Below are 57671 nucleotides of genomic sequence, written 5' to 3'. Positions count from 1 at the left end.
ATTTACTGGAACTTTAATATAAAATGTTGTGCCTTCTTTTTCTTTGCTTTCAACATCTATACTTCCATAATGTGCTTTTATTATTTGTTTACAATAATAAAGACCTAATCCTAGTCCTTTATAATTGTGTATGTTTTTTTCACTCACACGATAGAACTTACCAAATATAAGTTTTTTATTTTTTTTAGAAATACCTATACCATTATCAGAAATCGAAATAATATGATTATTCTCGCTTAGAGTGTATTTAACCTTTAATATTGTGCCATCAAATTTTATGGCATTGTTTAGAATATTTATAATAGCTGTACTAAAGTAAAATTTGTCGATTAAAATTTGTTTTTCTGTATTATTAATGTCTCTAATAAACTGAATGTTGTTGGATATTGTTAAAGAAAAGTCATCGCAAACTTCATTTATAAATGCCGAAAGATTAACTTCTTCAAGATTAAGTGTTATGTCGTTGTAACCTAAACTGTTATCTACTACTTGGTCAATTAAATTTTGTAACCTTTTGTTTTGCCTGTTTATTGTATTTATGGAGTCTTCGGCAATATCTTTGTTGTCTTTTGCAAACTTATTAGTTAGTGTTTTGGTAGCAATAGATAGGGTGGCTAATGGTGTTTTTAATTCGTGAGTAATATTGTTTATAAAATCTGTTTTAATTTCAGAAACTCGTTTTAATTTAAGTAAATTTCTAATAGAGTATGTAGTTAATGTAATTAAAAATAGAAGTAATAAGAAAGCTATAAAAAACAGTAATAGTAATTGTTTAAGAATAATTTTATCCCAATTTAAAATCTTCATATACAGGCTAGCTCTATATCTAATTATAATGGTATCATTTTCTTGATTACTGTTAATAAACTCTTCGTTAAACGACCAATTCCAATTATTTATTAATAAACCTTCGTAAAAAGGAAAATTAGTTCCTATTAAAAATACTTGTTCATTTTTACTTTCGTCTATAAGGTTTTCTACATTTCCATTTTTATCTATAAGCTGTATGGTTGTTGCAACTTTATTAAATAATACATTCTCATTTAAATTAAAATGGCCAGCACCTTGTTTATAATATTCTAAAAATTGATTATTTCTTGCTTTAGCTGCATTTTCTAGAGTTAAAAGCAATTCTTCTTTTGTAATATTTCCACTTTTATAATCTGGAATTTTTTTAACAAAATCCATTCTGTAATTCCAGGACAAAGAATCTACATAGCTGGTTTTTACTATACCGCCAATTTTTTTTCTAGATTCAACAGCAAAGCTCTTTTTTTTAAGATCGTAAGTGTTAAAAATTAAATAACCTTGCATTGTGGTTAAGGCTATTAAAGTAAAAATAGCTCCAGTAATAAGTGCTCTCGATTTTATTTGCATATAGGAAAATTACTATAATACGATTTAATATTTTAGTTTTTATTTTCTGTTAACCTATCATTAACTAAGGTTTAAGGCGGTTGGCGAAAAAAATAATTTTACTAAAATTGCTAATTAATTGTGTGTTAAAGAATTTTGTTATGCAATTTAATGATAAAAGCAAACTGTAGTTTTAAAATTATAGATATTTTATTCTAATTAAAGTTAATGTTTTTTTTAAGAAATATTTAACAAATATAAGTTAAACATTTTCTTCTTTTTAACGTCTTACTGTTATTAACTGTAATTTTACACCATAAACTAATAAATACTATTATGAAATTAAAAGCACTATTAACCTGCGTTACTTTATGTTTAGTATCGTTATCATTTGCTCAAGACGATTTTCAAGGAGAAGCAACATACATGTCTAAAACTACTATGGACATGGAAAACTTTGGAGGAAGAGAGATGAGTCCAGAGCGTAAGAAAATGATTGCCGAGAGAATGAAAAGTATGTTAGAGAAAACATTTGTGTTAACGTTTAACAAATCAGAATCTATGTATGTAGAAGATGAGCAATTAGATACACCTGGTGGTGGACGTGGAATGATGATGAGAATGGGAATGGGTTCTGGTACGCAATATAAAGACATGAAAGAAGGTGTTTTAATTGAGGATAAAGAATTCATGGGAAAACAGTTTCTAATTAAAGATAATTTAGAAAAGTTAGAATGGAAAATGACAGGTGAAACCAAACAAATTGGTCAATACATGGCAATGAAAGCAGTTGCAATGAAACCTGTAGACCAAACCGATTGGACTAAAATGAGAAGAAGAGGAAGAGATGAGGATAAAAAAGATGATAATAAGAAAGACGAAGCAAAAGGAGATAGAACAGTAAGTGCTTTTGGCGAAGCTAAAGCTAAAGATGGTGAGAAAACTAAAGATTCTTCAATAGTAGCATCAACAAAAAAAGAAACAACAACTATTACAATGGATGATATAGAAATTCCTAAAGAAGAAGAAGTTGTTGCTTGGTACACTATGCAAATACCAGTAAATAATGGTCCTGGAGAATTTTGGGGACTGCCAGGATTAATTTTAGAAATTAATGCCGGAAGAACAACAATTTTATGTTCTAAAATAGTAATGAATCCAGCGGAAAAGAAAGAGATTAAAAAACCAACAAAAGGTCAAGAAGTTACAAGGGCAGAATATACAGAAATTGTAACTAAAAAAATGGAAGAGATGAGGGATATGTACGGTAGAGGACGTGGAGGACGCGGCGGCCGAGGCAGATAAACCAAATAACCAACCATACTATTTATACACAAAACAAATTTTTTGTAAAAAAAGAAGGTGTATGTAAGCTTACATATGTCCATAAAAAATTCCCATATGAAATATATTTTTACGCTACTGTTGTTATTTGTAGCAAATACAATTATTGCACAAGTTAAATTTGAAGGCGTTGTTAAGGATGCAGAAGGCGAAGCGCTAGAATTTGCAAACGTTATTGCTATAAATAAAGAATCTAAAGTTTTAGAGTCTTATGCAGTAACAAACGAAGCTGGACGCTATAAGTTAAACCTTGGAAAAAATACAACTTATACTATTCAAGTAAGTTATATTGGTTATAAAAATTTCGAGCAAGAAATTACAACTAAAGAAGAAAGTATAAATCAAAATTTCGATTTACTAATAGATAATAGTCTAGACGAAGTAGAATTGGTTTACGAAATGCCGGTTACTATTAGTGGAGATACTATAACTTATAATGCAGACTCTTTTAAAAACGGAACAGAGCGTAAACTAGGAGATGTACTTGAAAAAATGCCAGGTGTAGAAGTTACAGACGAAGGAGAGATTGAGGTAGAAGGAAAAACAGTTGGAAAAGTAATGGTTGATGGTAAAGACTTTTTCGATGGAGATAGTAAACTAGCTACCAAAAATATTCCAGCAAATGCTATAGATAAAGTTCAGGTTTTAAAAAACTATTCAAATAATAGTCAATTAAGTGGTGTAACCAATAACCAAGATAATATCGCAATTAATATAAAGCTAAAAGAAGGTAAAAAGAACTTTTGGTTTGGTACTGTTACAGCAGGAGTAGGAGACTCTCCAGATGGAGGATTATATTTAGCGCAACCTAAATTGTTTTATTATAGTCCAGAAAAGAGTATCAACTTTATTGGCGATATTAATAATATTGGAGAATTGGCATTGTCACGAAGAGATATTTTTAATTTTGGAGGAGGATTTCAGCAACCTAGTCAACAAAGTGGTACAAATATAAATTTAGGTAGCAACGATTTAGGATTTAGACAACTTCAAAATAACCAAGCAAAAGATATTAATACAAAATTTGGAGCAGCAAACTTTAGTTATTCTCCAAAAAGCAGTTTAGAACTAAGTGGGTTTGCAATATTTGCAAGTAGTAGAATTGATTTACAAGAAAATAGCTCTGTACTTTACACAAATAATGATTTAAACATACCAGACGAATACACACAAAGTAATACCGAACAAAAAAGTGATTTAGGTTTATTAAAATTTAGTACAACATATAAGCCAAACGCTAATAATCAATTAGATTACGATATTATTGGTCGTATCTCTAAAGACGAACAAATAAATGGAACATACTCAACTGTAGTAGGAGGTATTAACCAATTAGAAGACACAGATCCTTATAAAATAAATCAAAATTTAAACTATTATTATACTCTAGACGATAGTAATATTTTTGCATTATCTATACAACATTTATTACAAGATGAAGATCCTTTTTATAATGCATTATTAGAAAACGATCCAACAAATAACGATAATGGTTTCGATCCAGATAATCCAGAAAATGATGAAGATTCTTACGACGGTACGGCAGAAGATATTGGTTTAGATAGATCACAACAGTACTATAGCGTTAATCAAGAAAAATTTGTAAAAACAAATCAATTAGACGCTAAATTAGACTATTGGAATATTTTAAATAAAAAAAGTGATATTAATTTTACTGTAGGAACCATTTATAGTAATCAACAATTCGATTCTAACATCTTTCAAACCTTGGACGATGGAACAGATGTAGACACAAACTCAAACATTACTGGAGTATCAGATGTCAACGATATTAAATACACCTTTAGCGATGTTTATTTAGGTATGCACTACCGATACAAAACAGGGAAATTTACAATTAGTCCAGGTTTATCGGCACATGCATATGGTGTAAAAAACGATCAATTTAATACAGTAACAACAAATAATTTCTTTAGATTGTTACCAGACTTAAATGTAAGAGTACAATTAAAATCTTCAGAAAATTTAAACCTATCCTATAAAATGCAAACACAATTTACAGACGTAAATCAGTTTGCACGTGGATTAGTATTAAATAACTATAACTCAACCTTTGTAGGTAATCCTAGTTTAGAAAATTCGTTATCTCATAATATTAACCTAAGTTATTTTAGCTTTAATATGTTTAACTATACAAATGTATTTGCATTTTTAAACTATAGTAAAAACATAGATAATATTAGAACAGAATCTATATTCCAGCCAGGTTCGGTTATTAGAAGTAGTACACCATTTAATTCGGATCTTGCAGATGAGACCTTTACAGCAAGTGGTCGTTTTCAAAGACGTTTTGGTAAATTACAAGCAAGTATAAGAGGTAATTTTAATTTCTCTAAATATAACCAGTTTATTAATAATCTATTATCTGTAAACAAAAGTTTTACACAAACCTATACACCAAGTATTCGATCTAATTTTAGAGAAGCACCAAATTTCGAATTAAGTTATAGATACAGTTTAAGCGATAACGATCAAGGAGATAGAACTACTAAAATTATAACAAATAGTCCATCTATAGCGTTCGATGCATTAATCTTTAAAAAGTTTACGTTTGCAACAGACTATGGTTATACAAGACAAACTTTAGAAGGAAATACAAATAGTTTTGGACTATGGAATGCTAATTTAATGTACAGAAAAACAAACGAAAGTAAGTGGGAGTACGAAATAAAAGCAACAAACATATTAGATGTCTCTTCTAAACTAACAAACAGTGTTGGTGGATTTAGTGTAAGTACAAGTGAGTATTTTATACAGCCAAGATTTTTAACCTTTAGAGCTATTTATAATTTATAATTGGGCGTTACTGGAGTTATGCTTTAGTGCATAACTCCAGTCAGGCTTTCGGCAGTCGCTCTTTTCAAGGAGCTCCAACAAAGCCTCAATCCTTAACGCAAACAAAAAAAGCGAGCTAAAATGCTCGCTTTTTTTGTTTTGTGTGGGGAGAGCAGGATTCGAACCTGCGAAGACGTAGTCAGCAGATTTACAGTCTGCCCTCGTTGGCCGCTTGAGTATCTCCCCAAAAATCGTTTGCAAATATACTATTGTTTAGCATACTCACAAATGATTTTTAATAAATTTTATGTTAAATCAAATTCTGCCTTAACTTTATCAACGTAATCCAATTTCTCCCAGGTAAATAGCTCAACGTCTAATGTAATATCATTACCATTTGGTCTAGAAAAAGTTTTAGTAACTGTTTCATTTTTTCTACCCATATGTCCATAAGCAGCAGTTTCGCTATACATTGGGTTACGTAATTTTAAACGAGATTCTATTGCAGCAGGTCTCATATCAAAAACTTTAGAAATTTTCTCTGCAATTTCTCCATCTGTTAAATTAAAAGGGCATGTGCCATAAGTATCTACAAAAATTCCCATAGGCTCTACAACACCAATGGCATAAGATACTTGTACTAATATTTCTTCACAAACACCAGCAGCTACCAAGTTTTTAGCAATATGTCTTGTAGCATAAGCAGCACTTCTATCAACCTTACTTGGGTCTTTTCCAGAAAAAGCTCCACCACCATGAGCGCCTTTTCCACCATAGGTATCAACAATAATTTTTCTTCCTGTTAATCCTGTATCACCATGTGGTCCACCAATTACAAATTTTCCTGTAGGATTAATGTGGTATTTAATATCATCATTAAATAATGCCTGTAAATGCTCTGGAAGTTTTGCAATAACTCTAGGAATTAAAACCTCTATAATGTCTTTTCTAATTTTATCAAGCATTGCGGTATCGCTAGTGTCAAAATCATCATGCTGTGTAGATACAACAATAGCTTCAATGCGTTGAGGTATATTATCATCACTATACTCTATAGTAACTTGACTTTTAGAATCTGGTCTTAAGTAAGTAATATCTTTATTCTCACGACGTAGCTCAGCTAATTCAATTAATATTTTGTGAGACAAATCTAAAGCCAGTGGCATGTAGTTTTCCGTTTCATTTGTAGCATAACCAAACATCATACCTTGGTCACCAGCACCTTGTTCTTCTTTACTTTCTCTGTCTACACCACGATTAATGTCGTCACTTTGTTCGTGGATAGCGCTAAATACGCCGCACGAATTACCGTCAAACATATAAGCGCTTTTAGTATAACCAATTTTGTTAATGGTATCTCGTGCAATTTTTTGAACGTCTAAATAAGTATTAGATTTTACTTCGCCTGCAAGCACAACTTGTCCAGTAGTAACTAAAGTCTCACAAGCTACTTTAGATTCGCTGTCGAACGCTAAAAAATTATCTATTAATGCATCACTAATTTGGTCTGCAACTTTATCTGGATGTCCTTCAGATACACTTTCTGATGTAAATAAATACGCCATAGTTTTCTCTTAAATTTTAAATGTACAGGATTTGACGAAAGCGTCGAAGGAAGTTTACACTGCCTTTAGCATTTTTTAATGAGGTTGCAATCAGTCAAATCCGTCCTCGTAATTAATTTTCAGCAAAAGTATAAAAATTATATGGATAGAAAATTGTTTTCATATTTTTTAAGAAAAATTTTAAGATATATTCTTTTATTGTGAAAATATTTCTGTTTAAGTATGATTTTAATAAAAATAATGAAATATATTCTATTTTATTTGTTTGTGTAAAATATTTTTCACAATATTTGTACTCACAAAGTTCAAACACTTACTGAAATGTTATCAAGAAAGGTGGAGAGATAGACTCTTTGAAGCCTTAGCAACCCTTAGACTTACTAAGAAGGTGCTAAATTCTACTTAATGCTCGATTCATTAATCGAAACATTGGATAGATAACTAAAACCTAATTACTCATTTGTAGTTAGTATTTTCTTTTTAACATTTTTCTATTAGGTATGCTTCAATCGAAGCTTATTTGACTTTTGAATTAATTTAGTTTAACTCGAAAAAATTAGAAAAATGAGTACACAAAAATTTGCTACGCAAGCATTACATGCAGGACACGACACAACACAAACTAGCGGTACAAGAGCAGTGCCTATTTATCAAACAACTTCGTATGTTTTTAATAATTCAGAACATGCAGCAAATCTTTTTTCGTTAAAAGAATTAGGGTTTATTTATACACGTTTAAATAATCCAACAAATCAAATATTACAAGAGCGTTTAGCTGCTCTAGAAGGCGGAGTTGGTGCAGTTGCTTTTGCTTCTGGTACCGCGGCAATTTCTACAGGTTTATTAACATTATTAAAGGCAGGAGATCACATTGTAGCATCAAGTAGTTTGTATGGTGGAACTTACAATTTATTAAGTGTAACCTTACCAAGATTAGGTATAACAACAACATTTGTAGATGCTTCAAATCCTCAAAATTTCGCAGATGCGGTTCAAGAAAATACAAGAGCTTTTTTTGTAGAATCTTTAGGTAACCCAAAATTAGATGTTTTAGATATTGAAGGTATTGCTGTACACTCTAAAGTAGCTAAGGTTCCTTTTATAGTTGATAATACAGTGGCTACGCCAGCATTGTTAAACCCAATAAAGCATGGAGCAAATATTGTAATTCACTCTTTAACAAAATATATAGGAGGACAAGGAAACTCTTTAGGTGGTGTTATTATAGATGGTGGGAATTTTGATTGGTCTAGCGGTAAATTTCCAGAATTTACAGAGCCTTCTGCAGGTTATCATGGTCTAAAATATTATGAAACCTTAGATGCAGCTTCTTTAACTTTTAAATTAATTTTAGAAGGACTACGAGATTTTGGCGGAGCATTAAGTCCAACAAACGCATTTAATATTATTCAAGGTTTAGAAACTTTAGAAGTAAGAATTAAACAACATTCTCAAAATGCACTTGCTTTAGCACAATGGTTAGAAAACCAAGAAGAAGTAGCTTGGGTAAACTATCCAGGTTTAGAAAGCAGTAAATATAAATCTTTAGCAAATAAATATTTACCAAAAGGACAAAGTGGTATTGTAACTTTTGGAGTAAAAGGAGGTTTTGAAGCTGCAAAATCTGTAGCAGACGCTACTAAAACTTTTTCGTTGTTAGCTAATATTGGCGATACAAAATCATTAATTATCCATCCAGCGAGTACAACACATCAACAACTTGACGAGGCACAACAAAAAAGCGCAGGAGTAACTCAAGATTTAATTCGCTTATCTGTAGGAATAGAAGATATAGACGATTTAAAAACCGATTTAAAAAATGCTTTTTCAGTATTAAAACAGGTAGTGGCCTAATAATATAATTTTAATTATATAGTAGAAATGGCTACGCATTTTAATTGCCATTTAAAATGTGAGGCTTATTTCAAATTTTAAAAATGAAAGATTTACAATACATAGAGAATATAGATTATGCTACCCAAAACGGGAAGTCAGTTAAAATAAAACTGTCTTATCAACTTTTTGGTAAAGCATTACATACAGCTCCAATTGTATTAGTTAATCATGCCTTAACAGGTAACAGTAATGTTGCTGGAAACGATGGTTGGTGGTCAGAGTTAGTTGGTAAGGATAAAGTTATAGATACTAAAGAATATACTGTTTTAGCCTTTAATATTCCTGGAAATGGTTACGATGGTTTTTTAATAGAAAATTATAAAGATTTTATAGCTAGAGATATTGCAAAGCTATTTTTAATAGGATTAGAAAAACTTAAAATAAAATCGCTTTTCGCTGTTATTGGTGGCTCACTTGGTGGAGGCATTGCTTGGGAAATGGTTGTTTTAAAGCCCAATTTGGCTACACATTTTATACCTGTTGCTACAGATTGGAAAGCTACAGATTGGCTTATGGCAAATTGCCAAATACAAGAGCAGTTTTTAGTAAATTCTAAAAACCCAGTACACGATGCACGTATGCACGCGATGTTGTGTTATCGTACACCAGAATCTTTTAAATCAAGGTTTCAACGTTCTAAAAATAAAGAGCTAGAAATCTTTAATGTAGAGAGTTGGTTGCTTCATCATGGTAACAAATTACAAGAGCGTTTTCAGCTTTCGGCTTATAAATTAATGAATCAATTATTACGCACAATTGATGTTACTAAAAATCGAGAGCCAAATAAAAACGTGTTAGATGTTATTCAATCTAAAATAACAATAGTTGCAGTAGATTCCGATTTGTTTTTTACTGCTGAAGAAAACCGAGAAACACAAAAACAATTAGCGTTAACACATCCAAATGTTACCTATAACGAAATAAATTCCATTCATGGGCATGATGCTTTTTTAATAGAATTTGAACAATTAGAAAATATAATTAAAGGCATTTTTAAACCTAAAGTAAAAGAGAAAAAAATGAAGGTATTAAAATTTGGAGGAAAGTCCTTAGCCAATGGAGAAGGTTTAAGTAGAGTAATTTCTATAATAGAAAATAAAGTTAAAGATCAAGAAAATATTGCTGTAATTGTTTCTGCAAGAGGAAGCGCTACCAACCAATTAGAGGCTATTTTAGAAAAAGCAGTAAAAAACCAAAGTTATATAGAGCAATTAGAAGCTTTTAAAAGTTACCAAAAAGAAGTAATAAATATTGGTTTTGAAGAAGAGTTTTCAAGACTCGATAGTTTATTTGAAGGTGTGCAATTACTTGGTGACTATAATCAAAAAATAAAAGATGAAGTTTTGGCGCAAGGCGAATTAATTTCGGCTAAATTAATTACAGCTCTATTAGAAAATAAAAATATTAATGCTAAAATAGCAGATGCTAGAACTCTAATAAAAACAGATGATACTTTTGGTAATGCAAAGCCAATTGATGCCTTGTCTAAAAAAAATGTAATCGATTATTTTAAACAAAATAATGGTACTACAGTAAATATAGTTACAGGTTTTATAGCCTCTAATAAAGACAACAAAACAACCACTTTAGGGAGAAATGGTAGTAATTATACAGCATCATTATTGGCAAATTATTTAGATGCAGAAGAATTGCAAAATTACACACATGTTAACGGAATTTATACTGCAAATCCAGATTTAGTAGAAGATGCAAAAAAAATTGAAAGATTATCTTTTACCGAAGCTAATGAGCTAGCAAATTTTGGAACAACTATTTTACATGCCAAAACTATAATTCCTTTAATAGAAAAAAATATTCCACTCCGTATTTTAAATACATTTAATCCAGAAGACAAAGGCACAATAATTACAGCACAAAATAAAGATAAAGGCATACGTTCATTGTCTGTTTTAGACAATGTGGCTTTAATAAATATAGAAGGTCGTGGTTTATTGGGTAAAGTAGGTGTAGATGCTAGAATTTTTGGTGCTTTAAGTAAAGAAAATATTAGTGTAAGTATTATTTCTCAAGGCTCGTCAGAACGTGGAATTGGATTAGTTATCGATGCTGAAAAAGCATCTAAAGCCGTAATTGTTTTAGAACAAGAGTTTGAAAACGATTTTTACTCTCAAGACATTAATAAAATTAGTGTAATAGACGATGTGTCTGTAATATCAATAATTGGTCAAGAGCTCAGCACATTCCATAAACCGTTTAACGCTTTAATTAAAAACCAGATTATTCCATTACTCTTCAATAATACCATTACAGGCGAAAATGTGAGTATTGTAATTAAAAAAAATGAACTTAATAAAGCATTAAATGTTATTCATGGTGAAATTTTCGGAATTTCTAAAAAAATAAACCTAGCCATTTTTGGTCATGGTTTAGTTGGTAGCGAACTAATAAATCAAATTATAGCTTCAGCTAAAGATATAGAAAAACGTAAAGGCATTAAACTTAATATTTTTGCAATAGCTAATTCTAAAAAAGTACTATTTAACCGAAAAGGAATCGATGCAAATTGGAAAGAGAATTTAAAAACAAAAGGTGAGAATTATGTAATTGACGATGTGTTTCATTTTGCAAAAAATAATCATTTAGAAAATTTAGTAGCAATAGATAATACATCAAGTAGAACCTTTGTAAATAACTATATAAAACTTGTTGAAGAAGGATTCGATTTGGTATCGTCTAATAAAATAGCAAATACTATCGATTTTAAATTTTATAATCAATTACGAGAAACATTAGATAAGAATCAAAAAAAATATTTATACGAAACTAATGTTGGTGCAGGATTACCTTTAATAGATACTATTAAATTATTACATCTTTCTGGAGAAAACATAGTGAGAATTCGTGGTGTGTTTTCAGGCTCGCTAAGTTATTTGTTTAATACCTTTTCTTCTCAAAATATTTCATTTTCTCAAGCATTACAACAAGCATTAGATAAAGGTTATACAGAGCCAAATCCAAGAGAAGACTTAAGCGGAAATGATGTAGCAAGAAAATTATTGATTTTAGCCAGAGAGCTAGATTTACATAATGAAATTGAGGATGTTAATATTCAAAATTTAATTCCAGAACAACTTAGAGAAATTGAAACTTCAAAGTTTTTAGAATCGTTTAGCGAAATGAATCAAGAATTTCAGCAGCAAAAAGAAATTCAAAAAGAAAACCATGTGCTGCGTTATATAGGCGATTTACATGGTGATTTATCGCATGAAAAAGGAGCGATATTAGAAGTTAAATTAGTGTCAGTTCCAAGTCAATCTCCTTTGGGAGCATTAAAGGGAGCAGATTCTATTTTCGAAATATATACCGAAAGTTATGGCGAAAACCCAATAGTAATTCAAGGAGCAGGAGCAGGAGCATCTGTTACAGCAAGAGGTGTTTTTGGAGATATTTTAAGACTAACAGAAAGAAATAATTAATAATGAGCACTAACAACTTCGAAACCCAAGCCATTCGAACACAAACAGAGCGTTCTCAATTTTTAGAGCACTCAACACCTTTATACTTAACATCAAGTTATGTTTTTGAAGATGCTGAAGATATGCGTGCCTCTTTTGCAGACGAGAAAGAACGTAATATTTACAGTCGGTATTCCAATCCAAATACAACAGAGTTTATAGATAAAATCTGTAAAATGGAAAGCGCAGAAAGTGGTTACGCTTTTGCTTCAGGTATGTCAGCAGTGTTTTCAACTTTAGCAGCATTATTAAATTCAGGAGACCATATTTTGTCTTGCAGAAGTGTATTTGGATCCACACAAACCATGTTTAAAAACATACTTCCAAAATGGAATATTTCGACTAGCTATTTTAAAATAGATGAAATTGAAACCATTGAAAGTTTAATTCAACCTAATACAAAAGTTATTTATGCTGAAAGTCCAACCAATCCAGCTATAGATGTTTTGGATTTGGAAGCCATAGGAAACATTGCCAAAAAGCACAACATCATATTAATTATAGATAATTGTTTTGCTACACCATATTTACAACAACCTATTAAATTTGGTGCAGATTTAGTAATTCATTCAGCTACCAAATTAATAGATGGACAAGGTCGTGTACTTGGTGGTATTACAGTTGGTAGTGCAGATTTAATAAAAAAAATCTATTTATTTTCTCGTAATACAGGACCTTCTTTATCGCCTTTTAATGCTTGGGTATTTTCAAAAAGTTTAGAAACACTAGCAGTAAGGTTAGACAGACATTGTGATAATGCTTTAAAAGTAGCAACTTTTTTAGAAGGTCACGATAAAGTTAACCTTGTAAAATATCCTTTTTTAAAATCACATCCACAACACGATTTGGCTAAAAAGCAAATGAAAGCAGGAGGAAGCATTGTTGCTTTTGAAGTTAAAGGTGGTGTTGCGGCTGGAAAACAATTTTTAAATAATATTAAACTATTATCACTTTCTGCAAATTTAGGAGATACGCGTACCATTGTAACACATCCAGCGTCTACAACACATGCAAAATTAACTGAAGAAGAAAGATTACAAACCGGAATTACAGGTGGTTTGGTACGTATTTCGGTTGGGTTAGAGCATCCAGAAGATATTATTAACGATTTAAAACAAGCTTTAGAAGCTTAATTAAAATATAAATTATGAGTAGTAATCCAGAATTTAAGCACATTCAAGAGTATCTAGATAAAGATGCTATAGTACTTGATGTCAGAACTGATGCGGAGTATAACGAAGGTCACGTTAAAGATGCGTTGCATATTGTTTTAGATGATTTAGAAGACGAAATCACACAAATAAAAGCACTTGAAAAACCAATAACTACATGTTGCCGAAGTGGAGCAAGAAGCGAACGTGCTAAAGATATTTTAGAAGAAAATGACATAGATGCAATAAATGGAGGTCCATGGCAAAATGTAGAATCTTATTTGTAAAAATAGAATATGGCAAATATTTATAACGAAATACAAAAACGAATTCTAGTACTTGATGGTGCAATGGGTACCATGTTACAACGCTATAATTTTACCGAAGAAGATTTTAGAGGAGACCGTTTTAAAGACTATCCATCTTCTTTAAAAGGAAATAACGATTTACTATCATTAACACAGCCCAATGCAATCGCAGATGTACATCGTAAGTATTTTGAAGCTGGAGCAGATATAGTCGAAACCAATACATTTTCAGGTACAACCATCGCTATGGCAGATTACGATATGGAAAATTTGGTTTATGAGCTTAATTTTGAATCCGCTAAAATTGCTAAATATGTTGCAACAGAATTTACTAATGCAAATCCTGAAAAACCACGTTTTGTGGCAGGAAGCATTGGGCCAACTAATCGTACTGCAAGCCTTAGTCCAGATGTTAATAGACCAGAATTTAGAGCTGTAACTTTTGATGAATTGCGAATTGCCTACAAGCAACAAGTAGAAGCCTTAATTGATGGAGGTGTAGATTTATTGTTAGTCGAAACTATTTTTGATACACTCAATGCAAAAGCAGCATTATTTGCAATTGAAGAAGTAAAAGAAGAAAAAAACATAGATATTCCAATTATGGTATCTGGTACCATAACAGATGCTTCTGGTCGTACATTGTCTGGTCAAACCGTAGAAGCTTTTTTAACTTCTATTTCTCATGTGCCATTGTTAAGTGTTGGTTTTAATTGTGCATTAGGTGCAGAGCAATTGCAACCTTATTTAAAACGTCTGTCAAGTCAAACAGATTTTTTTACTTCTGCACACCCAAATGCAGGATTACCAAATGCTTTTGGAGAGTACGATCAAACTCCAGAAGAAATGAAAAACTTTATTGAGGCCTATTTAAAAGACAATTTAATAAATATTATTGGTGGTTGTTGTGGTACAAATCCAGAACATATAAAAGCTATTGCTGAAGTTGTTAAAAAATACGAACCACGTAAAATTAAAGCATTATCGTAATGGCAGAAAGCGATTGTAAAAAATATTTAACACTTTCAGGTTTAGAACCCTTAATTGTAACGCCAGAAAGTAATTTTATTAACGTCGGAGAACGTACCAATGTTACTGGTTCTCGTAAATTTTTACGTTTAATAAAAGAAGAAAAATATAGCGAAGCTTTAGATGTCGCTAGAGACCAGGTAGAAGGTGGTGCACAAATTTTAGACGTCAACATGGATGAAGGCATGTTGGATGGTGTACATGCCATGACTACTTTTTTAAACCTCATTGCTTCAGAGCCTGATATTTCCAGAATTCCTATAATGATTGATAGCTCTAAATGGGAAATTATTGAGGCAGGTTTAAAGGTGGTTCAAGGGAAATCTGTTGTAAACTCTATAAGTTTAAAAGAAGGAGAAACCGAGTTTATACGTCAAGCTAAACTAGTAAAACGTTATGGAGCTGCTGTAATTGTAATGGCTTTTGATGAAAATGGTCAAGCAGATACTTATGATCGTAGAATAGAAATTTGTAAGCGTTCTTATGATATATTAGTAAACACAGTGGGTTTCCCTCCACAAGACATCATTTTTGATCCTAATATTTTTCCTGTGGCAACCGGAATGGAAGAACATCGTAAAAATGCATTAGACTTTTTTAATGCAACAAAGTGGATTAGACAAAATTTACCGTTTGCTAATGTGTCTGGTGGTGTAAGTAATGTGTCCTTTTCTTTTAGAGGAAACAATACTGTGCGTGAGGCTATGCATTCTTCATTTTTATTTCATGCCATAAAAAACGGAATGAATTTAGGAATTGTAAACCCAACGATGTTGGAGATTTACGATGAAATTGATAAGGAATTATTACAATGTGTTGAAGACGTTTTGTTTGACAGACGTGAGGATGCTACTGAGCGTTTATTGGAATTTGCCGAAACCGTAAAAGGAAATAAAAAAGAATCTACAGAAACGGTTCAAGAATGGAGAAATACCGACTTGCAAAGCAAAATTACACATGCTTTAGTAAAAGGGATTGATACATATATAATTGAAGATGTTGAAGAAGCAAGACAATCTGTTTCAAGACCAATTGAGGTTATTGAAGGTCATTTAATGCAAGGTATGAGTGTGGTTGGAGATTTATTTGGAAGCGGAAAAATGTTTTTGCCACAAGTAGTAAAATCGGCTAGAGTCATGAAAAAAGCTGTAGCTTATTTGCAACCATTTATTGAAGCCGAAAAAGACGGAAAACAAGAGTTTGCTGGGAAAATTTTAATGGCAACCGTAAAAGGTGATGTGCATGATATTGGTAAAAATATTGTGAGTGTAGTTTTAGGTTGTAATAATTACCAGATTATAGATTTAGGTGTTATGGTTCCGCCAGAAAAAATAATTGATACTGCTATAAAAGAGCAGGTTGATATTATTGGTTTAAGTGGTTTAATTACACCATCGTTAGATGAAATGGTTTATGTGTCCAAAGAAATGGAAAAGCAAAATCTTGATATTCCTTTGATAATTGGAGGAGCAACCACGTCTAAAGCACATACTTCGGTTAAAATTGCACCTCATTATAAAGATGCTGTAGTACATATTAATGATGCATCAAGAGCAGTAACAGTTGTTGGCGAATTACTAAATAAAAATAATGTTGTTTATAAAGAGCAAATTAGAGAAGAATACGATGTGTTTAGGGAAAAATTCTTAAACAGAACCAAACAAAAAGACTACATAAGCATTGAAGAGGCTAGAAAAAGAAAATATAAAATAGATTGGCAAACCTCTAAAATTGTGAAGCCAAAACAATTAGGAATTCAAATAATTGATGATTTTGATATTACAAAATTAGAAGCGTATATAGATTGGTCTCCTTTTTTTAGAAGTTGGGATTTACATGGAAAGTATCCTGATATTTTAACTGATAGCGTAGTTGGAAGTCAAGCGACAGAATTATTTAAAGATGCTCAAGAATTATTAAAAAGAATTTTTGATGAAAAGCTATTGAAAGCAAAAGCCATTTTTGGGTTGTTTCCTGCAAATACCATAAATGATGATGATATAGAGGTGAGTTTGTCGCCTCGAGCGCAGTCTAGAGGTCTTACAAGTGAAGATAAAATTAAATTTCTAACCTTACGTCAACAATTAAAGAAAAGAGAAGGCGTGCCTAATCATGCGTTAGCAGATTTTGTTGCTCCAAAAGAAACAGGGATTCAAGATTATATTGGTGCTTTTTGCGTGTCTACTGGTTTTGGTACAGCAGAATTAGCTGAGCAATTTGAGGCTGAAAACGACGATTATAATTCGATTATGATTAAAGCGTTAGCAGATAGATTAGCCGAAGCTTTTGCAGAATATCTACATAAAGAGGTGAGAACAAAACATTGGGCTTACGCACAAGATGAAAGTTTAACTAACCAAGAATTAATTAAGGAAAGTTATAAAGGCATTCGTCCAGCTCCTGGTTATCCTGCGTGTCCAGATCATTTAGAAAAGCAAACCATTTGGAAGCTATTAAATGTGGAAGAAAATATTGGTGTAAAACTTACCGAAAGTCTTGCCATGTGGCCTGCAGCAAGTGTTAGTGGCTATTATTTTGGTAATCCTGAGGCTAAGTATTTTGGTTTAGGTAAAATTAAGGAAGATCAATTATTAGATTATTCTAAACGAAAAAATATTAGCATAGAACAAGCGACCAAATGGCTAAATCCAAATTTAGCAGATTAGTGCGTTAGTGATTGAACGGTCTGTTTGAGCTCCTCAGAGAGAGCGAGTAGTGAAAGCGCGACCTTTAGGTAACGCCAAAATAATAATTGAGATATAATTTTAGGTAATACATGAAAGTAACAGAACATATAAAAAACGCTAAGGGTAAAACGCTATTTTCGTTTGAAATTATTCCGCCTAAAAAAGGAAAAAGCATTCAGGATTTGTACGATAATATAGATCCTTTAATGGAGTTTAATCCACCTTTTATTGATGTAACAACCTCAAGAGAAGAGTACATTTATATTGAAAAACAAGGTCTTTTAGATAGAAAAATAACTAGAATGCGACCAGGAACGGTTGGTATTTGCGCTGCAATTAAGCATAAGTATGATGTAGATACGGTTCCGCATGTGTTATGTGGAGGTTTTAGTAAGGAAGAAACCGAGTATTTGTTGGTAGATTGTCATTATTTAGGGATTAATAATGTAATGGCTTTACGTGGTGATGCCATGAGTCATCAAAAATATTTTGAGGCTTGTAAAGGAGGTCATCAATATGCATCGCAATTGGTGAGTCAGATTCAGAATTTAAATTGTGGTAATTATTTACATGATGTTGTTGAGGTTGACGATACTTCTGATTTTTGTATTGGTGTTGCTGGTTATCCCGAAAAACATATTGAAGCACCATCGTTACAAACCGATTTAAAACGGTTAAAGGAAAAAGTAGATGCTGGAGCAGATTATGTAGTAACGCAAATGTTTTTTGATAATAAAAAGTATTTTGAGTTTGTGGATGCTGCAAAAAAAGCTGGAATACATGTGCCTATTATTCCTGGTATTAAACCTATTGCTATTAAAAAACACTTGCAATTATTACCTCAAGTTTTTAAAATAGATTTACCTCAAGATTTAATTACTAGTATAGAGCAGTGTGATACTAATAAACAGGTTAGGCAAGTAGGAATTGAGTGGGCAATCCAGCAATCTAAAGAGTTGCAAGCTGCAGGTGTGCCTGTTTTACATTATTATTCTATGGGAAAAAGTGATAATGTAAAAGCAATTGCCGAAGCTGTTTTTTAATAATAAAAAACGCTTACTTTTGTAACATGTTATCTAAAAAAACAAAATACGGAATTAAAGCGCTAACCTATTTAGCTAAGCAGGATAGAAAAGTACCTATTCAAATAGCAACTATAAGTGAAAGTGAAAATATTTCTGTGAAATTTTTAGAAAGTATACTATTATCTCTTCGAAAATCTGGAATCCTTGGTTCTAAAAAAGGTAAAGGTGGAGGTTACTATTTGTTAAAAGATGCTTCAGAAATTAAAATGACTAGTGTTATGAGAGTTTTAGAAGGACCAATTGCAATGATACCTTGTGTAAGTTTAAATTTTTACGAAAAGTGCGACGATTGTCCAGATGAAAATGCTTGTGCTGTAAATAAAATCATGCTAAAAGTACGCGATAATACGCTAGAAATATTTAGAAATACTACGTTGGCAGATTTATCGAATTAGCAAATATTCAATATTTGGGTACTATTTTTTAATTATTCTTCTTGGTTTGTAATGTTTTATATCATAGGTTTGCATTATTACCCTACTAATCCGATAGGGATTAAATAATAAGATAATGATAATTGATATATTTTATAAAAGTAATTTCAAAAAGGAAGAGCATAAAAGTTCTCAAATTGAGGAGGTGAAAGAAGAAAGTTTACCTCAGGAGAAAATAAAAAGGAGCCTTCTTAAAACAATTAGTTGGAGAATAATTGGAACTCTAGATACTGTGCTAATTTCTTATTTAATAACAGGAACTTTAACTATGGCAATATCAATTGGAGGAATAGAATTAGTGTCTAAAATGGCATTGTATTTTTTTCATGAACGAGCTTGGAATAAAATTAATTGGGGAAAATAATGAGTTTAGATTTAAATAAAATAAATAAAGAGTTAAGTGCTAAAACGCCACTTGAAATTGTAGAATGGGCAATTAATTTAGCAAAATCACCTGTAGTAACAACAAACTTTAGACCTTACGAAGCTGCTATTTTAAAGGTTACCAGTGCTGTAAAAAAAGATATTAAAGTTATTTGGTGTGATACTGGCTACAATACACCAAACACATATAAGCATGCAGAAGAGGTGATTAATAAATTAAATCTTAATGTAAAATTATATGTACCAAAACAAACAACAGCACATCGTGATGTGGTTTTAGGTATACCAAATATTGAAGATCCAAAACATAAACTATTTACAGATCAAGTAAAATTAGAACCTTTTAAAAGAGCTATGGCAGAGCATAAACCAGATGTATGGTTTACAAATTTACGCAAAGGTCAAACAGCTTTTAGAGATAGTATAGATATTGTTTCTCAAGATAAAAACGGAGTATTAAAAGTGAGTCCATTTTATAATTGGACAGATAAAGAATTAGATGTCTTTTTAGAAGAAAATAATTTACCAAACGAATTTAAATATTTCGATCCAACAAAACAATTAGCAAATAGAGAGTGTGGTTTACACGCTTAAAATATAGAAATATAGAGATGACAGATACAGATACATCAAAAATAAATCCATTAGAAAACGAAGCTATTTATATCTTTAGAGAAGTAGCTGCACAGTTCGAAAAACCAGTGCTTTTATTTTCTGGAGGAAAAGATTCAATAACATTAGTGCGTTTAGCACAAAAAGCATTTTATCCTGCAAAAATTCCTTTTCCATTAATGCATATAGATACAGGTCATAATTTTCCTGAAACTATAGAATTTAGAGACCGTTTAGTTAAAGAATTAGGTTTAGAATTAATTGTTAGAAATGTTCAAGATTCTATAGACGAAGGAAAAGTTAAAGAAGAATCTGGACGTTATGCTAGCCGAAACCAATTACAAACAACAACACTTTTAGATGCTATAGAAGAATTTAAATTTGATGCTTGTATTGGTGGTGCTCGTCGCGATGAAGAAAAAGCAAGAGCGAAAGAACGTATTTTTTCTGTTCGAGACGATTTTGGGCAATGGGATGAAAAAAACCAAAGACCAGAATTGTTCGATATGTTAAACGGACAAATAGAATTAGGACAAAATGTACGCGTATTTCCTATTTCTAATTGGACAGAATTAGATGTTTGGTCTTATATACAAAAAGAGCAAATAGAAATACCATCAATATATTTTGCACACACAAGAGCTACTTTTTTACGCGATGGTTTAATATGGTCTGCAGACGATGACGTTGTTTATAGAGATGAAAATGAAGAAGTAGAAGAGCGTGTCGTGCGTTTTAGAACCGTTGGAGATATGAGTTGTACAGCAGCAGTGTTGTCTGATGCTTCAGATATATCAAGCGTTGTACAAGAAATTAGAGATTCTTCAATATCAGAAAGAGGTGCAAGAATAGACGATAAACGTTCTGAAGCCGCAATGGAAAAACGTAAACAACAAGGGTACTTTTAAAACCAATTTTTTATTTCCGCTTTAGCGGAAAATCTTTACAAATAAATAAAAACTCCTTCAAGTTAAGAAGGTTATATATAAAATGGACGTATTAAAAATAGCAACAGCAGGTAGTGTAGATGATGGTAAAAGTACTTTAATTGGTAGATTGTTGTACGACACAAAATCTTTAACCTCAGATAAGTTAGAAGCTATAGAAAAAAAGAGTAAACAATTAGGTTACGATTATTTAGATTTTTCTTTAGCTACCGATGGTTTAGTAGCAGAAAGAGAACAAGGTATTACCATAGACGTAGCTCATATATATTTTTCGACAGCTAATAAAAGCTACATTATTGCAGATACACCAGGACATGTAGAATATACTAGAAATATGGTTACTGGAGCTTCAACCTCGCAAGCAGCTATTGTTTTAATAGATGCTAGAAAAGGTGTAATTGAACAAACTAATCGTCATTTTTTTATCAATAATTTATTACGAATTAAAACAGTAATTGTAGCTATTAATAAAATGGATTTGGTAGATTTTTCTGAAGAAAAATATAACCAAATTAAAAGTGATTTTGAAGCTCTAATGAGTAAACGAGATTATCAAGATCAAAACATAACCTTTATTCCTGTTAGTGCTTTAAAAGGAGATAATGTTGTAAATAAATCAGAAAACACACCTTGGTATACAGGCAAAACGCTATTAGATTATTTAGAAAATACAGATCAAAAAGATGTATATAACACAGGAACACCAAGGTTTCCAGTACAATATGTAATACGTCCTAAAACCGAAGAGTTTCATGATTTTAGAGGTTATGCAGGAAAAGTTTATGGCGGAGAATTAAGCGTTGGTGACAGCGTATTTGTTTTACCATCTCAAACAAAATCTAAGATTAAAGATATTCATTTTTATGATAAGAAAGTGCAAACAGCTTCAAGACGTTCATCTGTTTTAATTACATTAGAAGATGATGTAAATATTAGTCGTGGCGATATGATTGTTAAAGAAAACGATTTGCCAACCATAGACAAGCAGTTTACAGCTACCATTTCATGGATGGATTCAGAAAATTTAACAACAGGTAAAAAATACGTTGTGCAACATGGTGTAAATAAAGTGTTGGCAAAAGTGTCTACAATTCATCATAAAATTAATCCAGATTATTCTGGAGTAGATGAAACTGCAGAAACTTTAAAAATGAATGATATAGCAAAAGTTTCATTTAAATTAAATAAGCCAATTTTTTACGATGCGTTTAAAACACACAGAACAAATGGTTCGTTTATTTTAATAGATTCGCAATCTAACCATACGGTTGGTGCAGGATTTATTCAATAATATTAATGCAGTATTATGGCAATTCATGACGAACCACAATGTGCAGCTGTTTGTCCAGTAGATTGTTGTGTGCCAGATGATGATAACGAAGAGACTGAAGAACAATTACTAGCAAAACAAGATTTTATGCATAATTAATTAGCGTTTTCAAAAAGCGCTAATTAATTCATAACCAGATTAAATAAAAGTGTTTTAAGTTATCCTATTAAATCCATAGGAATTATATATAAAATAATGCAAAGTTTTAGAACCGAAATAGAAAACCCTTTAGTACAAAAGGATATTATTGAATTAGCCAATAAGATTGAGCTGTTTAATAACGGAAAAATTGACGAAGAAAAATTTAGAAGTTTGCGTTTAGCACGTGGTGTTTATGGTCAGCGTCAAGAAGGTGTACAAATGATACGTATCAAGCTACCTTATGGTAAAGTGTTAAGCAATCAATTACGTCGTATTGCTGAGGTTTCAGATGAATATTCTAGAAGCAGATTACACATTACAACACGTCAAGATATTCAAATTCACTATGTGGATTTAAAGCGTACGCCAGAACTTTGGGCAGAACTAGAACGCGATAATGTAACTTTAAGAGAAGCTTGTGGTAACGCAGTAAGAAACGTTACTGCAAGTGAAACAGCTGGAATAGATCGTAACGAGCCTTTTGATGTTTCTCCTTATGCAGATGCGGTTTTTAAATTCTTTTTACGAAATCCAATTTGTCAAGAAATGGGACGAAAATTTAAGGTGTCTTTTTCTGGTACAGATGAAGATACAGGATTATCATACATGCACGATTTAGGGTTTATTGCTAAAATAGAAAATGGTGTAAAAGGTTTTAAAGTCATGCTTGGTGGTGGTTTAGGATCACAACCAAGACATGCCGATGAGTTTTACAGCTTCTTAGCTTCAGATAAAATAATTCCTTTAATGGAAGGTGTTTTAAGAGTTTTTGATCGTTATGGAGAACGTAAAAGTCGTGCCAAAGCAAGGCTTAAATTCTTAATAAAAGATATCGGTTTAGAAGCTTTTAAAGTTTTGGTTGAAGAAGAACAAAACGCAATAGAATTTAAGTCTGTTGCTATAAATGAAGCCACATATCAAACATCAACTCCAGTTTCTGTTGAAGCTCCAACAGTTGATATTAAAGACACGGAAGCCTTCAACTTATGGAAAGCCACTAATATAATTCCGCAGAAGCAAGATGGTTATTTTGCTGTAGGTATTAAAGTGTTATTAGGCGATTTTTATACTGATAAAGCTAGACTGTTAGCAGATTTAGTAGAAAAATACGCAGCAGGAGAAATACGTTTAAGTTTAAGACAAAACATATTAATTCCGTTTGTAAAAGCAGATTTAATTCCGTTTTTCTATCAAGAATTAAAAAAACTAGGTTTTGCAGAAGCTGGTTATAACAAAGCGGTAGACATTACAGCTTGTCCAGGAACAGATACTTGTAATCTTGGGATTGCTAGTAGTACAGGAATTGCGGAAGAGTTAGAGCGTATTATAAAAGCAGAGTATCCACAATATTTATCTAACAACGATTTAGTAATAAAAATTAGTGGTTGCATGAATGCTTGCGGACAACACAATATGGCAAATATTGGTTTTCAAGGCATGTCTATTCGTACAAAAGATAAATTGGTTGCTCCAGCATTACAGGTTTTATTAGGTGGAGGAAATCTTGGAGATGGAAATGCCTATTTCGCAGATAAAGTTGTAAAAGTGCCAAGTAGAAGAGGTCCTGAAGCGTTAAGAAGAATTTTAAACGATTTTGAAGCCAATGCCAACGGAAAGCTATTTGTTGACTATTACAAAGAAAAAGGTGAAAAGTACTTTTACCAATTGCTAACAGATTTGTCTGATGTTGAAAACTTAACACAAGAAGATTTTATTGATTGGGGAACCGAAGAAGCTTATGTCAAAGCAATTGGAGTAGGAGAATGCGCAGGAGTTGTTATCGATTTAATTGCCACATTATTCTTAGAATGTGACGAGAAAATTGAAGAAGCACAAGACGCATTAAATAACAAAGTTTATTCTGGAGCTATTTATGAAACTTACCGTTCTATGGTCAACGCAGCAAAAGCCATTTTACTTTCAGAAAATGTAAAAACCAATACGCAAGCAGGTATTATTAGTCAGTTTGACGAGCTGTTTGTTAGCACAAATAAAGTAAAATTAGGAAACACCTTTTCAGATTTAATCTATCAAATAAAAGTATTTCCACCAACTAAAGAGTTTGCAATAAACTATTTAGAATCGGCAAAAACCTTTTTACAGGTTGTAAAAAATTATCGTGAATCGCAATTAGTTGCTAAAAATTAAATCATTATGACACCAAAATTAACAGTCGTTGGCGCAGGTCCAGGAGATCCAGATTTAATAACCTTAAAAGCTATTAAAGCAATAGCATCTGCAGATGTAATTATGTACGATGCTTTAGTAAATAAGGAGTTGTTGCAATATGCATCAAAAAAAGCAGAGCTTATTTTTGTTGGTAAACGCAAAGGATGTTACGCTTACCAACAAAATCAAATTAACGAGTTAATTGTGGTGCGTGCTTTAAGAGGTAATCATGTGGTAAGATTAAAAGGAGGCGATCCATTTATTTTTGGTCGTGGAGCAGAAGAGCTAGAGTATGCTAAAGAATATGCAATTGAAGTTGCTGTGGTTCCTGGTATTTCTTCATCTGCAGCAGTACCAGCTTACCAAGGTATTCCGTTAACAAAACGTAATGCTTCTCAAAGTTTTTGGGTAATTACTGGAACTACAAAATCGCATGAAATTTCAAAAGATATCGCGTTAGCAGCACAGTCTAAAGCAACAGTTGTTATTTTAATGGGAATGGGAAAACTTTCAGAAATTGTTTCCATTTTTTCTTCGGAAGGTAAAGCGGAAACACCTATTGCAATTATTCAAAATGGAACGCGTAAAGACGAAAAAGTTGGTATTGGTACCATCAGTACTATTGAAGCTATAGTTGAAGAAAAGAAACTGTCTTCACCAGCAATTATAATTATTGGAGAAGTAGTAAACCAACGTGTAGATTTAACTTCAATGTATGAAAAAGCAAATCGAACTAATAAAGTGACACAACGTATTTCAGCATAAAAACTATGGAAAGAAATAATTTATATCCTGTGTTTTTAAAAGTGAAAAACTTACAGGTTTTAATAGTTGGTGGTGGATTTGTAGCAGAAGAAAAATTAACGTTTTTACTAAAATCAAGTCCAGATGCAAATGTCACTATGGTTTCTCCAATGTTTAGGGAAGCTACTATAAAAGTTGCCGAAACCGGAAACGTAACTAGAATAGTCGATACGTATAACGATAGTTATTTAGAAGGCAAACATATAGTGGTTGCAACCACAGATAGTCCAGAGGTTAATGTGCAAGTTTACAATGCATGTCGTGCACAAAGTAAATTAGTAAATGTAGCAGATAATCCACCATATTGCGATTTTTATATGGGAGGTATTGTAACCAAAGGCAATGTAAAAGTAGCTATATCAACCAACGGAAAATCACCAACAACAGCAAAACGGTTACGTCAATTTTTTGAAGATGTTATACCAGAAAATATTGATGATTTAGTACAAAATCTCAATAGCTATAGAAAAACAATAAAAGGAGACTTTGAGCAGAAAGTCGAAAAATTAAATGAATTCACTAAAGGTTTAGTAGAAAAAATATAATGCAATGATTAAAACAGATATACTTATTATAGGAGCAGGACCAACAGGTTTATTTACAGTATTTGAAGCTGGATTGTTAAAGTTAAAGTGCCATTTAATTGATGCATTGCCACAACCTGGTGGTCAATGTTCCGAATTGTATCCTAAAAAACCGATTTACGATATTCCTGGTTTCCCAGAGGTTTTAGCAGGTGATTTAACCTCTAATTTATTAGAGCAAGGCAAACAATTTCAACCTGGTTTTACACTAGGTGAACGTGCGGAAACTATAGAAAAACAAGACGATGGTAGCTTTATTGTAACCACCAATAAAGGCACACAGCATCATGCACCAATTGTAGCAATAGCAGGAGGTTTAGGTAGTTTTGAGCCTAGAAAACCTAAATTAGAACATATTGAAAAGTATGAAGACAAAGGTGTTAACTATTTTATTAAAGATCCAGAAGTATATCGCGATAAAAAAGTAGTGATTGCTGGTGGTGGTGACTCTGCTTTAGATTGGAGTATTTTTCTGGCAGATGTGGCTTCTGAGGTTACATTAGTACATAGAAGAAATGAATTTAGAGGTGCTTTAGATTCTGTAGAACAAGTGCAAGAATTAAAACTGCTCAACAAAATAAATTTAATTACTCCAGCTGAAATTACAGCTTTGCATGGTGAAGATAAAATTGAAGGTGTTTCTGTAACAAAAGATGGTGAAACACAGGTTTTAGAAGCAGATGCCTTTATACCACTTTTTGGCTTATCACCAAAATTAGGTCCAATTGCAAATTGGGGACTTGAGATAGAAAAAAATGCAATTAAGGTAGATACATTAGATTATCAAACTAATATACCTGGGATTTATGCCATTGGAGATGTTAATACTTATGAAGGTAAATTAAAGTTAATTCTATGTGGTTTTCACGAGGCAACATTAATGTGTCAATCTGCTTATAAAATTCTAAATCCAGGTAAAAAATTCGTTTTAAAATATACCACAGTAAGTGGAATTAACGGTTTTGATGGTACAAGAAAAGAAGCGCCTAAAGCAGTTGTAAAAGCCATTGGGTAATGCAAGACGTAACATTACATATAACAGATAGAGAAGGAAAAAAGCATTCTGTTTTAATGCCTACAGATATGGCAATGAATGTTATGGAAGTTATTCGCTCTTACGAGATTGCTCCAGAAGGTACCATAGGTATTTGTGGTGGTATGGCAATGTGTGCTTCTTGTCAATGTTATGTCAATTCTAATCACGATATTTGTGATATGGAAGACGAAGAAGATGCTATGTTGTCTGAAGCTTTCAATGTAAAACATAACAGCAGACTAAGTTGCCAAATTCCTATAACTGAAGCTTTACAAGATTTAGAAATAGAACTGGCTCCAGAAGTGTAAATTAAAAAATATGCAAGAGACATTGCAAATTCCATTTAGGTTTAAAGAAAGAGTTGAAGATTTAGCAAAAGAATTATTTTATTGTGCTTTAGAAGAATTTGAGAAGCAAGAAGCGCTTTTAAATAATATAAAAGAATCTTTCTTTTATGTGTCTAAAGCATTACAGTGTGGTGTTTGCGAAAATAAATGGGAACAATTTAATACCGAAATAAAAGCACTGAAATCTAAGCTGCAATTAGATGCAGAAGCTGCTTATAAAAACGATCCTGCTGCTAAAAGTATTAAAGAGGTCTATTTAGCATATCCAGGTTTTTATGCTATTACCATGTATCGTATTAGTAATATTTTATGGAAACTAGACATTCCGGTGTTGCCGCGTATGATATCAGAATACGCACATGGTGTAACAGGAACAGATATTCATCCAGGAGCAACCATTGGAGATTCATTTTTTATAGATCATGCAACAGGTGTAGTTATTGGAGAAACAGCGGTAATTCATGAAAATGTTATTATTTATCAAGGTGTTACTTTAGGAGGAATTAAAGTTGAAAAAGCTTTAAAGAATACAAAAAGACATCCAACTATAAAGAATAATGTTACTATTTATGCAAATGCTACTATTTTAGGTGGCGATGTTGAAATTGGCGAAAATAGTATTATTGGTGCTAACGTTTGGATAACAAAATCTATACCCGAAAATTCAATTGTAACTTATAAATCCGATATTAAAATCACTAATAATTTTAATAGATGAGTATTTTAAAACAAATAGGAAATACGCCATTAGTAGAGGCTTCTAACTTAGTTAATAAACCTAACGTAAAACTTTATTTAAAGTTAGAAGGTAATAATCCAGGAGGAAGCGTTAAAGATAGACCAGCTTATAATATGATAGCTGAAGCTCTTAAGCGAGGAGATATTAAAAAAGGAGGACGTATTGTAGAAGCTACAAGCGGCAATACAGGCATTGCCTTAGCCTATGTTGCCAACTTGTTTCAATTAAATATTACTTTGGTTATGCCAGAAAACTCTACCGAAGAGCGTGTTAAAACAATGCGTGCTTATGGAGCAGAAGTAATTTTAACAGATGCTGAACGTGGTATTGAAGGTTCTAGAGATGTTGCTTTTAATTTGAGAGATGAAAAAGGTTATTTGTTATTAAATCAATTTGAAAATAACGATAACTGGAAAGCACATTATAAAACAACAGGACCAGAAATTTGGCGAGATACAAAAGGAGAAATTACACACTTTGTATCTGCAATGGGAACCACAGGAACTATAATGGGAACTTCTACTTATTTAAAAGAACAAAATAAAAGCATTCAGATTATTGGCGCACAGCCTGCAGATGGTTCTAAAATTCCAGGAATAAGAAAATGGTCTCCAGAATATGTGCCTAGTATTTTTAATCCTAAAAAAGTAGATAAAGTAATAGAAGTTAGCCAAGAAGAAGCAACAATTATGACAAAGCGTTTGGCTAAAGAAGAAGGTGTTTTTGCAGGAATGAGTAGTGGAGGCTCTGTAGCTACAGCTCTAAAACTCATTGAAAGTATAGACCAAGGTGTAGTAGTTGCTATAATATGCGATAGAGGTGATCGTTACTTGTCCTCAAATTTATTTGATTAGTAATTCTTTATAAGTATTTATGCTTTATTTAATTTAGTTACTTTTGCGACCTAACTTTCTAATTAATGAGGTATTTATTACTTGCTTTTATTTTATTTTTTTCATTGAATATTTCGGCTCAAGAAAAAGAAAAAAATCCTTTTACAGTAGATGCTAATTATTTTTACGGCACTATTTTAGAACATAATCCAGATATAGCTCATTTAATTACAGACCATCAATCAGGCTTAATTTTAAGTTATAACCAAAAAACCTTTGGAAAAAACGCTTGGGAAAGTAGATTTAATTATCCAGATTATGGTGCGTCATTCATTTATCAAGATATGAAAAATGAATACCTTGGTGAAAATTACGGATTATACGCACACTTTAATTTTTATTTTTTAAAACGAAATTTAAAATTCAGAATTGCTCAAGGTATCGCTTATAACACAAATCCTTACGATAAGGTTACTAACTTTAGAAATAATGCTTATGGCTCAGATTTGTTAAGTTCTACTTATGTGCAGTTAAATTACGATAAACAGAATATTTATAAAGGATTAGGGTTGCATGCAGGTGTTTCAATAATACATTATTCTAATGCTAATTTTAAAGCACCAAATAACTCAACAAACACATTTACTTTTAACATTGGAGCAAATTATACGTTTGGTTACAACGAGCAGCCAGAGTATATAGCTTCAACCGAAGATAAAAAATTTACAGAAAAAATTAAATATAATTTAGCTTTTAGAAGTGGTATAAACGAAAGTGATGTTAATAACTCTGGGCAATATCCTTTTTATATTTTTTCAGCTTATGCAGATAAACGTATTAATAGAAAGTCTGCTTTTCATGTAGGAACAGATGTGTTCTTTTCTACATTTTTAAAAGAATTAATTAAATATTACTCAGTCGCTTTTCCTTTAAACAATGTGAGTGGAGACGAAGATTACAAGCGTGTTGGTGTTTTTGTAGGTCACGAACTATTTATCAATAAATTATCCTTTGTAACACAATTGGGATACTACGTATATTATCCTTACGATTTTGAAGGTCGCGTTTATAACCGAATAGGTTTAAAACGTTATTTTGGAGATAAATTTTATGGTGCGTTAACATTAAAATCTCATGGAGCAAAAGCTGAAGCAGTAGAATTTGGAATAGGCATAAGGTTATGAGAAAAATAATATACATATTATCAATAATACTACTTGCATCTTGTAATAGTGAGAATGCGCCAGACTGTTTTCAAAACTCTGGAGATATTATTGAAAAAGAATTTCTAGTTGAAGCTTTTACAGAAATCACTGTTTTTGAGCGTATAGAATTAATAGTTAAAGAAGGACCAGAGCATGAAGTATTAGTGCAAACAGGTGAATTTTTAATGGATGAAATTGAAGTAAAAGTAGAAAATGGAAGACTGCTTTTAAACAATAATAACGGTTGCAACCTAACACGCGATTTTGGCATTACAAAAATCTATGTTACTGCGCCAAATTTAACAGAGATTAGAAGTAGCACAGGATTGCCAACCAGAAGTGATGGAGTGTTAACTTACCCTAATTTATTTTTAATTTCAGAAGATGATTCAGACGATTATCATACCGATGGTTTATTTATTATGAACATTCAAAATAGCTCTTTAAAATTTGTGGTTAATAACTTGTCTACTTGCTATATAGAAGGAACTACAAGCAATTTAGATATTAGTTTTGCATCAGGAGACGCAAGATTTGAAGGTAGAAATTTTACCGCTCAAAATGTAAAAATATTCCACAGAGGATCAAACGATATTATTGTAAATCCACAAGTGTCTTTAATAGCTAACTTAGTAAGTACTGGAGATGTTATTGTAGTAAATACGCCTCCCGAATTAGATATTCAAGAACAATATACTGGTCGTGTTATTTTCGAGTAGTTAACTTGTTAACTCTCTAAACATACTCTCTAAACTAGCATTTTTTTGATTTAATTGAAGAATTTTCAACTCGTTATCATGAGCAAAATCAAATACATGAGAGCGCATATCTTCTTTTGTAGAGAAAGTAATTTCATAAATAAAATCATGAGTGTTTTCAACACTTTTTACATTAGGTAATCTTAGTAAAAAAGGCTCTTCTACTCTGTAATCAAATTCTACAATAACAATTTGTGCTTGTCCGTCGCGTAGCTCAGAAAGTTTTTTATTAGCAACAATCTCACCTTTATTAATAATAATAACGCGGTCACACATAGCTTCTACTTCTTGCATAATGTGTGTAGAAAGAAAAACGGTTTTCTCTTTTCCTATAGTTTTAATAAGATTTCTAATATCTACTAGTTGGTTTGGGTCTAAACCAGTAGTTGGCTCGTCTAAAATTAAAACATCTGGATTGTGTAAAAGCGCGTTTGCTAAACCTACACGTTGTCTATATCCTTTTGATAAAGCACTTATTTTTTTGTGAGCTTCGGGTTTTAAACCTGTAAGTTCAATAACCTCTTCAATTCTAGATTTACTAACATTATAAATGTTAGCATTAAAAGCTAAATATTCTCGAACGTATTGTTCTAAATATAATGGATTATGTTCTGGAAGGTAGCCAACACTTGATTGTACATGTTTTGCATGAGTTGTAATATTATGTCCGTTAACTTCAGCATCACCTTCAGTTGGATTTATATAGGTAGTTAAAATTTTCATCATTGTAGATTTTCCAGCACCATTAGGTCCTAGAAAGCCAACTATTTCTGGTTTTTTAACTTCAAAAGACACGCTGTTAAGTGCTTTTTGGTCACCATAAATTTTCGTTATATTTTCAACCTTTATAGACATCTTATAATATTTCTTCAAAAATAAACATTCTTTAATTTAAACAATACTTTGTTTAGAAATCTTTAATTTTTTATCTAAAACACTAAAATTCATGCGTTAGTATTTTGATTTGTTATTTTATTATTTACTTTAGCACTTTAATTACTTATCTGCATTTGCAGAAATATAATAATGACAACAATAAAAAACACATATTATAACTGGTTTTATTTCTTTTTTAGCGAAAAGAACGAGACTTGTTATATGTAATTTTGAAAACATATATTTTTAAAAAAGTCTCGATTTATATCGAGACTTTTTTTGTTTAAAACCAATAAATTTTGATTAAAACTGTAGCCATACAAGGAATAAAAGGATCTTTTCACCATATCGTGTCTCAAGATTACTTTGGAGCACAAACAGCTATTAACGAGTGTTTGTCTTTTGATGATACTGTAGATGCTTTATTAGTAGGTAAAACAGAAGTTGCAATTATGGCTTTAGAAAATTCTATTGCTGGATCAATAATACCAAATTATGCTTTAATAGATAACCATAATCTTCATATTGTAGGTGAGCATTATTTAGATATTCAGCACAATTTAATGGCATTACCCAATCAAAACATTGAAGATATAAAAGAGGTCTATTCTCATCCAATGGCATTATTACAGTGTAAAGCATTTTTTAAAAATTACCCACACATTAAGTTGGTAGAAGATAAAGATACAGCAGATGTAGCAAAACGAATACAGGAAAATAATCTTAAAGGAGTCGCAGCTATAGCAAGTAAATTAGCAGCTTCAATTTTTAAACTAAATATTTTAGCAGAAGGGATTCAAACTATAAAACATAACGAAACACGTTTTGTTATAGTAAAGAAAGAAAACTCTGAAATTTCTAAAAATGAGATAAATAAAGCTTCAATAAAATTTGAGCTCGACCATAAACGTGGTAGTTTGGCCACTGTACTTAACGTTATGAGCGATTGTAAGCTTAATTTAACTAAAATACAATCTTTACCTAAAATTGAAACACCTTGGCTTTATGCTTTTTTTGTAGATGTAACTTTTAATAGTTATAGCGACTTTGAAAAAGCAAAATCTATAATGGAAATTATGGCAACACATTTTAAAGTTTTAGGAGAATATAAAAACGCAAAAAAATAATGGAAGTCGCAAATAGGTTACATAGCGTTGAAGAGTACTACTTTTCTAAGAAATTAAAAAAAGTTAATTTTCTTAAATCTCAAGGAAAACCCATTATTAATTTGGGTATTGGTAGTCCAGATTTACAACCACCAGGAAAAGTAATTACAGCAATAGCTAATAGTTTCGAGTCGGTAAGTGCTCATAAATACCAAAGCTATCAAGGTTTACCAGAGTTGCGTGAGGCAATAGCAGCCTTTTATAAAACACATTTTCAAGTAAATGTTAGCGCAGCAACAGAAGTATTGCCTCTTATGGGAAGTAAAGAAGGTATTATGCATATTTCTATGGCTTTTTTAAATCAAGGAGATGCTGTTTTAATACCAAATCCAGGTTACCCAACATATACCTCGGTTACAAAATTATTACAAGCAGAGCCTATATTTTACAATTTAGATGCAGAAAACAATTGGTGTCCAAATATAGAAGAACTTGAAAAACAAGACTTAAGTAAGGTAAAAATCATGTGGTTAAACTATCCGCATATGCCAACAGGTGCAAAAGCCACCAAAACAATATTTAAAACCTTAATAGCATTTGCTAAAAAGCATGATATTTTGTTGATAAATGATAACCCATACAGCTTTATTTTAAATAAAGAGCCATTAAGTATTCTTAGTATAGAAGGTGCTAAAGAAATGTGTTTAGAATTAAATTCTTTAAGTAAAACATTTAATATGGCAGGTTGGAGAGTTGGCATGTTATTAGGTAATCACAAGCTATTAAATGCTGTTTTAAAGGTGAAAAGTAATATGGATTCCGGTATGTTTTATGGCATACAAAAAGGTGCGGTAGAGGCATTAAACTCTTCAAAGATGTGGTTTGTAAGTTTAAATAATGTTTATGAAAAACGCCGAAAGTTATTATGGCAATTAGCGACAAAGCTAAATTGTAGTTTCGATGAAGACGCTAGTGGATTATTTGTTTGGGCAAAACTTCCACCATTTTTTAAATCTGAAGAATTTATAGATAAACTTTTAAAAGAAAATAGCATTTTTATAACACCAGGAACCGTTTTTGGTAGTCAAGGAGAAGGCTACGTGCGTTTTTCTTTATGCGCAACAATAGCAGAATTAGAAGAAGCAATAGCAAGAGTATGATAAATAAAATATACATAATAGGAGTAGGATTAATAGGTGGGAGCTTAGCTTTAGATATAAAGAAAAAAAGACCAGAAGCCACTATATATGGTATAGATAATAGTGAACAACATTTATTAGAAGCATTAGAGCTAAATATTATAGATAATAAAGCAGCAATAGAGGATTTAGATAAAGCAGATTTGGTTATTTTATCTATTCCAGTAGATGCTGCTGTAGAATTATTACCAAAAGTATTAGATAAAGTTTCAGACTTTGGTTTAGTTGTAGATGTTGGTTCTACCAAATTAGATATATGTAAGGTTATAGAAAATCATCCTAAAAGAAGAAATTTTTTAGCCATGCATCCTATAGCAGGAACAGAATTTTCTGGACCCAAAGCGGCGATATTAAACTTATTTCAACATAAAACAAATATTGTTTGCGAAGTAGAAAAAACAGCATTTAAGCTTCAAGAAAGAGCATTAAACCTTTTTACAGAAATTGGAATGCGTATGCGTTATATGAATCCTGAATCTCATGATAAGCATATCGCTTACGTTTCACATTTATCTCACATAAGTGCATTTATGCTTGGTAAAACAGTAATTGAAAAAGAGAAAAACGAACGCGATATTTTTGATATGGCAGGTTCTGGTTTCGAGAGCACAGTTAGATTAGCAAAAAGTTCGCCAGCAATGTGGACACCAATTTTCAAGCAAAATAAAGCTAATGTCGTTGAAACTCTAGAAGATTACATTAAGAATTTAACTCAATTTAAAAACATGATGCAAAACGATGATTTTGAAGGTGTTTTTAATGAAATGAAGGACACAAATTACATAAAACAGATATTAAACGGAATAAAATAAATTAAAAATTAACTTGGTTTTAAAGCCTTGTATATCCTAAAGAGAAAGATTATGGAAAACAAAAAAGAAATGAGAAACTGGTTGGACGACATGAAATTAGATCATCCATTAGTAATCGCTGGACCTTGTAGTGCAGAGACAGAAGAACAAGTTTTAAAAATCGCTCACGAGCTAAAAGATACAGACGTAAGCTATTTTAGAGCTGGTATTTGGAAACCAAGAACACGTCCAGGAAATTTTGAAGGTGTTGGCGCTTTAGGCTTAAATTGGCTTAAAAAAGTTAAAGCAGAAACAGGAATGAAAACATGTACAGAGGTTGCAAATGCAGCACATGTTAAATTAGCTATCGAAAATGATGTAGATTTACTTTGGATTGGCGCACGTTCTACAGTAAGTCCATTCATTATGCAAGAATTAGCAGATGCTTTAGCCGGAACAGATAAAATAGTTTTAGTTAAAAATCCAGTAAATCCAGATTTAGCTTTATGGTTAGGTGGAATAGAAAGATTATATACTGCAGGTATTAAAAATTTAGGAGCAATACACAGAGGTTTTTCTACTTACGAGAAAACTAAATATAGAAATATTCCAGAATGGCAAATAGCTATAGAATTTCAAAATAAATTTCCAGACTTACCATTAATTAACGATCCATCTCATATAACAGGAAAAAGAGATATGGTTTTTGATGTTTCTCAAACTGCATTAGATCTTAATTTCGATGGATTAATGATTGAAACACACTACGACCCAGATAATGCTTGGAGTGATGCTGCACAACAAGTAACACCAACTGCTTTGGTGCAAATGATGGAAGATTTAAAAATTAGAAAACAAACTGATCCTGAAGCAGAATATAATAGTGAGTTAGCTAACCTAAGAGCTCAAATAGACGTTGTAGATAATCAATTAATAGATTTATTAGGAAAGCGTATGCATGTAGCAGATGGTATAGGAAAACTTAAAAAAGACAAAAACGTTGCAGTTTTACAAAGTAAGCGTTGGAATGAGATTTTAGGAAAAATGGTACTGCAAGGTGAAGAAAAAGGATTAAGCGAAGAATTTGTTTTAAAATTATTTAAAGCGGTACATCAAGAATCTATTAATCATCAAGAAAAAATTATTAAAGGATAATTTTTAAAAAGCATAATTATAAATGCCATTATTAGTTAATCACTTTTAAATATTAATTAATAATGGCATCTTTGTAAGTAATGACAGGACTAGTATATAAATCTACAGGAAGTTGGTACACGGTTAAAACCCAAAACGGTACTACTTACGAATGCCGTATTAAAGGCAAGTTTCGTTTACAAGGTATAAAAAGTACAAATCCAATTGCAGTTGGCGATTATGTAGATTTCGAGCTGGATACTAAAAGCGACCAAGAAACAGGTGTTATTAATAACATTCATGATCGAGAAAATTATATTGTTCGCAAATCGGTAAACTTATCTAAGCAAACGCATATAATTGCCTCTAATATAGATCAGGTTTTTTTACTAATTACTATAGATAATCCACCAACATTTACAAGTTTTATAGATCGTTTTCTTGTTACGGCAGAAGCTTATTCGGTTAAAACAGTTTTAGTTTTTAATAAAATAGACACTTACAACGACGATACTATTTTAGAGGTTAAATATCTAGAGCATATTTATAAAAATATAGGATATAATTGTATTAGTATTTCGGCTAAAACAGGAGAGAATATAGATAAAATAAAAGCTTTAATGGAAGGCAATGTAAGTATGTTTACAGGACATTCTGGAGTAGGCAAATCTACCTTGGTTAATGCTATAGAACCAAGTTTAGATTTAAAAACAAAATCTATATCTACGCAGCACTCACAAGGACAGCACACTACAACATTTGCAGAAATGTTCGACTTAAGTTTTAATGCTAAAATTATAGACACACCAGGAATTAAAGGTTTTGGTGTAGTAGATATGGAAAAAGAAGAAATAAGCGATTATTTTCCAGAGTTTTTTGAGCTTAGTCAAGATTGTAAATTTAATAATTGTTTACACATTGAAGAACCCAAATGTGCAGTAAAAGAAGCTTTAGAAAAAGACGAAATTGCAGCATCACGATATAGAAGTTATGTACAAATTATAGAAGGGGACGAGCAACATTATAGAACAGATATTTGGGATAAAGAATAGTATAGATAGTTTTTTTACAGTTTATAAAATTTTATAGGTTAGAAAAAGAGCAAACATGAAAATTGTAATACAAAGAGTAAGTAAGGCAAGTGTAACAGTTGAAGGCGAAAAAGTAGCTTCAATAGGTAGTGGATTGCTAATATTATTAGGTATTGTTGCAGAAGACACTCAAGAAGACATTAATTGGTTAACAAATAAAATAGCTAATATTCGCATATTTGAAGACGAAAATGGCATAATGAATAAGTCGCTATTACAAATAGATGGAGAGGCAATAGTTGTTAGTCAATTTACTTTACAAGCAAGCACTAAAAAAGGAAACAGACCAAGTTATATTAAAGCAGCACGACCAGAAGTTGCTATTCCTATGTATAACGCTTTTAATACTACATTAGAATCTGTTTTAAAAAAACCTATACAAACTGGAAAATTTGGAGCAGATATGAAAGTAGAATTACTAAACGATGGTCCAGTTACAATTATAATAGATTCTAAAAATAAAGAGTAAATATGGACATTAAAAACGCACAACTAGAAGTAGATAATTGGATTAAAAACCATGGTGTTCGCTATTTTAATGAGCTTACAAACATGGCGCAACTTACAGAAGAAGTTGGAGAAGTAGCTAGAATTATAGCTAGGCGTTATGGAGAGCAAAGTGAAAAAGAAAGTGATAAAAGCAAAGATTTAGGCGAGGAATTAGCCGATGTTATGTTTGTTGTATTATGCTTGGCAAATCAAACAGGAATAGATCTACAAGAAGCTTTCGATAAAAAATTAGATTTAAAAACTAAGCGAGATCACGATCGTCATCATAACAATAAAAAACTCAAATAATTTTTACAAACTTGCAAAAGCAAGTATTTATTAGTTTGGATATGAATATAAAACTCCACAAATCTTCAGTTAAAAATAACATGGCAATAGCAATAACAGGTTCAAAAAGCGAATCTAATAGATTGCTGTTACTGCAAGCATTATATCCAGAAATTAAAATAGAAAATATATCTAACAGTGACGATTCTCAATTAATGTCTAAAGCTTTAGCATCTACAGAGCAAGTAATAGATATTCATCACGCAGGTACTGCAATGCGTTTTCTTACTGCATTTTTTGCTACTCGTGAAGGCAGAGAGACAATAATTACTGGATCTAAGCGCATGAAAGAGCGACCAATTAAAATTTTGGTAGACGCTTTAAATCAATTAGGTGCAGAAATTCAATATCAAGAAAACGAAGGTTATCCGCCACTTTTAATTAAAGGTAAAAAGATAATAAAATATAAAGTATCTTTAGATGCAAATGTAAGTAGTCAATACATTTCGGCATTATTACTTATTGCTTCAAAACTTGAAAACGGATTAGAATTAACTTTAAAAGGTAAAATAACATCTGTCCCTTATATTATCATGACTTTAGGTTTGTTGAATCAATTAGACATAAAAACTGAGTTTGTAGACAATGTTATTACAGTAAAACCATTACAAGAAAAAGTAGAACCTAAAACTTTAACTGTAGAGTCAGACTGGTCTTCGGCATCTTATTTTTATAGTATTATAGCCTTGTCTAAGGTTGGAACGGTTGTAGAAATTTCTGCTTACAAAAAAAATAGCCTGCAAGGCGATTCAGTATTATCAAATATTTATAAAAGTTTTGGAGTTACAACTACATTTAAAGAACATTCAGTTCTAATTGAAAAAACAAAACTTGTAGACGTGCAGCATTCAATAAATTTTGATTTAGCAAACTCACCAGATATAGCGCAAACAATTGCTGTTTCGACTTTTGCTTTAGGTTTAGAATGCAATTTAACAGGTTTACACACGCTAAAAATTAAAGAAACCGATAGGTTAGAAGCACTAAAAACCGAAATAGAAAAATTTGGTGGAGAAGTAAATATTACAGACAAAAGTTTACATCTTAAAAAATCTAAAGTAATTAAAGAAGATGTTAAAGTAGCAACCTATAACGACCATAGAATGGCAATGGCATTTGCTCCTTTGGCTTTAAAAACCAATTTAGAAATTGAAGATTATATGGTAGTTTCAAAATCTTACCCAACATTTTGGGACGATTTAAAGCAGTTAGGAATTCAATTTAATGTAAATAATTAAATAATAATCGCTCATTTACTTGACAACGCCTATCTTGAGATTGTATCTTTGCAACTTTCTAAACTAAAACACGATAAGCATGAAAATGAAATTATCTCACTTTGACTTTGAATTACCAGAGGAGTTATTGGCAGAATATCCAGCAGAAAACAGAGACGAGTCTCGTTTAATGGTCTTAAATAGAAAAGATCAAACTATAGAACACAGACAGTTTAAAGACATTATTGATTATTTTGATGAAGACGATGTCATGATTTTAAATAATACAAAGGTTTTTCCTGCGCGTTTATTTGGTAATAAAGAAAAAACTGGAGCTAGAATTGAAGTCTTTTTATTACGTGAGTTAAACGAAGAGCAACGCCTTTGGGATGTTTTAGTAGATCCGGCACGTAAAATTAGAATTGGAAATAAATTATATTTTGGTGATGACGAAAGTTTAGTTGCCGAAGTAATTGATAATACAACATCTAGAGGAAGAACACTACGTTTCCTTTACGATGGATCTTACGCAGAGTTTCGTAAAAAATTAACCTCTTTAGGCGAAACACCTTTACCAAAATACATTAAAAGAGATGTAGAGCCAGAAGACGAAGAGCGTTACCAAACTATTTTTGCAAAAAATGAAGGAGCAGTAGCTGCACCAACTGCAGGTATGCACTTTTCTAAGCATTTATTAAAGCGTTTAGAAATTAAAGGAGTAGATTTTGCTGAGGTAACATTACATGTTGGTTTAGGTACTTTTAACTCGGTAGAAGTAGAGGATTTATCTAAACACAAAATGGATAGTGAAGAAGTTACTATTGGACCAGAAACAGTAGAAACTATTAATAAAGCATTAAAAAACAGACGACGTATTTGTGCTGTAGGTACAACTGCAATGCGTGCTGTAGAAAGTGCAGTATCTTCTAACCAAACATTAAATGAAATAGATGGTTGGACTAATAAATTTATTTTTCCACCTTACGATTTTAGTATAGCAAATGCTATGATTACTAACTTCCATACACCAAAATCTACATTAATGATGATGACTTCTGCCTTTGCAGGACACGATTTTGTAAAACGTGCTTACGAAGAAGCTGTAAAAGAAAAGTACAAATTCTACAGTTATGGAGATGCAATGTTAATTATCTAATTATCATCAATTTCATAAAATAATTTAGCCTTGTCCATTTCAGACAAGGCTTTTTTTATTATATATTAGTCTTGAACTCTCAAAGAAAATATAATTCAGTTTTAAAAAACAGTATGCCATATAGAATCTACGTTATAGAACTATCCAAACGTGTGTTTACAGAAAACGCAAAATTTAGAGCAGCAAACCCACAGTTTAATGGAGTTTTAGAATGTTTATATGTTGGTATGACGAGTAAAACGCCTAAAGAGCGTTTTACGCAACATAAAACCGGTTATAGAAATAAAAAGGGATACAAGCTCTCTTCTAGTATTGTAGAGAAATACGGCTCTTATTTAAGGCCAAGTTTATATAACCATATCGAGCCAATTAAAACCAGAGCAGAAGCGTTAAAAATGGAAGAAGCTTTAGCTTTGGAGTTAAGAAGAAAGCGATACGCAGTTTGGTTTAATTGATTGTTAAATGTCTATTTTAGTAGTATAGTAGTACAAATAACCATCATCATCAATTCCATTTACAATCACTTTTACTTTTTTTGTATAAGTTAAGTTTTTTATTTTATAAGATATATCATCCTTATTATCAGATTTAAGTTGCGGTTTCCAATTAATTATTCCGTAGTGATCAAATTTTTGAGATTGTAAAGAATTATAAAAAGGAGTTTTAAATTTTTTCTCAATATCAAAACCAGAAGCAACTGTAAATGTTTTATGGTATCCTCTGTTTATGTTACTGTTTATTCCTTTTTTTCTGTAAATACTAATAAAACCACCAGCTGCTCCAGCACCTAATCCTGCACCAGATTTAGAAATAAACATTTCTTCTATTTCATTCATTCGTACTCCGGCAAGAAACTCTAAACTGTTTGTTATTGGAGCGTTATCTAGAAATACTTGGGTGGCAAATTTTGTAAAACCCATATTTCTATTAGAGAATATCTTAAAAGAACCATTAGCTTCAGCAACATCAAAACCTTCGGCTCTAATAAAATCTATAACTAATTGAGATGGATAGGCTTTTTCTATATTTACTCTATCTTGTTGTCTAGAATTAAAGTAATTATTAACTACTTTTTTATCTTGTTTAACATTTTCAATATTTACAGTATCTAACGCAACTACATCTGCAGATATAATAAAATTATCTGTATTTATTTTTTGTAATATTTCAGGTTTTTGAATATCCTGTTTTAGTCTAGAAACATCTAAAGTATCTATATACGGTATTGGATATAAATTGTAATACGGAAAAACCTTTATAAGTTTTTTGTTTTTATTTCTTAAAACAAAATTAATTTTAGATTCCTTACTTAAGTAAAGGTTAGTAAATTGAAAATAGTTCTCTTCGTCAGGTGTTGTTTTTATTTGAACAGCATTTAAAGGTGAAATTAATTCTAAAATGTTTTCTGGTTTGTACTCTGTTTTATTTAATTTCCCTTTGACTTGAAAACCAGTATCAAAAGGATAACGAATAATTGGCTTTTTTCTAATAATTGAAGTAATAGATTGTTTGCTATTATTTTCAGAAATTAAAAGAAGGTCCATATTGTATAGGGATTCTCTATTAATGTTAGTTATATATTTATTATACTTATTAGTATTCGAGCTAATGTATGGATCGAATAAAATTTTATTTAAAATTGTATCTTCAAAATTATTGCCTTTAGTGTCTTTTGGTAAAATACTTACGCTAAAGTTTTTAGGAACCTTACTATTACTGCTAATTGTAATTGTTGTTGAGTCTCTTTTTTTATTAGTAGTTACAGACTGTACATTACCAATCTTTAAGCCGTGAGTGTTAAAAATTATGCGCTCTAATACTCTGTCATTATTTTCATTTAGAATAGTTATAATATTTATGCCACTAAATATTTCAGATTTTAATAGAGAAGCATTGTATTGCAAAGATTTTTCGTTGAATTCAATAAGTATGTTTTTTATGTTTCCGTCTCTATGAATTAAAAGTTTGTAGGTCTTCTCTTTTAAAGCTTTAATACTGCTTATATTGGTTTCTAGCTTAATATTATAAGAATCTTTTTTATCAGTAATTTTTATATTTATTCCTTTCTCTTTAATATCAATTATTGGCTTTGAAAATATGACTTCATTATTTTTATTAATTATCTTAATTATATAATCTTTATCTATTTCGGGTTTAAAATTAAATTTACCATAACCGTCAATGTTAAGATTAATAACTTGTAAAGTTTTATCATTATTATCAAACAGAACTCCCTTTAAATTTGAGTTAGTTAATTTTAAATCTGAATGAAAATTTATTACAAGATTATTAAAAGTATCGTAGATTAAATTTCCTCCTTCGGGTTTTATTTGTAAAGATGTAACTGTTGTTTTGTTAATTTTTGTTTCAGAATTAACAACAAATGTTTTAACGTCAGAAAGGTCTAAGTTAAAATTACGCATCCAGTTTGTGGTGGTTTTTAAATAATATATTCCAGGTTCGTAATCTTTATCTATTTCAATTTGTCCATTAGAAACACCATCTTTTCCTAAAAAAACTTTCTGATCGACTAAAACACCAAATTCATTGTAAACGTTATAATAAATATTACTACTACTTCTATAAAGTTCTGAATTTTTATTAGAATATATGTAGGTTTGAAACCACAATGTTTCACCTAAAACTACATTAGATTTACTTAAATGAGTATAAATAGTTTCAGGTTTGTTTTCTGAATTTTTTTTATAAACAGATGTGATGCTTTCATTCTGTGTGTTTTGCGAGAAAGAAAATAAAGTAATAAATAATAGAAAGTATAAAAAAGTATTTTTCATTAAATAATTATGCGTTTAATTTTTTAAATATAAAAAAACCTTTATCAGTTTATGAAAATGTTTTTAATTAATTGTAAAGAGTAATTTAATTTTATATATTTTTTTTATATATATTTTTTTTTTTTTTTTGCACAATGAATAATTGACTAAACTCATTAAGTTAGTTTAGTAATTTAAAACAAATAAAAAATATAGATTATGAAAAAAATAATTTTTTTAATGATTTTTGTGTTAACTTTTTTTGCATGTAGTATTGAAAATAAATCAGCAAAAAATATTCTACAAAATCAGGCAATACAAGATTATAATGAGAATTTAAAGTTAGCCTCAAATATTTCGTTAAATTTAATGAATTATGCTAATAATTTAAATTTCTCTAAGAATAATAGGGTAAATAAAGAAGAAATTGTAGCTAATTATTTTAATGAGAATTCCATAGAATTAGACAATATGATTTCAGAGTATTTGGGTTATACGGTAACAATTGAATACTCTCCAGGCTTTATGAATACAGAAATAGAGCGAGGTCAGATAGATAATTTACCTTTAACAGATATCGAAAAACATTATTATCATGAACTATACACTTATGCTGTAAACGAAGATTTATATGGTATACTAAGTTTAGTTGAATCTTATAAATTAGATTTAGAAAAACATCCAGAGCTTAGCTCTTTAGGTTTTACGTTTGCGATAATTGAAAATTATACTAATGAATTTTTAATTGATTTAAATAAAGAGGATGCTGGTGATGAAAGTGGAGAATCTGGTGAAGCTGATTGCCAATCAGCTGCAGAAACTGGAGGTGTTTTAGGTGGAGCATGGGGAATGATTAAAGGAGCTATATCTGGTGGTTTTACTGGTACTGTATTAGGTATGAATCCAGGTACAGGAGCAGTTGGAGCTGTAGCAGGATCTGTAGCGGGAGGATTAACTGGTTATGTTGAAGGAGCTCTATTAGGTTACATTGGGTGTGAAATTTATAATGGTTTTCAATAATTTTTCTTTTTCGAATATGAAAAAAATCGTCTTTTTTTTAAATAAGTTTGATTTTATAATTACACCAATTGTACTTACAATAATTTTTGTGTATTTTAATATTATTAGTGTGAAATTTCCACATATTCTAGTATTTTTTTTATTAGCAATTATTATACATATTGTTTTAAAGAAATTAACATTATATATTATTTTCTTCATAAAAAAAACATTTAAAAAAAAATAGAAATTATCATTTTTTTAAAAGAAAACGCTCTCAGAAATAAATCTGAGAGCGTTTTTTATTACCTCACTTAGTTAACTCTTGTTAAACATCAGTGAGATGTTTATCTATGGCGATTCGCCATTACATCATGCCTGGCATTCCACCACCCATTGGAGGCATTCCGCCACCAGCAGGAGCATCTTCTTTAATATCGATTAATGCACACTCTGTAGTTAAAATCATTCCAGCAACAGAAGCAGCATTTTCTAATGCGATTCTAGTTACTTTTTTAGGATCTATAATACCAGCTTTAAGCATATCTACATAAGTTTCGGTTTTAGCATCGTAACCAAAGTCTTTTTTACCTTCCATAACTTTGTTTACAACAACACTACCTTCTCCACCAGCATTTTCTACAATAGTTCTTAAAGGTGCTTCAATAGCACGTGCAACAATTTGTATTCCTGTAGTTTCGTCTAAGTTTTCTGTAGTAATTTTTTCTAAAACAGATTTAGCTCTTACTAAAGCAACACCACCACCTGCAACAATACCTTCTTCTACAGCTGCTCTTGTAGCATGTAAAGCATCATCAACACGGTCTTTTTTCTCTTTCATTTCTACTTCACTGGCAGCACCAACATAAAGTACAGCAACACCACCTGCTAATTTAGCAAGACGTTCTTGTAGTTTTTCTTTATCGTAGTCGCTTGTTGTAGATTCTATTTGAGATTTAATTTGGTTAACACGGTTTTTAATCATGTCTTTATCTCCAGATCCATTTACTACAGTTGTATTGTCCTTATCTATAGTTATGCGCTCTGCAGTACCAAGCATTTCAATAGAGGCATTTTCAAGTGTAAATCCGCGTTCTTCAGAAATTACTGTTCCTCCAGTTAAAATTGCAATATCTTCTAACATTGCTTTACGTCTGTCTCCAAAACCTGGTGCTTTTACAGCAGCAATTTTTAAAGATCCACGTAATTTATTTACTACTAAAGTCGCTAATGCTTCACCATCAACATCTTCAGCTATAATTAATAAAGGCTTTCCTGTTTGCGCAACTGGCTCAAGAATAGGAAGTAAATCCTTCATTGTAGATACTTTCTTATCGTATAGTAATACGTAAGGGTTTTCTAAATCTGCAATCATTTTCTCGCTATCTGTTACAAAATAAGGAGATAGGTAACCTCTGTCAAACTGCATACCTTCTACAACATCTACATAAGTGTCTGTTCCTTTAGCTTCTTCAACAGTAATTACACCTTCTTTTCCAACTTTTCCAAATGCGCTAGCAATTAAATCTCCAATTAATTCATCGTTATTTGCAGAAATTGAAGCAACTTGCTTTATTTTATCTGAAGAGTTTTTTACTTCTTTAGCTTGTTTTCCTAAGTCTTCAACTAAAGCTGTTACGGCTTTGTCAATACCACGTTTTAAGTCCATAGGATTTGCACCGGCAGCAACATTTTTTAATCCTTCTTTTACAATAGCTTGCGCTAAAACGGTTGCCGTTGTAGTACCATCACCAGCTAAATCGTTGGTTTTAGAAGCAACTTCTTTTACCATTTGAGCTCCCATGTTTTCTAATGGGTTTTCTAACTCAATTTCTTTAGCAACACTTACACCATCTTTAGTTACAACTGGAGCGCCAAAAGAACGGCTAATAATTACATTTCTTCCTTTTGGTCCTAAAGTTACTTTTACAGCATTTGCTAATGCATCTACACCACGTTTTAGTCCGTCGCGTGCTTCTATATCAAATTTTATATCTTTTGCCATCGTTAAAATTTTAATTTTATTCCCTTAAAATTGAGAATTGTTTTGTTTTAATTTAATAATCTATTTACAAATAATGAGATTTCTGCGTTTACAGAAATAGGAATTATATAATAGCCATTATATCTTCTTCTCGCATCATTAAATAGTTTACACCGTCTAACTTAATTTCAGAGCCAGAATATTTTCCGTAAAGAACAGTGTCTCCTACTTTAACGGTTAGTGGTTCGTCTTTTTTTCCGTTTCCAATTGCAACTACAGTGCCTTTGTGTTGTTTCTCTTGTGCGCTATCTGGAATATATAATCCAGAAGCAGTTTGTGTTTCGGCAGGAAGTGCTTCTACTAGTACACGATCTGCTAGTGGTTTAATGTTTAATTTACTCATATTTATTTTATTTATTCTGTTTAAAAACAGATGGTTTATTTTTATAGTGATTTTTATACTAAAAATGTGCCATTAGCAGGTAACTGACAAACTTACAGATTGTAAAAATAGGATAGTGATAAAACAAAAAATGCCAACTTAATAGCTGGCATTTTTTAATTTTATATTTAGGTGTGATTATTCACCATCAGTTTCATTTGTAGTTGTATTTTCTACAGCAGGCGCAGGTGCTGGTGTAACAGGTGTAGATATAGCGTCAGGATCTAATGCTTTAGATTCTGCTCCAACTCCTGTACGAGTTATTGTTAAGCTTGATGCAAGTATTAACACTACTAAAATACTAGCTAATGTCCATGTACTTTTGTCTAAGAAATCTGTTGTTTTCTTTACACCACCTAATTGTTGAGTTCCGCCTCCGCCAAAAGAAGAAGATAATCCACCTCCTTTAGGGTTTTGTACCATTATAACTACAATTAGTAAAAAAGCTACTACTACGATTAAAATTAATAATATTGTAAACATGTTATTCTTTATTGTTTTGTTCTTGTAATTCTTTTATTGCTTTAATTTGGTCTGCAAAGAAACCACTTTTTTCTGGATATTTCAAACTTAATATTTTATAAGATTGAATTGCTTTTTTATAATTTTTTTGCTCAAGATAAATACGTGCTAAAGTCTCTGTCATTAAGGCTTCTGGCTGGATCATTTGTGCTTTAGCAATGTTCTTTTTAGAAGTAGCAACTTTTTTTGCAGCCAATTTAGGACTCTTTTCTATAAATTTTTCGATGAGATCAAACTTTTTTGCTTTAGCAAGTGCTTTAACAGATTGCTTTGGCTCGGTATCTTTATTAGTGCTTTTATTTGATTCAATATCCCGATTTATAGGAGTAAGACGTGTTAAACTTAACCACTCGTTAAAGGAATGAGTTTCAGTTTTTTCAAACTGTAGTGGTTTACCTATATTTAAAATGTTTTCAGGCGTTTTTGTGTCTTCAGTTTTTATGTTTAAAGTTTGTGTGCTTTCACTTTTAGGCTCGAATAAATCTGGATTTAATATGTTTTTGGTCTCTTCAATTTGCTGTTTTAAAGCACTGTCAATGGTAATGCTTTTTTGAACCGAAATATCTTCGGCTTGAACTTTTATGTCTAATAAATTTGAAGTGTTTTGTTTTATGAATTGAGACACTTCATTTTGTGTAAATGTTTTAGAGGTAATAAAATCGAATAAAATACTTCTGTCTGTGGTGTAGGCGGCTGTTTTTTTTAAAGCATTATTGTATTTAAAACTTTCGGCGTTTTTTAATCCTTTTAAATGTAATGCTCTTGCAGATTGAAAATAAGGGAAATTATCTACAACATTTTCTAAATCTGTAGTTGTTTCCTTATTAATATTCTGAGGCGATTTAATTATATTTAAAAACGTTGTCTGATTCATTTTTTACCACTTAGCTAAAGATGCATTAAATATATCTTGAGTAATACGTTCAAAAATTTCTTCTAATGCTGTGTCTTTTATGCTTCCTGTAAGTAGGGAGCTTCCTGCGTAATCGTAAAAGAAAGAAAAAGTTTGTTCAAAATCATCATCTTCTGCTTTTTTATTATAAAAACGAACTCGTACGCTTACAGATAGTCTGTTTTGTGCGGCTGTATTATCTGCAGTTGCTGTAGTTGGTGAAATACGATACTCTGTAATTTCTCCTTCGTAAACTAAATCTCCATTAGAGTTAACAAGTTCTAAATTAGTTTGGTTTACTATTAAGTCTTGTAAGGCAATGGTGAAATCTCTATCAATTCCAGGTTCTACTTGTGCAGCTGTATTTTGAAAATAATTAACCTGAAAAGATTTTACATTATCTTGAATGTTAGTTCCAGAAAAAGAATAAAAACCACAACTAAAAAACGTAAGTGATATTGTTAATAGTAATAGAGCGTGTTTTATGTATTTCATATTTGTATTAAGTTTATAAGAAAAGGCTATTTGTAATAACGAAAATTTAAAGATCAAATTGTTTAATTTTTCTATAAAGCGTTCGTTCGCTTATGCCTAATTCTTCTGCAGCTAACTTGCGTTTTCCACCGTGTCTTTCTAAAGATTTTTTAATTAATTCTAATTCTTTATCATGTAGAGATAAAGTTTCTTCCTCCTCAATTTCTTCTGCGAAATGATATTTGTCTTCAGTTTCAGCCTTGTACGTTTGTTCTTTTTTTACTTCTTGTGGTATTGCTAATACTTGTAAGTCGTCTAAACTTTCTTCGGTATTATTATCGCCGTAAATTTTTTCAATTAAGCCTTCGTTGTCTTTTTGAACGTCTTTGGCATTTCCGCTTTTCATTAATTCCATGGTAAGCTTCTTTAAATCATTTAAATCGGCTTTCATATCAAACAATACTTTGTAGAGAATTTCGCGCTCACTACTAAAATCACTTTCAGATTTTGTTTTATTAATTACAGCAGGTAAGTTAGAGCTTCCAGATGGTAAATAACTCCTTAAAGTTTCGGCAGAAATGGCTCTATTTTGTTCTAAAACAGATACTTGTTCTGCTACATTACGTAATTGCCTAATATTACCACTCCAACGAAATTTTAGTAGAATTTGAATTGCATCGTCTGATAATTTTATTGTAGGCATTTTATATTTTAATGCAAAATCACTAGCAAATTTTCTAAATAATAAATGGATGTCTTCTTGGCGCTCTCGTAATGGAGGTAAATTAATTTCTACAGTGCTTAGTCTGTAATATAAATCTTCACGAAATTTTTCTTTTTTAATAGCTTCAAACATATTAACATTTGTTGCAGCTACTATTCTTACATTGGTTTTTTGTACTTTACTAGAACCTACTTTTATAAACTCTCCGTTTTCCAGAACACGAAGTAATCTTACTTGTGTTGTTAAGGGTAATTCTCCAACTTCATCTAAAAAAATTGTTCCACCGTCGGCAACTTCAAAGTAACCAGATCTTGTAGAGGTTGCTCCTGTAAAAGCACCTTTTTCATGACCAAAAAGTTCGCTGTCTATTGTGCCTTCTGGTATTGCGCCACAGTTTACAGCAATATATTTATTGTGCTTTCTATGTGAAAGTTGGTGTATTATTTTTGGAATGCTTTCTTTTCCAACACCACTTTCTCCTGTAACCAAAACAGAAATATCTGTTGGTGATACCTGGATTGCCTTTTCAATAGCACGATTTAAAGTAGCGCTATTTCCAATAATCCCGAAACGTTGTTTTGTAGCTTGTATTGATTCCATATTAATAACCCATTTAAATGGGAATCTTTTTAAATTAGTTTTTACTTGCTTTATTAATGAGTTTCTTTAAAAATTTCTCCATTTTAGTTTTTTTACTGTCAAAATCTAAAATGTTATTTCTATCCTCATCTAAAATATAAACATTTATAGTTGGTATTTTTGTATGCGTAATTTTACCATCTATATTTTCACCGCCTTCGCTATATGATGCTTCGTTTACAATTAAGGAACAGTTTTTAGTATTTACTTTTTTAATATTTATATTTTCCCATAAATATATTGTGCCTAAATCTACTTTTGCAGCTTCATTAAAAACACCAAATTCTTTATTTAAAAGTGTTATTAATTTTTTTGAGTTAAATGAAAGGTTAGAAGCTAATGTTTTAACTTTTATATTATTGTTAATTAAGAATGAGCTAGAATACACTTTATTTAGCTCTATTTTTAATTGAGCATAACTAGTTGTAAATAAAAATACAAATCCTAAAAATAAGATAGCGATTTTATTCATAATTACGTTAATTGTTTTGCGAATAGCCTACGGCTTCTCCTATTAAAGTAGCGGTTGTACAATCTAAAACTTTAACCTTTACTAAATCTCCCACTTTATAATTTTCCTTAGGAAATACAGCAACAATATTTTGTGAAGTTTTTCCGGACCATTGTGCGTTAGATTTTTTAGACTCTCGCTCAATTAAAACTTCAACTTCTTTGTTTAAATATTTTTTAATTTGAATTTCTCCATGTTCGCGCTGTAATTGAACAATTTCTGCAAGACGTCTTTTTTTGGTGGCTTCTGGTACATCGTCATCTAGTTTTCTTTCTGCTAATGTGCCAGGACGTTCAGAATACATATACATATAACCAAAATTATATTTAACATACTCCATTAAGCTTAAGGTATCTTGGTGATCTTGTTCGGTTTCGGTTGGGAAACCAGCAATCATATCTTGGCTAATAGAACAATCAGGAAGAATACGCTTAATATTATCTATTAAAGTAAAATATTCTTCACGTGTATGTAAGCGATTCATTTCTTTTAAAATACGATTGCTTCCACTTTGTACTGGTAAATGAATATGCTTACATATATTATCGTATTTCGCCATGGTTTCAATAACATCTAAACTCATGTCTTGAGGATTAGAAGTAGAGAAACGAATTCGCATTTTTGGTTGTGCTTCTGCACAAATTTGTAATAGCTTTGAAAAATCTACAGCTGTAGCTTTCTGCATTTCAGTAGCTTTAGCAAAATCTTTTTTAAGTCCGCCACCATACCAAAGATAGCTGTCTACATTTTGCCCAAGTAAAGTAATTTCTTTGTAGCCTTTGTTCCAAAGATCGTTAATTTCTTCAATAATACTTTGTGGGTCTCTACTACGTTCTCTACCACGAGTAAACGGTACTACACAAAAGGTACACATATTATCGCAACCACGAGTTATAGAAACTAATGCACTTACACCATTAGTGTTTAAACGCACAGGAGAAATATCACCATAAGTTTCGTCTTTAGATAAAATAACATTTATGGCGTCATGTCCATCTTCAACTTCTGCTAATAAGTTTGGCAAATCTTTATAAGCATCTGGTCCAACAACAAGATCTACAATCTTTTCTTCTTCCAGAAATTTACTTTTTAAACGTTCTGCCATACAGCCTAATACACCAACTTTCATTTTTGGATTAGTACGCTTTACAGCATTGTATTTTTCAAGACGTTTTCTAACAGTTTGTTCTGCTTTGTCTCTAATAGAGCAGGTGTTTACTAAAACTAAATCGGCGTCTTCAAGTTTGTCTGTAGTATTATAACCTTGATCGTTTAAAACAGACGCAACAATTTCACTGTCGCTAAAATTCATAGCACAGCCATAGCTTTCAATATAAAGCTTTTTAGAATTTTGTTTCTTCTGCTCTAAAATTAAAGCATCTCCTTGTTTACTTTCGTCTATTATTTTTTCCATATTTATTTCTCGTAAAAACGAAAATCTTATCTTTTTTATCCGATACAATAAGTATGCAAAGATACGGTATTTTAAGATTTATGACAATCTGACAGTGTGTTAATTTTTTAATAAGAATTACTCGGTGATTTTATTGGTATATATTAAGGAGAATTTAAACGGTGTTAATGCTTAAATAAGGATGATTAAAATTAATGCAACAAAAGTTCTTTTTTTAAATATTATCAAAGAAAAAAATCTTAAAATTTAATAGATTTTAATATAAATTAGGTTCATATATTTTTTTTGATATACATTTGTAACCTTAAAAACGTAAGAATGGCGAAGAATTTAGTAATAGTTGAGTCACCTGCGAAAGCAAAAACAATCGAAAAATTTCTTGGAAAGGACTTTAAGGTAGAATCGAGTTATGGGCATATTTCCGATTTACCTTCCAAAGAATTAGGAGTAGATGTAGAAGGTGATTTTGATCCAAAATACCAAGTATCCTCAGACAAAAAAGCAGTTGTAAAAAAACTAAAAGAATTAGCAAATAAAGCAGAAATGGTTTGGTTGGCTAGTGATGAGGATCGAGAAGGAGAAGCTATTGCTTGGCATTTAGCCGAGTCATTAAATTTAGATAAGAAAAAAACAAGACGTATTGTTTTTCATGAAATTACAAAATCTGCAATCCAAAAAGCAGTTGAGAACCCAAGACAAATAGATTACGATTTAGTAGATGCTCAACAAGCGCGTCGTGTATTAGATAGAATTGTAGGTTACGAGCTGTCTCCGGTATTGTGGAGAAAAGTAAAAGGAGGTTTGTCTGCAGGTCGAGTGCAATCGGTTTCAGTTAGATTAATTGTAGAGCGCGAACAAGAAATTAATGAATTTAAACCAGAAGCATCTTATAGAATTGATGCAGAGTTTTCTAATGAAGAAGGGCAGTCGTTTAAAGCTAAATTGCCAAAAGCAATAAAAACTAAAAAAGAAGCATTAGCCTTTTTAGAAAAAAATGCAAATACAACATTTAAGGTTTCAGATCTAGAAAAAAAACCAGCTAAAAAATCGCCTTCAGCACCATTTACAACATCAACATTACAGCAAGAAGCGTCACGTAAATTATATTTTTCTGTAAGTAAAACCATGACCATGGCACAACGTTTATACGAAGCCGGTTTAATTACTTATATGAGAACAGATAGTGTAAACCTATCTGATGAAGCAAAAAAAGGAGCAGCAAAAGAGATTATTGATGCTTACGGAAAAGAATATGCAAAAGAGCGTGATTATAAAGGGAAATCTAAAAACGCACAAGAAGCTCACGAAGCGATTAGGCCTACAAACTTTGCAGTACACTCTGCAGGTTTAGACTATGATCAAACAAGATTATATGAGTTAATTTGGAAACGTTCTATAGCTTCGCAAATGAGTGAAGCAAAATTAGAGCGTACCAATGTTAAAATTAATGCAGCATCACATAAACAAACATTTACTGCAAATGGAGAGGTAATTACTTTTGATGGATTTTTAAAGGTGTATTTAGAAGGTACAGACGATGAAGATTTAGAACAACAAGAAGGTATGTTGCCAGCAATGAAAGTAAATGAAGTACTTTTAAATAAAAATATTACTGCAACAGAGCGTTACACAAGAGCACCATATAGATTTACAGAGGCATCCTTAGTTAAAAAGTTAGAAGAACTTGGTATTGGTCGTCCATCTACTTATGCGCCAACAATATCTACAATACAAAATAGAAACTATGTAGAAAAAGGTACTGTAGAAGGTATAGAGCGTAATTATACGCAATTAGTTCTTGAGGAAGGTAAAATAAATGATAATCTACTAACAGAAAAAGTTGGGTCAGATAAAGGGAAATTAGTTCCAACAGATATCGGTATTATTGTAACAAACTTTTTGGTCAATCATTTCGAAAGTATTTTAGACTATAGTTTTACAGCAAATGTAGAGAATCAGTTTGACGATATTGCAGAAGGTAAAGCAGATTGGAAAAAAGTAATGAAATCTTTTTACAAAGATTTTCATCCAAAAGTAATTGACGTTCAAGAAAATGCAGAAAGAGAATCTGGAGAACGTATTTTAGGAGAAGATCCTAAATCTGGAAAACGAGTAAGTGTACGTTTAGGTAAATTTGGTCCTATGGTACAAATGGGAACTGTAGACGATGATGAAGATCCTACTTACGCTAGTTTAGCTCCAGATCAGCAGTTAGCAAGTATTACCTTTGAAGAGGCTATGGACTTATTCAAACTTCCTAAAACTTTGGGAACATATAAAGGAGAGTCTGTAGAAGTAAATAATGGTCGTTTTGGACCATATGTAAAGTTTGGTGGAGCATACGTGTCGTTGCCAAAGGGAAGCGATCCTTTAGAAGTTGAATTAGATCAAGCGATAGAACTAATTAAGGAAAAAGAAAAAGCAGATGCACCTATATATATGTATAAGGATTTGCCTGTGCAAAAAGGAAAAGGACGTTTTGGGCCATTTATAAAATGGAACAATATGTTTATAAATGTCAATAAAAAATACGATTGGGATAACTTATCAGATGAAGATATTGTAGAATTAATAGAAGCAAAGATTCAAAAAGAAATTGATAAAGTAATTCATAATTGGGAAGAAGAAGGTATTCGTGTAGAAAAGGCACGTTGGGGAAGATTTAATATAATTCAAGGAAAAGTAAAAATTGAATTACCTAAAACAACTGATGCTCCAGCTCTAACCTTAGAAGAAGTTAAAGGGATAATAGAGAAAAACGCACCTAAAAAAAAGGTTAGAAAGAAACCAGCAGCAAAAAAGAAAACTGCTACAAAGAAAAAAACCACTGTAAAAAAGAAATAAACTAGTATGAACTTTAATTTTTTGTCTCCAGTTACAGATGCAGTGTTAGCTCATAATGAGTTATTGTCTATGCAGGCATTAGGACGAAAATTGAAAATTCATTCTTCTCAAAATGGCATTCCAGACTTAGAAGGCGTTTCAATTGCTATAGTTGGAGTTTTAGAAAATAGAAATGATGTTAATTATATAGGAGAAGAGTTTCAGCTTAATGAAATTAGGAAATCTTTTTATGCTTTATTTCCTGGAAGTTGGAATACAACAATTGCAGATTTAGGCGATATTAATAGAGGAGAGTCTGTTGAAGATACTTACTTTGCCTTAAAAACAACAGTTTCTATTTTAATTCAGAAAAAAATTATTCCTGTAATATTAGGCGGAAGTCAAGATTTAACATACGCTATTTATCGTGCATACGATAATTTAATGCCAATGGTTAATATTGTTAATGTAGATTCACGTTTCGATCTTGGAGATTCTGCAAAACCAATAAAAAATAATAGTTTTATAGGTAAAGTTATTTTGGATGAGCCATATAACTTATTTAATTATGCAACTATAGGTTATCAAACGTATTTTAACTCCCAAGAAGAAATAGATTTAATGGAGCGTTTGTATTTTGAAGCATATCGATTAGGAGAGATTTCTAACGATATCACCTTAGCAGAGCCAGCTATGAGGGATGCAAATTTGGTGAGTATAGATTTAGGGTCAGTAAAAGCTTCAGAAGTAAGTTTAAAACAAAGACTTTCTCCAAACGGCTTAGATGGAAAAGAAATTTGCGCCATTTCTCGTTATGCTGGAATAAGTAATAAGGTGTCTGCATTTGGTATATTTGAGTACAAACCTTCTTATGATGATGAAGTAACAGCAATGTTAGTAGCTCAAATGTTATGGTATTTTATAGAAGGTGTAAACTGTAGAATTAAAGATGATAATTTTTTAGATGATATTAATCACCAAAAATTCACTACTTTAGCAGACACAGAGCAGTTAGTGTTCTATAAAAGCACAAAAACGGGAAGATGGTGGGTAGAAATACCTTTTTTATCAAATGTTAATAATAAATTAAAAAAACATACGTTATTACCTTGCACGCACAAAGATTATATAGATGCATGTAATGGTAAAATACCAGCCAGATGGTATAAGGCGTATCAGAAAAACAGTTTATAAATAAAAAAAAGGAGTAAACTTTAACATTTTCAAATCGTTTAAATGCAATTTTAACACGATGAAATGTATTTTTTTTTTGATTAAAAGTTGTTTTTTAAAAAATATATAAATATGTTTACGCTCTTAAAAAATTAGGAGTATATAATTAACCTCGAGTTTTACAATGAATATGAAGAAGTTTGTATTATTAACAGTAGTTTTAACACTTTTAGCCAGTTGTGGTTCTAAAGACAGAGGCCAATTAGTTGGTGTTAAAGGAAAGAAGTGGCATCCAGAGAAGCCTTACGGTATGACTTTGGTTCCTGGAGGAGCATTTATAATGGGTAAAGCCGATGATGATTTGGCTGGAATTCAAGATGCGCCAGCAAAAACAGTTACAGTAAGAGCCTTCTATATGGACGAGACAGAAATCACTAATAGTGAGTATCGTCAGTTTGTAGAATGGGTAAGAGACTCTACTGTTAGAACAAAATTAGCAATCTTAGCCGATGAAGTTGGAGAAACAGGAGAAAGTGGAGAGCCAGGAATTGGTCAGTTTGCTTTTAAAGACGCTAATGAAGAAGAAATGACACCTTATGAGCAGTATATGCTTGATAACTATAGTGGACTTGGAGAAACTGGTTATGAAGGAAGAAAACTAAATCATGATGTTGATTTGATTTTTGATACAGCAGAATATCCAGATGAGTACTATGTAGAAGTTATGGATACTATGTATTTACCAATAGAAGAGTCTTATAATGGTCAACGTACATGGGATGTAACTAAATTTAAGTTTCAGTATTCTTACATGGATATCGAAAAAGCTGCAAAAAACAAGAATTTACGTCGTAAAGATGTTATTATAAAAGAAGAAGTAGAAATCTATCCAGATACTACGGCTTGGATTAGAGATTTTGCTTATTCTTATAATGAGCCAATGCACAACGATTATTTCTGGCACGATGCTTATGGAGATTATCCAGTTGTAGGAGTATCTTGGAAACAAGCAAAAGCTTTTTGCCAATGGAGAACATTATTACATAACTCGTACAGAAAAGAAAAGAAAAGACATTACGTAAATTCGTATCGTTTACCATCTGAAGCTGAATGGGAGTATGCAGCAAGAGGAGGTCTTCAAGCAGCAACTTTCCCTTGGGGAGGTCCATATGCTAAAAATGATAGAGGTTGTTTTATGGCAAACTTTAAACCTTTAAGAGGAGATTATGCAGCAGATCAAGCATTATATACTGTAGAAGCAGATGCTTTTGAACCTAATGATTTTAATCTATATAATATGGCAGGAAACGTATCAGAGTGGGTAAACGCTTCTTACGATCCAAGTTCATACGAACATATGTCTACAATTAATCCAAGTGTAAACGAAGCTAATAACCAACGTAAAGTGGTTAGAGGTGGATCTTGGAAAGATGTTGCTTACTTCTTACAAGTAAGTTCAAGAGATTACGAATATGCAGATTCTGCAAGAAGTTATATTGGCTTTAGAACCGTACAAGATTATATGGGTACAGAAGTAACAGCTAATGCAAGACGATAATAAAACTCTACTAAAATTAAAAATTAACTACAAAAATTAAAACTTAGAAATTATGGCACAAAAAGGTAAAATCACAGTAACTAATATGATTTATGGATTAGGAGCAGCAATTGTAATTGTTGGAGCCTTATTTAAAATCCAACACTGGCCTTATGGTTCAGAAATCTTAACGTTAGGTATGATTGTGGAAGCTTTAGTATTTACATATTCTGCATTCGAAAGACAATCAGCAGATTTAGATTGGTCTTTAGTATACCCTGAATTAGCAGGTGGTGTAACAACAACTAAAAAAGGAAAATTAGTTGAAGAGCCTAAAGAT

51 protein-coding genes, 1 tRNA gene, 1 pseudogene and 1 riboswitch (3 of these 54 cut by a window edge) are annotated in these 57671 nt (G+C 31.3%); of the genes and pseudogenes, 39 read left to right on the top strand and 14 right to left on the bottom strand.

The features are described from left to right. Positions 1-2, bottom strand: partial view of a response regulator transcription factor gene (locus CLV86_RS03810; protein ID WP_076734022.1) — a 2-nt sliver only. Its footprint begins 709 nt before the window's first position; just 2 of its 711 coding nucleotides fall inside the window; its start codon straddles the left edge of the window (only 2 of its three bases are visible, at positions 1-2); its stop codon lies off the left edge, out of view. Then, a protein-coding gene (locus CLV86_RS03805; RefSeq protein ID WP_121049827.1) for a sensor histidine kinase crosses the window boundary here: on the bottom strand, positions 1-1377 show its 5' portion. It extends 30 nt beyond the left edge of the window; the window shows 1377 of its 1407 coding nt (coding positions 1-1377); it begins with the start codon at positions 1375-1377; its stop codon lies beyond the left edge, outside the window. The genes CLV86_RS03810 and CLV86_RS03805 overlap by 32 nt, the downstream gene beginning before the upstream one ends. A gap of 315 nt (positions 1378-1692) precedes the next feature. On the opposite strand from CLV86_RS03805, the gene CLV86_RS03800 reads away from it, so the two are divergent. Together CLV86_RS03800 and CLV86_RS03795 are read left to right on the top strand one after the other, a co-directional pair. After that, a complete protein-coding gene (locus CLV86_RS03800) occupies positions 1693-2661 on the top strand; it encodes a GLPGLI family protein (protein WP_121049824.1) in 969 nt (322 codons plus the stop codon). Positions 2662-2757: 96 nt separating this feature from the next. Beyond that, positions 2758-5517, top strand: coding sequence for a carboxypeptidase-like regulatory domain-containing protein (locus tag CLV86_RS03795; protein ID WP_121050246.1), 2760 nt, complete (start codon positions 2758-2760; stop codon positions 5515-5517). 143 nt (positions 5518-5660) lie between these two features. Here the strand turns inward: CLV86_RS03795 and CLV86_RS03790 are convergent. Together CLV86_RS03790 and metK are read right to left on the bottom strand one after the other, a co-directional pair. Beyond that, a tRNA-Tyr gene (locus tag CLV86_RS03790) sits at positions 5661-5742 on the bottom strand. A 59-nt stretch (positions 5743-5801) separates the two neighbouring features. Next, entirely contained in the window at positions 5802-7061 is a 1260-nt protein-coding gene (gene metK, locus CLV86_RS03785; protein ID WP_076734018.1) for a methionine adenosyltransferase, read from the bottom strand. A 321-nt stretch (positions 7062-7382) separates the two neighbouring features. After that, positions 7383-7505: riboswitch (SAM riboswitch) on the top strand. 120 nt (positions 7506-7625) lie between these two features. Between metK and CLV86_RS03780 the strand changes: the two genes are divergently transcribed. The 22 genes and pseudogenes from CLV86_RS03780 to CLV86_RS03675 all read left to right on the top strand — a co-directional run bounded on the left by CLV86_RS03780 (position 7626) and on the right by CLV86_RS03675 (position 30977). Then, positions 7626-8915, top strand: a complete 1290-nt coding sequence (locus CLV86_RS03780; protein WP_121049821.1) for an O-acetylhomoserine aminocarboxypropyltransferase/cysteine synthase family protein — start codon at positions 7626-7628, stop codon at positions 8913-8915. Positions 8916-8998: 83 nt separating this feature from the next. Further along, on the top strand, positions 8999-12394 hold the full coding sequence (thrA, locus tag CLV86_RS03775; RefSeq protein ID WP_121049818.1) for a bifunctional aspartate kinase/homoserine dehydrogenase I: 3396 nt from the start codon (positions 8999-9001) through the stop codon (positions 12392-12394). A 2-nt stretch (positions 12395-12396) separates the two neighbouring features. Next, the gene (locus tag CLV86_RS03770) at positions 12397-13566 is read left to right on the top strand and encodes a trans-sulfuration enzyme family protein (RefSeq protein WP_121049815.1); all 1170 of its coding nucleotides are present in this window, start codon (positions 12397-12399) and stop codon (positions 13564-13566) included. A 14-nt stretch (positions 13567-13580) separates the two neighbouring features. Continuing rightward, positions 13581-13871 (top strand): rhodanese-like domain-containing protein, encoded by a 291-nt coding sequence (locus CLV86_RS03765; protein WP_121049812.1) that lies wholly within the window; start codon positions 13581-13583, stop codon positions 13869-13871. 9 nt (positions 13872-13880) lie between these two features. Beyond that, on the top strand, positions 13881-14882 hold the full coding sequence (locus CLV86_RS03760; protein WP_121049809.1) for a homocysteine S-methyltransferase family protein: 1002 nt from the start codon (positions 13881-13883) through the stop codon (positions 14880-14882). Next, complete coding sequence (gene metH, locus CLV86_RS03755) at positions 14882-17587, top strand: methionine synthase (protein WP_121049806.1); 2706 nt, start codon at positions 14882-14884, stop codon at positions 17585-17587. The genes CLV86_RS03760 and metH overlap by 1 nt, the downstream gene beginning before the upstream one ends. Before the next feature lie 110 nt (positions 17588-17697). Next, positions 17698-18651 (top strand): methylenetetrahydrofolate reductase [NAD(P)H], encoded by a 954-nt coding sequence (metF, locus tag CLV86_RS03750; RefSeq protein ID WP_076734011.1) that lies wholly within the window; start codon positions 17698-17700, stop codon positions 18649-18651. Between the two features lie 26 nt (positions 18652-18677). Beyond that, complete coding sequence (locus CLV86_RS03745) at positions 18678-19088, top strand: RrF2 family transcriptional regulator (RefSeq protein ID WP_076734010.1); 411 nt, start codon at positions 18678-18680, stop codon at positions 19086-19088. Between the two features lie 115 nt (positions 19089-19203). Beyond that, positions 19204-19491: a DUF2061 domain-containing protein gene (locus CLV86_RS03740; RefSeq protein WP_121049803.1), complete on the top strand. Its 288-nt coding sequence runs from the start codon at positions 19204-19206 to the stop codon at positions 19489-19491. Continuing rightward, positions 19491-20105 (top strand): phosphoadenosine phosphosulfate reductase domain-containing protein, encoded by a 615-nt coding sequence (locus CLV86_RS03735; protein ID WP_121049800.1) that lies wholly within the window; start codon positions 19491-19493, stop codon positions 20103-20105. Before CLV86_RS03740 ends, CLV86_RS03735 begins: the two co-directional genes overlap by 1 nt. A 17-nt stretch (positions 20106-20122) precedes the next feature. Continuing rightward, positions 20123-21031, top strand: coding sequence for a sulfate adenylyltransferase subunit CysD (gene cysD / locus CLV86_RS03730; protein WP_121049797.1), 909 nt, complete (start codon positions 20123-20125; stop codon positions 21029-21031). Positions 21032-21113: 82 nt separating this feature from the next. Next, entirely contained in the window at positions 21114-22361 is a 1248-nt protein-coding gene (locus CLV86_RS03725) for a sulfate adenylyltransferase subunit 1 (protein WP_121049794.1), read from the top strand. A 15-nt stretch (positions 22362-22376) separates the two neighbouring features. Next, positions 22377-22499 (top strand): annotated as a pseudogene (locus tag CLV86_RS03720) (4Fe-4S dicluster domain-containing protein); the annotation flags it as partial. Between the two features lie 96 nt (positions 22500-22595). Beyond that, positions 22596-24689, top strand: coding sequence for a HEPN domain-containing protein (locus CLV86_RS03715; protein ID WP_121049791.1), 2094 nt, complete (start codon positions 22596-22598; stop codon positions 24687-24689). Between the two features lie 6 nt (positions 24690-24695). After that, positions 24696-25475: a uroporphyrinogen-III C-methyltransferase gene (gene cobA / locus CLV86_RS03710; RefSeq protein WP_121049788.1), complete on the top strand. Its 780-nt coding sequence runs from the start codon at positions 24696-24698 to the stop codon at positions 25473-25475. Positions 25476-25480: 5 nt separating this feature from the next. Then, positions 25481-26059 (top strand): precorrin-2 dehydrogenase/sirohydrochlorin ferrochelatase family protein, encoded by a 579-nt coding sequence (locus CLV86_RS03705; RefSeq protein ID WP_121049785.1) that lies wholly within the window; start codon positions 25481-25483, stop codon positions 26057-26059. A 4-nt stretch (positions 26060-26063) separates the two neighbouring features. Beyond that, entirely contained in the window at positions 26064-27113 is a 1050-nt protein-coding gene (locus CLV86_RS03700) for an NAD(P)/FAD-dependent oxidoreductase (RefSeq protein ID WP_121049781.1), read from the top strand. After that, positions 27113-27442: a 2Fe-2S iron-sulfur cluster-binding family protein gene (locus CLV86_RS03695; RefSeq protein ID WP_121049778.1), complete on the top strand. Its 330-nt coding sequence runs from the start codon at positions 27113-27115 to the stop codon at positions 27440-27442. The genes CLV86_RS03700 and CLV86_RS03695 overlap by 1 nt, the downstream gene beginning before the upstream one ends. Before the next feature lie 10 nt (positions 27443-27452). Further along, complete coding sequence (epsC, locus tag CLV86_RS03690) at positions 27453-28199, top strand: serine O-acetyltransferase EpsC (RefSeq protein ID WP_121049775.1); 747 nt, start codon at positions 27453-27455, stop codon at positions 28197-28199. Then, positions 28196-29074: a cysteine synthase CysM gene (cysM, locus tag CLV86_RS03685; protein ID WP_121049772.1), complete on the top strand. Its 879-nt coding sequence runs from the start codon at positions 28196-28198 to the stop codon at positions 29072-29074. Before epsC ends, cysM begins: the two co-directional genes overlap by 4 nt. 65 nt (positions 29075-29139) lie before the next feature. Further along, positions 29140-30237 (top strand): acyloxyacyl hydrolase, encoded by a 1098-nt coding sequence (locus tag CLV86_RS03680; protein WP_121049769.1) that lies wholly within the window; start codon positions 29140-29142, stop codon positions 30235-30237. Beyond that, positions 30234-30977: a head GIN domain-containing protein gene (locus CLV86_RS03675; RefSeq protein ID WP_121049766.1), complete on the top strand. Its 744-nt coding sequence runs from the start codon at positions 30234-30236 to the stop codon at positions 30975-30977. The genes CLV86_RS03680 and CLV86_RS03675 overlap by 4 nt, the downstream gene beginning before the upstream one ends. Here the strand turns inward: CLV86_RS03675 and gldA are convergent, their stop codons facing one another. After that, a complete protein-coding gene (gldA, locus tag CLV86_RS03670) occupies positions 30978-31871 on the bottom strand; it encodes a gliding motility-associated ABC transporter ATP-binding subunit GldA (RefSeq protein WP_121049763.1) in 894 nt (297 codons plus the stop codon). Positions 31872-32191: 320 nt separating this feature from the next. On the opposite strand from gldA, the gene CLV86_RS03665 reads away from it, so the two are divergent. From CLV86_RS03665 to CLV86_RS03620, 10 genes are all read left to right on the top strand, one after another. Further along, positions 32192-33019: a prephenate dehydratase gene (locus CLV86_RS03665; protein ID WP_121049760.1), complete on the top strand. Its 828-nt coding sequence runs from the start codon at positions 32192-32194 to the stop codon at positions 33017-33019. Further along, positions 33016-34158, top strand: coding sequence for a pyridoxal phosphate-dependent aminotransferase (locus tag CLV86_RS03660; RefSeq protein ID WP_211330592.1), 1143 nt, complete (start codon positions 33016-33018; stop codon positions 34156-34158). Before CLV86_RS03665 ends, CLV86_RS03660 begins: the two co-directional genes overlap by 4 nt. Beyond that, a complete protein-coding gene (locus CLV86_RS03655; RefSeq protein ID WP_211330590.1) occupies positions 34155-35009 on the top strand; it encodes a prephenate dehydrogenase in 855 nt (284 codons plus the stop codon). Before CLV86_RS03660 ends, CLV86_RS03655 begins: the two co-directional genes overlap by 4 nt. Positions 35010-35060: 51 nt before the next feature. Then, entirely contained in the window at positions 35061-36143 is a 1083-nt protein-coding gene (locus CLV86_RS03650) for a bifunctional 3-deoxy-7-phosphoheptulonate synthase/chorismate mutase type II (RefSeq protein ID WP_076733992.1), read from the top strand. 80 nt (positions 36144-36223) lie between these two features. Then, entirely contained in the window at positions 36224-37174 is a 951-nt protein-coding gene (gene rsgA / locus CLV86_RS03645; protein WP_121049754.1) for a ribosome small subunit-dependent GTPase A, read from the top strand. 55 nt (positions 37175-37229) lie between these two features. Continuing rightward, positions 37230-37682 carry a D-aminoacyl-tRNA deacylase gene (gene dtd, locus CLV86_RS03640; protein ID WP_121049751.1) on the top strand — a complete coding sequence of 151 codons (453 nt, stop codon included), beginning with the start codon at positions 37230-37232 and terminating at the stop codon, positions 37680-37682. Positions 37683-37684: 2 nt separating this feature from the next. Beyond that, positions 37685-38011: a nucleotide pyrophosphohydrolase gene (locus CLV86_RS03635; protein ID WP_121049748.1), complete on the top strand. Its 327-nt coding sequence runs from the start codon at positions 37685-37687 to the stop codon at positions 38009-38011. 41 nt (positions 38012-38052) lie between these two features. Then, a complete protein-coding gene (locus CLV86_RS03630; RefSeq protein ID WP_121049745.1) occupies positions 38053-39288 on the top strand; it encodes a 3-phosphoshikimate 1-carboxyvinyltransferase in 1236 nt (411 codons plus the stop codon). An 85-nt stretch (positions 39289-39373) separates the two neighbouring features. Then, the gene (gene queA / locus CLV86_RS03625) at positions 39374-40423 is read left to right on the top strand and encodes a tRNA preQ1(34) S-adenosylmethionine ribosyltransferase-isomerase QueA (protein ID WP_121049742.1); all 1050 of its coding nucleotides are present in this window, start codon (positions 39374-39376) and stop codon (positions 40421-40423) included. A 113-nt stretch (positions 40424-40536) separates the two neighbouring features. Next, complete coding sequence (locus CLV86_RS03620) at positions 40537-40878, top strand: ribose-5-phosphate isomerase (protein ID WP_121050240.1); 342 nt, start codon at positions 40537-40539, stop codon at positions 40876-40878. A gap of 3 nt (positions 40879-40881) precedes the next feature. Here CLV86_RS03620 and CLV86_RS03615 read toward each other — a convergent pair whose 3' ends face one another. Then, entirely contained in the window at positions 40882-43218 is a 2337-nt protein-coding gene (locus tag CLV86_RS03615) for a hypothetical protein (protein ID WP_121049739.1), read from the bottom strand. Positions 43219-43416: 198 nt separating this feature from the next. Here CLV86_RS03615 and CLV86_RS03610 point away from each other — a divergent pair, with 198 nt between their 5' ends. Then, positions 43417-44217 carry a DUF1269 domain-containing protein gene (locus CLV86_RS03610; RefSeq protein WP_121049736.1) on the top strand — a complete coding sequence of 267 codons (801 nt, stop codon included), beginning with the start codon at positions 43417-43419 and terminating at the stop codon, positions 44215-44217. A 346-nt stretch (positions 44218-44563) separates the two neighbouring features. Here the strand turns inward: CLV86_RS03610 and groL are convergent, their stop codons facing one another. The 8 genes from groL to miaB form a co-directional block, all read right to left on the bottom strand. Then, a complete protein-coding gene (groL, locus tag CLV86_RS03600) occupies positions 44564-46201 on the bottom strand; it encodes a chaperonin GroEL (protein WP_076733983.1) in 1638 nt (545 codons plus the stop codon). Positions 46202-46304: 103 nt separating this feature from the next. Continuing rightward, entirely contained in the window at positions 46305-46583 is a 279-nt protein-coding gene (locus tag CLV86_RS03595) for a co-chaperone GroES (RefSeq protein ID WP_076733982.1), read from the bottom strand. 177 nt (positions 46584-46760) lie between these two features. After that, the gene (gene secG / locus CLV86_RS03590) at positions 46761-47105 is read right to left on the bottom strand and encodes a preprotein translocase subunit SecG (protein WP_076733981.1); all 345 of its coding nucleotides are present in this window, start codon (positions 47103-47105) and stop codon (positions 46761-46763) included. A 1-nt stretch (position 47106) separates the two neighbouring features. Beyond that, positions 47107-48018 (bottom strand): hypothetical protein, encoded by a 912-nt coding sequence (locus tag CLV86_RS03585; protein ID WP_121049730.1) that lies wholly within the window; start codon positions 48016-48018, stop codon positions 47107-47109. A 3-nt stretch (positions 48019-48021) separates the two neighbouring features. Then, positions 48022-48531, bottom strand: coding sequence for an LptE family protein (locus CLV86_RS03580; protein ID WP_076734433.1), 510 nt, complete (start codon positions 48529-48531; stop codon positions 48022-48024). A gap of 46 nt (positions 48532-48577) precedes the next feature. Beyond that, positions 48578-49834: a sigma-54 interaction domain-containing protein gene (locus CLV86_RS03575; RefSeq protein WP_121049727.1), complete on the bottom strand. Its 1257-nt coding sequence runs from the start codon at positions 49832-49834 to the stop codon at positions 48578-48580. Positions 49835-49868: 34 nt separating this feature from the next. Then, positions 49869-50345 carry a hypothetical protein gene (locus CLV86_RS03570; RefSeq protein WP_121049725.1) on the bottom strand — a complete coding sequence of 159 codons (477 nt, stop codon included), beginning with the start codon at positions 50343-50345 and terminating at the stop codon, positions 49869-49871. Between the two features lie 7 nt (positions 50346-50352). Next, positions 50353-51798, bottom strand: a complete 1446-nt coding sequence (miaB, locus tag CLV86_RS03565) for a tRNA (N6-isopentenyl adenosine(37)-C2)-methylthiotransferase MiaB (RefSeq protein WP_076733977.1) — start codon at positions 51796-51798, stop codon at positions 50353-50355. A gap of 318 nt (positions 51799-52116) precedes the next feature. On the opposite strand from miaB, the gene topA reads away from it, so the two are divergent. The 4 genes from topA to porL form a co-directional block, all read left to right on the top strand. Continuing rightward, positions 52117-54642, top strand: a complete 2526-nt coding sequence (gene topA / locus CLV86_RS03560; protein WP_121049722.1) for a type I DNA topoisomerase — start codon at positions 52117-52119, stop codon at positions 54640-54642. Positions 54643-54648: 6 nt separating this feature from the next. Next, positions 54649-55815: a formimidoylglutamase gene (locus CLV86_RS03555; RefSeq protein WP_076733975.1), complete on the top strand. Its 1167-nt coding sequence runs from the start codon at positions 54649-54651 to the stop codon at positions 55813-55815. Between the two features lie 169 nt (positions 55816-55984). Further along, positions 55985-57352 carry a T9SS ring complex lipoprotein PorK/GldK gene (gene porK, locus CLV86_RS03550; protein WP_076733974.1) on the top strand — a complete coding sequence of 456 codons (1368 nt, stop codon included), beginning with the start codon at positions 55985-55987 and terminating at the stop codon, positions 57350-57352. 52 nt (positions 57353-57404) lie between these two features. Then, a protein-coding gene (gene porL / locus CLV86_RS03545; RefSeq protein WP_076733973.1) for a type IX secretion system motor protein PorL/GldL crosses the window boundary here: on the top strand, positions 57405-57671 show its beginning. The gene runs 372 nt beyond the window's last position; the window shows 267 of its 639 coding nt (coding positions 1-267); its start codon is at positions 57405-57407; its stop codon lies off the right edge, out of view.

Origin of the sequence: Lacinutrix venerupis, from assembly GCF_003663945.1 — a bacterium.
Classification (GTDB): Bacteria; Bacteroidota; Bacteroidia; order Flavobacteriales; family Flavobacteriaceae; genus Lacinutrix; species Lacinutrix venerupis.
Note: the sequence above shows the minus strand (reverse complement) of the source record. Positions and strands in the feature narration are given on the sequence as shown.

What these genes read in the sequence shown, in the direction of transcription:
- CLV86_RS03800 (WP_121049824.1), top strand. Translation starts at nt 1,693, where the DNA reads ATGAAATTAAAAGCACTATTAACCTGCGTTACTTTATGTTTAGTATCG.
- CLV86_RS03795 (WP_121050246.1), top strand. Translation starts at nt 2,758, where the DNA reads ATGAAATATATTTTTACGCTACTGTTGTTATTTGTAGCAAATACAATT.
- metK (WP_076734018.1), bottom strand. Translation starts at nt 7,061, where the DNA reads ATGGCGTATTTATTTACATCAGAAAGTGTATCTGAAGGACATCCAGAT.
- CLV86_RS03780 (WP_121049821.1), top strand. Translation starts at nt 7,626, where the DNA reads ATGAGTACACAAAAATTTGCTACGCAAGCATTACATGCAGGACACGAC.
- thrA (WP_121049818.1), top strand. Translation starts at nt 8,999, where the DNA reads ATGAAAGATTTACAATACATAGAGAATATAGATTATGCTACCCAAAAC.
- CLV86_RS03770 (WP_121049815.1), top strand. Translation starts at nt 12,397, where the DNA reads ATGAGCACTAACAACTTCGAAACCCAAGCCATTCGAACACAAACAGAG.
- CLV86_RS03765 (WP_121049812.1), top strand. Translation starts at nt 13,581, where the DNA reads ATGAGTAGTAATCCAGAATTTAAGCACATTCAAGAGTATCTAGATAAA.
- CLV86_RS03760 (WP_121049809.1), top strand. Translation starts at nt 13,881, where the DNA reads ATGGCAAATATTTATAACGAAATACAAAAACGAATTCTAGTACTTGAT.
- metH (WP_121049806.1), top strand. Translation starts at nt 14,882, where the DNA reads ATGGCAGAAAGCGATTGTAAAAAATATTTAACACTTTCAGGTTTAGAA.
- metF (WP_076734011.1), top strand. Translation starts at nt 17,698, where the DNA reads ATGAAAGTAACAGAACATATAAAAAACGCTAAGGGTAAAACGCTATTT.
- CLV86_RS03745 (WP_076734010.1), top strand. Translation starts at nt 18,678, where the DNA reads ATGTTATCTAAAAAAACAAAATACGGAATTAAAGCGCTAACCTATTTA.
- CLV86_RS03740 (WP_121049803.1), top strand. Translation starts at nt 19,204, where the DNA reads ATGATAATTGATATATTTTATAAAAGTAATTTCAAAAAGGAAGAGCAT.
- CLV86_RS03735 (WP_121049800.1), top strand. Translation starts at nt 19,491, where the DNA reads ATGAGTTTAGATTTAAATAAAATAAATAAAGAGTTAAGTGCTAAAACG.
- cysD (WP_121049797.1), top strand. Translation starts at nt 20,123, where the DNA reads ATGACAGATACAGATACATCAAAAATAAATCCATTAGAAAACGAAGCT.
- CLV86_RS03725 (WP_121049794.1), top strand. Translation starts at nt 21,114, where the DNA reads ATGGACGTATTAAAAATAGCAACAGCAGGTAGTGTAGATGATGGTAAA.
- CLV86_RS03715 (WP_121049791.1), top strand. Translation starts at nt 22,596, where the DNA reads ATGCAAAGTTTTAGAACCGAAATAGAAAACCCTTTAGTACAAAAGGAT.
- cobA (WP_121049788.1), top strand. Translation starts at nt 24,696, where the DNA reads ATGACACCAAAATTAACAGTCGTTGGCGCAGGTCCAGGAGATCCAGAT.
- CLV86_RS03705 (WP_121049785.1), top strand. Translation starts at nt 25,481, where the DNA reads ATGGAAAGAAATAATTTATATCCTGTGTTTTTAAAAGTGAAAAACTTA.
- CLV86_RS03700 (WP_121049781.1), top strand. Translation starts at nt 26,064, where the DNA reads ATGATTAAAACAGATATACTTATTATAGGAGCAGGACCAACAGGTTTA.
- CLV86_RS03695 (WP_121049778.1), top strand. Translation starts at nt 27,113, where the DNA reads ATGCAAGACGTAACATTACATATAACAGATAGAGAAGGAAAAAAGCAT.
- epsC (WP_121049775.1), top strand. Translation starts at nt 27,453, where the DNA reads ATGCAAGAGACATTGCAAATTCCATTTAGGTTTAAAGAAAGAGTTGAA.
- cysM (WP_121049772.1), top strand. Translation starts at nt 28,196, where the DNA reads ATGAGTATTTTAAAACAAATAGGAAATACGCCATTAGTAGAGGCTTCT.
- CLV86_RS03680 (WP_121049769.1), top strand. Translation starts at nt 29,140, where the DNA reads ATGAGGTATTTATTACTTGCTTTTATTTTATTTTTTTCATTGAATATT.
- CLV86_RS03675 (WP_121049766.1), top strand. Translation starts at nt 30,234, where the DNA reads ATGAGAAAAATAATATACATATTATCAATAATACTACTTGCATCTTGT.
- gldA (WP_121049763.1), bottom strand. Translation starts at nt 31,871, where the DNA reads ATGTCTATAAAGGTTGAAAATATAACGAAAATTTATGGTGACCAAAAA.
- CLV86_RS03655 (WP_211330590.1), top strand. Translation starts at nt 34,155, where the DNA reads ATGATAAATAAAATATACATAATAGGAGTAGGATTAATAGGTGGGAGC.
- CLV86_RS03650 (WP_076733992.1), top strand. Translation starts at nt 35,061, where the DNA reads ATGGAAAACAAAAAAGAAATGAGAAACTGGTTGGACGACATGAAATTA.
- rsgA (WP_121049754.1), top strand. Translation starts at nt 36,224, where the DNA reads ATGACAGGACTAGTATATAAATCTACAGGAAGTTGGTACACGGTTAAA.
- dtd (WP_121049751.1), top strand. Translation starts at nt 37,230, where the DNA reads ATGAAAATTGTAATACAAAGAGTAAGTAAGGCAAGTGTAACAGTTGAA.
- CLV86_RS03635 (WP_121049748.1), top strand. Translation starts at nt 37,685, where the DNA reads ATGGACATTAAAAACGCACAACTAGAAGTAGATAATTGGATTAAAAAC.
- CLV86_RS03630 (WP_121049745.1), top strand. Translation starts at nt 38,053, where the DNA reads ATGAATATAAAACTCCACAAATCTTCAGTTAAAAATAACATGGCAATA.
- queA (WP_121049742.1), top strand. Translation starts at nt 39,374, where the DNA reads ATGAAATTATCTCACTTTGACTTTGAATTACCAGAGGAGTTATTGGCA.
- CLV86_RS03620 (WP_121050240.1), top strand. Translation starts at nt 40,537, where the DNA reads ATGCCATATAGAATCTACGTTATAGAACTATCCAAACGTGTGTTTACA.
- CLV86_RS03615 (WP_121049739.1), bottom strand. Translation starts at nt 43,218, where the DNA reads ATGAAAAATACTTTTTTATACTTTCTATTATTTATTACTTTATTTTCT.
- CLV86_RS03610 (WP_121049736.1), top strand. Translation starts at nt 43,417, where the DNA reads ATGAAAAAAATAATTTTTTTAATGATTTTTGTGTTAACTTTTTTTGCA.
- groL (WP_076733983.1), bottom strand. Translation starts at nt 46,201, where the DNA reads ATGGCAAAAGATATAAAATTTGATATAGAAGCACGCGACGGACTAAAA.
- CLV86_RS03595 (WP_076733982.1), bottom strand. Translation starts at nt 46,583, where the DNA reads ATGAGTAAATTAAACATTAAACCACTAGCAGATCGTGTACTAGTAGAA.
- secG (WP_076733981.1), bottom strand. Translation starts at nt 47,105, where the DNA reads ATGTTTACAATATTATTAATTTTAATCGTAGTAGTAGCTTTTTTACTA.
- CLV86_RS03585 (WP_121049730.1), bottom strand. Translation starts at nt 48,018, where the DNA reads ATGAATCAGACAACGTTTTTAAATATAATTAAATCGCCTCAGAATATT.
- CLV86_RS03580 (WP_076734433.1), bottom strand. Translation starts at nt 48,531, where the DNA reads ATGAAATACATAAAACACGCTCTATTACTATTAACAATATCACTTACG.
- CLV86_RS03575 (WP_121049727.1), bottom strand. Translation starts at nt 49,834, where the DNA reads ATGGAATCAATACAAGCTACAAAACAACGTTTCGGGATTATTGGAAAT.
- CLV86_RS03570 (WP_121049725.1), bottom strand. Translation starts at nt 50,345, where the DNA reads ATGAATAAAATCGCTATCTTATTTTTAGGATTTGTATTTTTATTTACA.
- miaB (WP_076733977.1), bottom strand. Translation starts at nt 51,798, where the DNA reads ATGGAAAAAATAATAGACGAAAGTAAACAAGGAGATGCTTTAATTTTA.
- topA (WP_121049722.1), top strand. Translation starts at nt 52,117, where the DNA reads ATGGCGAAGAATTTAGTAATAGTTGAGTCACCTGCGAAAGCAAAAACA.
- CLV86_RS03555 (WP_076733975.1), top strand. Translation starts at nt 54,649, where the DNA reads ATGAACTTTAATTTTTTGTCTCCAGTTACAGATGCAGTGTTAGCTCAT.
- porK (WP_076733974.1), top strand. Translation starts at nt 55,985, where the DNA reads ATGAAGAAGTTTGTATTATTAACAGTAGTTTTAACACTTTTAGCCAGT.